Annotated in this window: 54 protein-coding genes, 2 tRNA genes, 1 other RNA gene and 2 pseudogenes (1 of these 59 only partly in view); 29 read left to right on the plus strand and 30 right to left on the minus strand. The window is 57.4% G+C overall.

The genetic code is table 11. The annotated features are described in order from the left end of the window. Positions 1–81: 81 nt before the first annotated feature. From B2J69_RS07760 to B2J69_RS07780, 5 genes are all read right to left on the minus strand, one after another. Positions 82–210: non-coding RNA, RtT sRNA (locus B2J69_RS07760), on the minus strand. A 42-nt stretch (positions 211–252) separates the two neighbouring features. After that, a tRNA-Tyr gene (locus B2J69_RS07765) sits at positions 253–337 on the minus strand. Positions 338–382: 45 nt separating this feature from the next. Beyond that, positions 383–467: transfer RNA gene (locus B2J69_RS07770), tRNA-Tyr, on the minus strand. A gap of 145 nt (positions 468–612) precedes the next feature. Further along, positions 613–1461: a formyltetrahydrofolate deformylase gene (gene purU / locus B2J69_RS07775; protein WP_081138008.1), complete on the minus strand. Its 849-nt coding sequence runs from the start codon at positions 1459–1461 to the stop codon at positions 613–615. 54 nt (positions 1462–1515) lie between these two features. Next, positions 1516–1971: a YchJ family protein gene (locus tag B2J69_RS07780; RefSeq protein WP_081138010.1), complete on the minus strand. Its 456-nt coding sequence runs from the start codon at positions 1969–1971 to the stop codon at positions 1516–1518. A gap of 94 nt (positions 1972–2065) precedes the next feature. Here B2J69_RS07780 and rssA point away from each other — a divergent pair, with 94 nt between their 5' ends. From rssA to B2J69_RS07805, 5 genes are all read left to right on the plus strand, one after another. Beyond that, complete coding sequence (gene rssA / locus B2J69_RS07785; RefSeq protein ID WP_081138012.1) at positions 2066–2971, plus strand: patatin-like phospholipase RssA; 906 nt, start codon at positions 2066–2068, stop codon at positions 2969–2971. Between the two features lie 99 nt (positions 2972–3070). Then, positions 3071–4087 carry a two-component system response regulator RssB gene (gene rssB, locus B2J69_RS07790; protein ID WP_081138014.1) on the plus strand — a complete coding sequence of 339 codons (1017 nt, stop codon included), beginning with the start codon at positions 3071–3073 and terminating at the stop codon, positions 4085–4087. 193 nt (positions 4088–4280) lie between these two features. Next, positions 4281–5189 carry a UTP--glucose-1-phosphate uridylyltransferase GalU gene (galU, locus tag B2J69_RS07795; RefSeq protein WP_033746712.1) on the plus strand — a complete coding sequence of 303 codons (909 nt, stop codon included), beginning with the start codon at positions 4281–4283 and terminating at the stop codon, positions 5187–5189. Positions 5190–5211: 22 nt separating this feature from the next. Further along, positions 5212–6552 (plus strand): UDP-glucose dehydrogenase family protein, encoded by a 1341-nt coding sequence (locus B2J69_RS07800; RefSeq protein WP_081138016.1) that lies wholly within the window; start codon positions 5212–5214, stop codon positions 6550–6552. A 14-nt stretch (positions 6553–6566) separates the two neighbouring features. Then, positions 6567–7574, plus strand: coding sequence for an NAD-dependent epimerase (locus B2J69_RS07805; protein WP_081138018.1), 1008 nt, complete (start codon positions 6567–6569; stop codon positions 7572–7574). A gap of 84 nt (positions 7575–7658) precedes the next feature. Here B2J69_RS07805 and hns read toward each other — a convergent pair whose 3' ends face one another. Continuing rightward, entirely contained in the window at positions 7659–8066 is a 408-nt protein-coding gene (gene hns / locus B2J69_RS07810; protein WP_081138020.1) for a histone-like nucleoid-structuring protein H-NS, read from the minus strand. Between the two features lie 435 nt (positions 8067–8501). On the opposite strand from hns, the gene tdk reads away from it, so the two are divergent. Further along, complete coding sequence (gene tdk / locus B2J69_RS07815; protein WP_081138022.1) at positions 8502–9119, plus strand: thymidine kinase; 618 nt, start codon at positions 8502–8504, stop codon at positions 9117–9119. 62 nt (positions 9120–9181) lie between these two features. Here the strand turns inward: tdk and adhE are convergent, their stop codons facing one another. Then, the gene (gene adhE / locus B2J69_RS07820) at positions 9182–11860 is read right to left on the minus strand and encodes a bifunctional acetaldehyde-CoA/alcohol dehydrogenase (RefSeq protein WP_081138024.1); all 2679 of its coding nucleotides are present in this window, start codon (positions 11858–11860) and stop codon (positions 9182–9184) included. Between the two features lie 50 nt (positions 11861–11910). Between adhE and B2J69_RS24040 the strand changes: the two genes are divergently transcribed. The 8 genes from B2J69_RS24040 to oppF all read left to right on the plus strand — a co-directional run bounded on the left by B2J69_RS24040 (position 11911) and on the right by oppF (position 20865). Continuing rightward, on the plus strand, positions 11911–12063 hold the full coding sequence (locus B2J69_RS24040; RefSeq protein ID WP_158083421.1) for a hypothetical protein: 153 nt from the start codon (positions 11911–11913) through the stop codon (positions 12061–12063). A 226-nt stretch (positions 12064–12289) separates the two neighbouring features. Continuing rightward, positions 12290–12937 (plus strand): YchE family NAAT transporter, encoded by a 648-nt coding sequence (locus B2J69_RS07825; RefSeq protein WP_081138227.1) that lies wholly within the window; start codon positions 12290–12292, stop codon positions 12935–12937. Positions 12938–13502: 565 nt separating this feature from the next. After that, positions 13503–15119, plus strand: a complete 1617-nt coding sequence (locus tag B2J69_RS07830; protein WP_081138027.1) for an ABC transporter substrate-binding protein — start codon at positions 13503–13505, stop codon at positions 15117–15119. A 148-nt stretch (positions 15120–15267) separates the two neighbouring features. Continuing rightward, positions 15268–16905 (plus strand): oligopeptide ABC transporter substrate-binding protein OppA, encoded by a 1638-nt coding sequence (gene oppA, locus B2J69_RS07835; RefSeq protein WP_081138030.1) that lies wholly within the window; start codon positions 15268–15270, stop codon positions 16903–16905. Positions 16906–16998: 93 nt separating this feature from the next. Further along, positions 16999–17919 carry an oligopeptide ABC transporter permease OppB gene (gene oppB / locus B2J69_RS07840; RefSeq protein ID WP_081138032.1) on the plus strand — a complete coding sequence of 307 codons (921 nt, stop codon included), beginning with the start codon at positions 16999–17001 and terminating at the stop codon, positions 17917–17919. Positions 17920–17933: 14 nt separating this feature from the next. Beyond that, a complete protein-coding gene (gene oppC / locus B2J69_RS07845) occupies positions 17934–18842 on the plus strand; it encodes an oligopeptide ABC transporter permease OppC (protein WP_081138035.1) in 909 nt (302 codons plus the stop codon). 11 nt (positions 18843–18853) lie between these two features. Next, a complete protein-coding gene (oppD, locus tag B2J69_RS07850) occupies positions 18854–19867 on the plus strand; it encodes an ABC transporter ATP-binding protein (RefSeq protein WP_081138040.1) in 1014 nt (337 codons plus the stop codon). After that, on the plus strand, positions 19864–20865 hold the full coding sequence (gene oppF / locus B2J69_RS07855) for a murein tripeptide/oligopeptide ABC transporter ATP binding protein OppF (protein ID WP_033746742.1): 1002 nt from the start codon (positions 19864–19866) through the stop codon (positions 20863–20865). The genes oppD and oppF overlap by 4 nt, the downstream gene beginning before the upstream one ends. Positions 20866–20911: 46 nt before the next feature. On the opposite strand, the gene B2J69_RS07860 is transcribed toward oppF, so the two are convergent. Both B2J69_RS07860 and cls read right to left on the minus strand, forming a co-directional pair. Next, positions 20912–21241 (minus strand): HI1450 family dsDNA-mimic protein, encoded by a 330-nt coding sequence (locus B2J69_RS07860; RefSeq protein ID WP_201789474.1) that lies wholly within the window; start codon positions 21239–21241, stop codon positions 20912–20914. A 39-nt stretch (positions 21242–21280) separates the two neighbouring features. Further along, positions 21281–22741: a cardiolipin synthase gene (gene cls / locus B2J69_RS07865; RefSeq protein ID WP_081138044.1), complete on the minus strand. Its 1461-nt coding sequence runs from the start codon at positions 22739–22741 to the stop codon at positions 21281–21283. A gap of 161 nt (positions 22742–22902) precedes the next feature. On the opposite strand from cls, the gene B2J69_RS23580 reads away from it, so the two are divergent. After that, positions 22903–23076: a YciY family protein gene (locus B2J69_RS23580; protein ID WP_094078491.1), complete on the plus strand. Its 174-nt coding sequence runs from the start codon at positions 22903–22905 to the stop codon at positions 23074–23076. Between the two features lie 27 nt (positions 23077–23103). Here B2J69_RS23580 and B2J69_RS24170 read toward each other — a convergent pair whose 3' ends face one another. Both B2J69_RS24170 and B2J69_RS07870 read right to left on the minus strand, forming a co-directional pair. After that, positions 23104–23274 (minus strand): hypothetical protein, encoded by a 171-nt coding sequence (locus B2J69_RS24170; protein ID WP_167376559.1) that lies wholly within the window; start codon positions 23272–23274, stop codon positions 23104–23106. Positions 23275–23353: 79 nt separating this feature from the next. Further along, positions 23354–23650 carry a YciI family protein gene (locus B2J69_RS07870; protein WP_033790364.1) on the minus strand — a complete coding sequence of 99 codons (297 nt, stop codon included), beginning with the start codon at positions 23648–23650 and terminating at the stop codon, positions 23354–23356. A 202-nt stretch (positions 23651–23852) separates the two neighbouring features. On the opposite strand from B2J69_RS07870, the gene tonB reads away from it, so the two are divergent. Further along, a complete protein-coding gene (gene tonB / locus B2J69_RS07875) occupies positions 23853–24596 on the plus strand; it encodes a TonB system transport protein TonB (RefSeq protein ID WP_081138047.1) in 744 nt (247 codons plus the stop codon). 29 nt (positions 24597–24625) lie between these two features. Here the strand turns inward: tonB and yciA are convergent, their stop codons facing one another. From yciA to B2J69_RS07910, 7 genes and pseudogenes are all read right to left on the minus strand, one after another. Further along, on the minus strand, positions 24626–25048 hold the full coding sequence (yciA, locus tag B2J69_RS07880; protein ID WP_081138049.1) for an acyl-CoA thioester hydrolase YciA: 423 nt from the start codon (positions 25046–25048) through the stop codon (positions 24626–24628). Positions 25049–25110: 62 nt separating this feature from the next. After that, a complete protein-coding gene (locus tag B2J69_RS07885; protein WP_081138052.1) occupies positions 25111–25650 on the minus strand; it encodes a septation protein A in 540 nt (179 codons plus the stop codon). Between the two features lie 51 nt (positions 25651–25701). Further along, the gene (locus tag B2J69_RS07890) at positions 25702–26436 is read right to left on the minus strand and encodes a YciC family protein (protein WP_081138055.1); all 735 of its coding nucleotides are present in this window, start codon (positions 26434–26436) and stop codon (positions 25702–25704) included. A 27-nt stretch (positions 26437–26463) separates the two neighbouring features. Continuing rightward, positions 26464–26553: pseudogene (locus B2J69_RS24295) on the minus strand (YkgJ family cysteine cluster protein); the annotation flags it as partial. Between the two features lie 156 nt (positions 26554–26709). Further along, positions 26710–27189 carry an Hcp family type VI secretion system effector gene (locus B2J69_RS07895; RefSeq protein ID WP_081138057.1) on the minus strand — a complete coding sequence of 160 codons (480 nt, stop codon included), beginning with the start codon at positions 27187–27189 and terminating at the stop codon, positions 26710–26712. A 221-nt stretch (positions 27190–27410) separates the two neighbouring features. After that, positions 27411–28103 (minus strand): hypothetical protein, encoded by a 693-nt coding sequence (locus B2J69_RS07905; protein ID WP_081138061.1) that lies wholly within the window; start codon positions 28101–28103, stop codon positions 27411–27413. A gap of 234 nt (positions 28104–28337) precedes the next feature. Beyond that, entirely contained in the window at positions 28338–28742 is a 405-nt protein-coding gene (locus B2J69_RS07910) for a YkgJ family cysteine cluster protein (RefSeq protein WP_081138063.1), read from the minus strand. Positions 28743–28995: 253 nt separating this feature from the next. Between B2J69_RS07910 and ompW the strand changes: the two genes are divergently transcribed. Next, complete coding sequence (gene ompW, locus B2J69_RS07915) at positions 28996–29628, plus strand: outer membrane protein OmpW (RefSeq protein ID WP_081138065.1); 633 nt, start codon at positions 28996–28998, stop codon at positions 29626–29628. Positions 29629–29672: 44 nt separating this feature from the next. On the opposite strand, the gene B2J69_RS07920 is transcribed toward ompW, so the two are convergent. The 6 genes and pseudogenes from B2J69_RS07920 to B2J69_RS07950 all read right to left on the minus strand — a co-directional run bounded on the left by B2J69_RS07920 (position 29673) and on the right by B2J69_RS07950 (position 36690). Beyond that, positions 29673–29987 carry a BON domain-containing protein gene (locus B2J69_RS07920; protein ID WP_081138067.1) on the minus strand — a complete coding sequence of 105 codons (315 nt, stop codon included), beginning with the start codon at positions 29985–29987 and terminating at the stop codon, positions 29673–29675. 143 nt (positions 29988–30130) lie between these two features. Beyond that, complete coding sequence (gene trpA / locus B2J69_RS07925; RefSeq protein ID WP_081138069.1) at positions 30131–30937, minus strand: tryptophan synthase subunit alpha; 807 nt, start codon at positions 30935–30937, stop codon at positions 30131–30133. Beyond that, positions 30937–32127, minus strand: coding sequence for a tryptophan synthase subunit beta (gene trpB, locus B2J69_RS07930; protein ID WP_081138072.1), 1191 nt, complete (start codon positions 32125–32127; stop codon positions 30937–30939). The genes trpA and trpB overlap by 1 nt, the downstream gene beginning before the upstream one ends. Positions 32128–32169: 42 nt before the next feature. Beyond that, positions 32170–33531 carry a bifunctional indole-3-glycerol-phosphate synthase TrpC/phosphoribosylanthranilate isomerase TrpF gene (gene trpCF / locus B2J69_RS07935; protein ID WP_081138075.1) on the minus strand — a complete coding sequence of 454 codons (1362 nt, stop codon included), beginning with the start codon at positions 33529–33531 and terminating at the stop codon, positions 32170–32172. A 2-nt stretch (positions 33532–33533) separates the two neighbouring features. Continuing rightward, positions 33534–35128: pseudogene (gene trpD / locus B2J69_RS24300) on the minus strand (bifunctional anthranilate synthase glutamate amidotransferase component TrpG/anthranilate phosphoribosyltransferase TrpD). After that, positions 35128–36690, minus strand: coding sequence for an anthranilate synthase component 1 (locus B2J69_RS07950; protein ID WP_081138081.1), 1563 nt, complete (start codon positions 36688–36690; stop codon positions 35128–35130). Before B2J69_RS07950 ends, trpD begins: the two are co-directional and overlap by 1 nt. A gap of 279 nt (positions 36691–36969) precedes the next feature. Here B2J69_RS07950 and rnm point away from each other — a divergent pair, with 279 nt between their 5' ends. Both rnm and B2J69_RS07960 read left to right on the plus strand, forming a co-directional pair. Next, positions 36970–37854 carry an RNase RNM gene (gene rnm / locus B2J69_RS07955; RefSeq protein ID WP_081138083.1) on the plus strand — a complete coding sequence of 295 codons (885 nt, stop codon included), beginning with the start codon at positions 36970–36972 and terminating at the stop codon, positions 37852–37854. A 13-nt stretch (positions 37855–37867) separates the two neighbouring features. Further along, positions 37868–38488: an L-threonylcarbamoyladenylate synthase gene (locus tag B2J69_RS07960; protein WP_081138085.1), complete on the plus strand. Its 621-nt coding sequence runs from the start codon at positions 37868–37870 to the stop codon at positions 38486–38488. Positions 38489–38496: 8 nt separating this feature from the next. Here the strand turns inward: B2J69_RS07960 and B2J69_RS07965 are convergent, their stop codons facing one another. Then, positions 38497–39135: a serine protease family protein gene (locus B2J69_RS07965; RefSeq protein WP_081138087.1), complete on the minus strand. Its 639-nt coding sequence runs from the start codon at positions 39133–39135 to the stop codon at positions 38497–38499. Positions 39136–39770: 635 nt separating this feature from the next. Beyond that, complete coding sequence (locus tag B2J69_RS07970; protein ID WP_081138089.1) at positions 39771–41117, minus strand: MFS transporter; 1347 nt, start codon at positions 41115–41117, stop codon at positions 39771–39773. Between the two features lie 284 nt (positions 41118–41401). Between B2J69_RS07970 and rluB the strand changes: the two genes are divergently transcribed. After that, positions 41402–42280 (plus strand): 23S rRNA pseudouridine(2605) synthase RluB, encoded by an 879-nt coding sequence (rluB, locus tag B2J69_RS07975; RefSeq protein WP_081138091.1) that lies wholly within the window; start codon positions 41402–41404, stop codon positions 42278–42280. Positions 42281–42599: 319 nt separating this feature from the next. On the opposite strand, the gene cobO is transcribed toward rluB, so the two are convergent. Beyond that, positions 42600–43190 (minus strand): cob(I)yrinic acid a,c-diamide adenosyltransferase, encoded by a 591-nt coding sequence (gene cobO, locus B2J69_RS07985; RefSeq protein WP_081138093.1) that lies wholly within the window; start codon positions 43188–43190, stop codon positions 42600–42602. Continuing rightward, a complete protein-coding gene (locus B2J69_RS07990) occupies positions 43190–43951 on the minus strand; it encodes a YciK family oxidoreductase (RefSeq protein WP_081138095.1) in 762 nt (253 codons plus the stop codon). Before B2J69_RS07990 ends, cobO begins: the two co-directional genes overlap by 1 nt. Positions 43952–44125: 174 nt before the next feature. Here B2J69_RS07990 and sohB point away from each other — a divergent pair, with 174 nt between their 5' ends. Continuing rightward, the gene (sohB, locus tag B2J69_RS07995) at positions 44126–45175 is read left to right on the plus strand and encodes a protease SohB (RefSeq protein WP_081138097.1); all 1050 of its coding nucleotides are present in this window, start codon (positions 44126–44128) and stop codon (positions 45173–45175) included. Between the two features lie 62 nt (positions 45176–45237). Here the strand turns inward: sohB and B2J69_RS08000 are convergent, their stop codons facing one another. Continuing rightward, on the minus strand, positions 45238–45486 hold the full coding sequence (locus B2J69_RS08000; protein ID WP_081138099.1) for a YciN family protein: 249 nt from the start codon (positions 45484–45486) through the stop codon (positions 45238–45240). Between the two features lie 371 nt (positions 45487–45857). Between B2J69_RS08000 and topA the strand changes: the two genes are divergently transcribed. The 5 genes from topA to acnA all read left to right on the plus strand — a co-directional run bounded on the left by topA (position 45858) and on the right by acnA (position 53595). After that, positions 45858–48455 carry a type I DNA topoisomerase gene (gene topA, locus B2J69_RS08005; protein ID WP_081138101.1) on the plus strand — a complete coding sequence of 866 codons (2598 nt, stop codon included), beginning with the start codon at positions 45858–45860 and terminating at the stop codon, positions 48453–48455. A 196-nt stretch (positions 48456–48651) separates the two neighbouring features. Further along, entirely contained in the window at positions 48652–49626 is a 975-nt protein-coding gene (gene cysB, locus B2J69_RS08010; RefSeq protein ID WP_081138103.1) for an HTH-type transcriptional regulator CysB, read from the plus strand. 495 nt (positions 49627–50121) lie between these two features. Further along, positions 50122–50280 carry a YmiA family putative membrane protein gene (locus B2J69_RS08015; RefSeq protein ID WP_081138105.1) on the plus strand — a complete coding sequence of 53 codons (159 nt, stop codon included), beginning with the start codon at positions 50122–50124 and terminating at the stop codon, positions 50278–50280. A 343-nt stretch (positions 50281–50623) separates the two neighbouring features. Continuing rightward, positions 50624–50725: a small membrane protein YmiC gene (locus tag B2J69_RS24510; RefSeq protein ID WP_371824363.1), complete on the plus strand. Its 102-nt coding sequence runs from the start codon at positions 50624–50626 to the stop codon at positions 50723–50725. Between the two features lie 188 nt (positions 50726–50913). Next, on the plus strand, positions 50914–53595 hold the full coding sequence (acnA, locus tag B2J69_RS08025; RefSeq protein WP_081138109.1) for an aconitate hydratase AcnA: 2682 nt from the start codon (positions 50914–50916) through the stop codon (positions 53593–53595). 102 nt (positions 53596–53697) lie between these two features. On the opposite strand, the gene ribA is transcribed toward acnA, so the two are convergent. Then, complete coding sequence (gene ribA / locus B2J69_RS08030; RefSeq protein WP_081138111.1) at positions 53698–54294, minus strand: GTP cyclohydrolase II; 597 nt, start codon at positions 54292–54294, stop codon at positions 53698–53700. A gap of 229 nt (positions 54295–54523) precedes the next feature. Here ribA and pgpB point away from each other — a divergent pair, with 229 nt between their 5' ends. From pgpB to lapB, 3 genes are all read left to right on the plus strand, one after another. Next, positions 54524–55288, plus strand: coding sequence for a phosphatidylglycerophosphatase B (pgpB, locus tag B2J69_RS08035; RefSeq protein WP_081138113.1), 765 nt, complete (start codon positions 54524–54526; stop codon positions 55286–55288). 128 nt (positions 55289–55416) lie between these two features. Next, complete coding sequence (locus tag B2J69_RS08040) at positions 55417–55725, plus strand: LapA family protein (protein ID WP_081138115.1); 309 nt, start codon at positions 55417–55419, stop codon at positions 55723–55725. Positions 55726–55731: 6 nt separating this feature from the next. Beyond that, positions 55732–56847, plus strand: the 5' portion of a protein-coding gene (lapB, locus tag B2J69_RS08045; protein WP_081138117.1) for a lipopolysaccharide assembly protein LapB. The gene runs 54 nt beyond the window's last position; the window shows 1116 of its 1170 coding nt (coding positions 1–1116); the start codon lies at positions 55732–55734; the stop codon falls past the right edge of the window.

Genomic DNA, 56847 nt, shown 5'->3' on the forward strand with positions numbered 1-56847 from the left:
TCGGTCGAAGCTTCTCATCCTTCTCCCCGAAGTTTTGGGTCATTCAGGAGAGGGTATTTAACAAAGGAGATTATACAAGGATGGTGGTGGGAGAAGGATTATTCGGCGCGTTGCGCCTCACCCTTCGGGACGCGCTTGCGCGCGTTGTCTCGCTGCGCTCGACCCGAACCTTCGGTCGAAGCTTCTCATCCTTCTCCCCGAAGTTTCGGGTCATTCAGGAGAGGGTATTTAACAAAGGAGATTATACAAGGATGGTGGTGGGAGAAGGATTCGAACCTTCGAAGTCTGTGACGGCAGATTTACAGTCTGCTCCCTTTGGCCGCTCGGGAATCCCACCTGGGAAATGCTGATAATGACCGGTAAGGCGAAGATACGATTCAGATGGTGGTGGGAGAAGGATTCGAACCTTCGAAGTCTGTGACGGCAGATTTACAGTCTGCTCCCTTTGGCCGCTCGGGAATCCCACCACTGGCCTGAATCATTGTGCCTTAAAGCGGGGCGCATCATACCAAATGCGTTCAGCGTGTAAAGCGCCCAACTGCAAAATGTGAACCGTTTGCCCACTTTTTGCCCGCGGCGCTGCATTCGCATGCAATTCAGCGCCGCCGCTGTTTAAAGAATAATCGTCCGGTTGCCGTAGACAAATACGCGCTGTCCCAGCACTTTATAGAGCGCGCGGCTGAGCACGTTTTTCTCGACGTCGCGTCCGGCGCGCATCATCTCTTCGGCGGTATAGCTGTGATCGACGTTGATCACATCCTGCATAATGATTGGACCTTCATCCAGATTATCGTTCACGTAGTGCGCCGTGGCGCCGATGATCTTCACGCCGCGCTCGTAAGCCTGGTGATAGGGGCGCGCGCCGATAAATGCCGGCAGGAAGGAGTGGTGAATATTGATGATCTGGTTCGGGTAGCGCTGTACGAACGCCGGGGTCAGCACGCGCATATATTTCGCCAGCACCACATAGTCCGGCTGATAGCGATCGATCTCGTCCGCCATGCGATTGTCGTGCTCTTCGCGCGACAGGCCTTCATGGCTCACCAGCACGAACGGAATATCGAAACGCTCTACCAGCGAACGCAGCGTGTCATGGTTGCCGATAACCGCGGCAATCTCCATATCCAGCCCGCCAAAGGCGCTTTTCATCAGCAGATCGCCCAGGCAATGGGCCTCTTTCGTCACCAGAATCACCACGCGGCGACGGCCGGCACTGTGCAGTTCGCGCGTGGAACCCACCGGCAGGGCGCTGTCTAAATCCGCCAGCAGCGTATTATCGTTGAAAATGCCTTCAAGTTCGGTGCGCATAAAAAAGCGCCCGGTGCGATGATCAACGAATTCATTGTTTTGCACGATATTCAGCTCGTGCTTGTAGCAAATATTGGTGATTTTAGCGATGAGACCTTTCGCGTCAGGGCAAATGGTACGTAAAACTTTTCGTTGCATAGGTTGCGCTTGCATCTCGATCAGAGTCCTGTCAAAGCGATGGGGTAAAACCGTTGGGCCGTATGCTGTTCAGCCGCAACATTTCTTGTATTTTTTATCGGCGCCACATGGACAGCGATCGTTGCGCCCCACCTGAGGCGCGATTCCGTCAACATAGTACCAGCGATGATCCTCGCGAAGAAAGCGAGAACGCTCATGAATAGCCCTTATCTGCGAATTTTCGCGGTAACGCGCAAAAAAAGTGACGAAAGCTTCATTCTCATGGCTTCCATGATTACAACAGGTTACATTCAGGCTCAGCCACTCGGTCGCGGCAAAACTTTCAGACAATCGCTGCGCCATCTCAGGAATACGCTGACTGGGATGCCAGCTGGCAATCAGCCACTCGACGTTTTGCCGGGCGTAAGCGGTATAGCGCGAGCGCATTAGCTGCTCCGCGGTTTCGGGTAACGCGTCGCCCGTCAGGTAGGGAGCGCAACATAGGCTATACTGCTTTCCGCTGCAGCAGGGACAGGTTTCGGTCACATTGACTCCTGTTGGCGATAAAAAAATAATGACGCCATATGGTAGCCGACCCGGCGCTGTGAATCTACGCGCAGAGGGCGGCGGCAGAGGGCAAATGAGACAGGTTAAAACGGGACTGGCGTTAGGCTCAGGCGCAGCCAAAGGATGGGCGCACATTGGCGTCATTAACGCGCTGACGAAAGCGGGCGTGCAAATCGACGTGGTGGCGGGGTGTTCCGTCGGCGCGCTGGTTGGCGCGGCCTGGGTGAACGACCGGCTGCCTCAGATGGAAAAGTGGGTCAGCGCGTTTCGCTACTGGGATGTGATCCGTCTGATGGATCTCTCCTGGCAGCGCGGCGGTTTGCTGCGCGGCGAGCGGGTATTTAACCATGTCCGTCAGCTGATCCCGCAGGATGCGCTGGAGCGCTGCGGCAAGCCTTTTGGCGTGGTGGCAACCAATTTAAGTACCGGCCGGGAGCTGTGGCTCACCGAGGGCGATCTGCATCAGGCTGTGCGCGCGTCCTGTAGTATGCCAGGCTTATTGCCGCCGGTCGGCTACAATGGTTACTGGCTGGTGGATGGGGCGGTAGTGAACCCCGTACCCGTTTCGCTTACGCGGGCGCTGGGGGCGGATATCGTGATCGCCGTCGATCTGCAGCATGATGCCCATCTGATGCAGCAGGATCTTCTGTCCGTCACGCCGCAAAACGGCGACGAGGCGGTGTCGGCCGCCACGTTAAGCTGGGCCACAAAAATACGACAGCGGCTGGTGGGATTGACCCACCGTCGCGCAACGCAAACGCCGGGTGCGATGGAGATTATGTCGACATCCATCCAGGTGCTGGAAAATCGCCTGAAGCGCAACCGTATGGCAGGCGATCCGCCCGATGTGCTGATCCAGCCGTTTTGTCCGCAGATTTCTACGCTGGACTTTCATCGCGCTGAAGAGGCTATCGAGGCAGGCAAGGCCGCCGTTGAGAAAAAAATGGATGAACTATTACCGCTGGTGCGTAACAGATAATCAGGTTGTTCATTCACAGGTGTTACTTCGGCTTATTCTGAAAGGCGCAACTGCGTTTTATGAACCACTATTGATTGATCTGGTACGCAGGGGGAAAGAATGGAGAAACCACTAATCGGCAAAAAGATACTCATTGTCGAAGATGAGGTCGTTTTCCGTTCTATGGTAAACAACTTCTTGCTGGCGCTCGGCGCCAGCACGTTTGAAGCCGGCGACGGCATTGATGGAATCGGTCAGCTGCAGCAGCAGGATGTCGATCTGGTGATCTGCGATCTGGAGATGCCGCGCATGAACGGCATCCAGTTTGTCGAGCATATTCGCACGCGCGGCAACAGCGTGCCGATTCTGATTATCTCAGCAACGGAAAATATGGCGGATATCGCGCATGTGCTGCGTCTCGGCGTGCAGGACGTGCTGCTTAAGCCTTTGAAAAATTTTGAACGTTTCCGCGAAGCGGTCTATGAATGCCTCTATCCCTCGATGTTCACCTCCAAGGTGGAAGAGGATGAGCAGCTCTTTCAGGACTGGGATGCGCTGGTGCGCGATCCCGCCGCCGCGGCAAAACTGCTGAAGCAGCTTCAGCCGCCGGTGCAGCAAACCGTGGCGAACTGTCGCATTAACTATCGCCAGCTCACCATGGCCGAACAGCCGGGGCTGGTGCTGGATATCGCGGCGCTCTCCGATAAAGATCTCGCCTTTTATTGCCTTGACGTCACGCGCGCCGGGGATAACGGCGTGCTGGCCGCGCTGTTGCTGCGCGCGCTGTTCAACGGTCTGTTGCAGGAGCAGCTTTCCGGGCAAAAACAGCGTCTGCCGGAACTCAACGGCCTGCTGCGCCAGGTGAATCTGCTGCTGCGTCAGGCCAATCTGAGCGGCCAGTTTCCGCTGCTGGTCGGCTATTACCATCGCACGCATCAAAACCTTATCCTGGTCTCTGCGGGGTTAAACGCCACGCTTCACGTTCACGCCCATCAAATTCAACTCAGTAATGGCGTTCCCCTTGGCACTATGGGAAGCACCCATCTTAACCAAATCAGCCAGCGCGCTGACAGCTGGCAGTGCCACGTCTGGGGCGCTGGCGGCAGGATCCGTCTGATGTTAGCGGCTGAAGAATAAGCGGAAAAATTTAATTTCTTCAGGCGCTGAAGACAGGTCCAGAGGTTAGCTTTACACTTGGGTAATAGTCTTAAATTCTGCGGATTGACTCCTTCCAGGATAAATCCGTTCGATGGTAACTGATATACTCATTTCCGAATTTCAACCGACATATCAAGTATTAACTTGAACGGCCTATAAGAGAGGTATCTTGATGTCTGCCTATAAGTCCAAAGTAAAAAAAGCGGTAATCCCAGTAGCAGGTTTGGGCACGCGTATGCTGCCCGCCACTAAAGCGATTCCGAAAGAGATGTTACCGCTGGTTGATAAGCCGTTAATTCAGTATGTCGTTAACGAGTGCATCGCAGCAGGAATTAACGAAATTGTGCTGGTTACGCACTCTTCTAAAAACTCCATTGAAAACCACTTCGATACCAGTTTCGAGCTGGAAGCGATGCTGGAAAAACGCGTGAAGCGTCAGCTGCTGGATGAAATCCAGTCTATCTGTCCGCCGCACGTCACCATCATGCAGGTGCGTCAGGGCATCGCGAAAGGTCTGGGCCATGCCGTTATGTGCGCGCATCCGCTGATTGGCGACGAGCCAGTTGCGGTGATCCTGCCGGACGTGATCATCGACGAATATGAATCTAACCCGACCAAAGACAACCTGGCGGAAATGCTGAGCCGTTTCGACGAGTCAGGCCGCAGCCAGATCATGGTTGAGCCGGTCGCGGACGTGACCGCCTACGGCGTGGTCGACTGCCAGGGCGCAGAGCTGCAGCCGGGCGACAGCGCGCCGATGGTGGGCGTGGTTGAGAAGCCGAAAGCCACTGAAGCGCCGTCCAACCTCGCGGTTGTGGGACGCTACGTGCTCTCTGCGGACATCTGGCCGCTGCTGGCAAAAACTCCTCCGGGCGCAGGCGGCGAAGTTCAGCTGACCGACTCAATCGCCATGCTGATGGAGAAAGAGACGGTAGAAGCTTACCACCTGAAAGGTGTAAGCCATGACTGCGGTAACAAACTCGGTTATATGCAGGCATTTGTTGAGTACGGTGTTCGCCATCCGGTGCTGGGCAAAGATTTTTCTCAGTGGCTCGATAGCGCAGTTGGCAATAAAAAGTAATTCATAAACACAGGATAACTCAATGAAAGTCACTGTATTTGGTATCGGCTATGTCGGTCTGGTTCAGGCTGCGGTGTTGGCCGAAGTCGGACATGACGTTCTCTGCATTGATGTCGACGCAAAAAAAGTCGAAAACCTGAAAAAAGGCATCATCCCCATTTTCGAACCCGGCCTGACGCCGCTGGTGATGTCGAACTATGAGGCGGGTCGTCTCAAGTTCAGCACCGATGCGGAAGAGGGCGTAAATCACGGCGTTATGCAGTTTATCGCCGTGGGTACGCCGCCGGATGAGGACGGTTCGGCTGACCTTAAATATGTGACCGCCGTTGCTCGTACCATTGCGCAGCACATGCAGGATCACAAGGTGGTGCTCGATAAATCCACGGTTCCGGTAGGAACGGCGGATAAAGTGCGTCGCGTGATGGAAGAGACCCTGCGCGATCGCGGCGTCGAGCTGACCTTTGACGTGGTATCCAACCCGGAATTCCTGAAGGAAGGCGCCGCCGTTAACGACTGCATGCGTCCTGAGCGCATCGTGGTGGGTACCGACAACGACGAAGTCGAAGAGCTGTTGCGTGAGCTGTATGAGCCATTCAACCGCAACCACGATCGTATGATCGTGATGGATATCCGCAGCGCGGAGCTGACCAAGTACGCGGCAAACTGCATGCTGGCGACCAAAATCAGCTTCATGAATGAGATTTCCAACCTCGCCGAGCGCCTGGGTGCGGACGTCGAGAAAGTGCGTCAGGGCATTGGCTCCGACTCACGTATCGGCTACCACTTTATCTATCCGGGCTGCGGCTACGGCGGCTCCTGCTTCCCGAAAGACGTGCAGGCGCTGATCCGTACCGCCGAGTCGATTGGCTATAAACCGCGCCTGCTGCAGGCGGTGGAAGACGTCAACGACAGCCAGAAAACCAAGCTGCCCGCCTTTATCAAGCGCCATTTCGGCGACGATCTGAGCGGGAAAACCTTCGCCCTGTGGGGCCTGTCGTTCAAGCCGAACACCGACGATATGCGTGAAGCCTCCAGCCGTGTCCTGATGGAAACGCTGTGGGAAGCAGGCGCAAGCGTTCAGGCGTTCGACCCGGAAGCGATGGACGAAGCGCAGCGCATCTATGGCCACCGCAGCGATCTGAAGCTGATGGGCACCAAAGAAGCGGCGCTGCAGGGCGCGGATGGCCTGGTGATCTGTACGGAGTGGCAAAACTTCCGTGCGCCGGACTTCGACGTGATTAAAAATTCCCTGAAACAACCCGTGATTTTTGATGGGCGCAACCTGTATGATCCAGAGCGTATCAGCAAGCGCGGTTTCGTTTATTATGCAATCGGCCGCGGAGCGTCTATTCAAATTGCGTAATTAACGAGGGAATTATGAACATTCTGGTAACCGGTGCCGCAGGCTTTATTGGATTTCACGTCACTCAACGCCTGTTGGCCGCCGGTCACCAGATTGTCGGCATCGATAATCTGAATGACTATTATGATGTCAGCCTGAAACAATCCCGTCTGGATTTAATCGCGCAGCACCCTGGCTTCACCTTTATTAAAATGGAGCTGGCGGATCGCGCCGCCATTGCTTCGCTTTTCGACAAATACGCTTTTCAACGCGTCATTCATCTGGGCGCGCAGGCTGGCGTACGCTATTCCATCGACAACCCGCACGCGTATGCAGACGCAAACCTTATCGGTCATTTAAATATTCTCGAAGGGTGTCGACACCATAAAATCGAACATCTGCTCTACGCTTCCTCCAGCTCAGTTTACGGCCTGAACCGCAAGATGCCGTTTTCTACCGACGACAGCGTTGATCATCCGGTATCGCTCTATGCGGCGACCAAAAAAGCCAATGAGCTGATGTCGCACACCTATTCTCATCTTTATCAGCTGCCGACCACCGGGCTGCGCTTTTTTACCGTTTACGGCCCCTGGGGACGTCCGGATATGGCGCTGTTTAAATTTACCCGTGCGATGATCGCCGGTGAAGCCATCGACGTCTATAACCGCGGCGAAATGAAGCGCGACTTTACCTATATTGATGATATCGCCGAGGCGATTGTTCGTTTGCAGGATGTTATTCCACAAAAAGATGAAAACTGGACGGTTGAAACCGGCTCGCCGGCTACCAGTTCTGCGCCTTATCGCGTATATAACATCGGCAACAGTCAGCCGCTGAGCCTGATAAAATATATCGAGGCCATTGAAAAAGCGCTCGGCGTCACCGCCCGCAAGAATTTGTTGCCGATGCAGCCTGGCGACGTGCTGGAAACCAGCGCGGATACCGCAGCGTTATATCAGGCGATTGGTTTTAAACCGCACACCAGCGTCGACGAGGGCGTGAAACGCTTCGTTGACTGGTATCGCGAGTTTTATAAGGTCTGATAAAAGAGAGCCTGGGCTCCCTTTCTTCGATGATATGCGGGCCACATAACGCATGTGGCCCAAATGAGAGAAGCCTACCCGTTATTACAGTAAAAAGTCGTCCAGCTGTTTGCCTTCTTCTTCCATTGCTTTTTTGATGACGGCTGGCGTACGGCCCTGACCGGTCCAGGTGCGGGTATCGCCATTCTCATCGACATACTGATATTTAGCTGGACGCGCTGCGCGTTTTGTTTTACCCGGTGCTTTGGTTTCAGTAATTGCGCTTAACAGCTCATTGGGATCGATTCCATCCGCCAGCAGCATTTCTCTGTATTGCTCAAGCTTACGCGTGCGTTCTTCGCTTTCTGCTTTAGCATGCGTCTCTTCTTCGCGGCGTTCATTAACCACGACCTCGAGCTTTTCCAGCATTTCTTCCAGCGTTTCCAGTGAACACTCTCGAGCCTGTGCGCGTAATGTACGGATATTATTAAGAATTTTTAGTGCTTCGCTCATTGTCCTGATCTCTGAATATATTAATGAAGAGGTGTTCTGCCAGCTAATAATAGTGGCGGCTAAAAATTACTGCAATAGTAAAATAAAGACAACGTGAAAGATTGATAATTAAACTTCGCGTCGTGCTTTAATCAAAACAAACGATAATGTGGTTGATATTCACGCCTCAGCACTTTATGAAGAATCCGAAACGTTAAAATCAGGTCAGCGAGCAATGCCAGCAGGCAGAAGGATGAGCCGTGTGCGGCGCTGAACATTTTTACAATACTTCCTGCCGCTAATGTTTAAACAGCGGCAAACAGACGAAGCGGTTTTTTTTATCCCTCGCTGGCGAAGTTGTAAACAGCCTGTAGACGATAAACGCCGCCATAATTTGGCTTTAACTGTGATAGAATTCCGCGCATTCGGTTTGCAATGCTTTGAGAAATCACGCTAATGGCTCAGCTCTATTTTTATTATTCCGCAATGAATGCAGGGAAATCCACCGCGTTATTACAGTCTTCTTACAATTATCAGGAACGCGGCATGAGAACCCTGGTCTACACTGCGGAGATCGACGATCGTTTCGGCGCGGGTAAGGTCAGCTCGCGCATTGGCCTCTCTTCGCCGGCGGCGCTGTTCAACGCGCAGACGCGACTGGATGAGGAGATCGCGAGCGAGCACGCCCGCGAGCCGGTTCACTGCGTGCTGGTCGACGAGTGTCAGTTTTTGACGCGCGACCAGGTCAAGGCGCTTTCTGACGTGGTGGATAATCTCGATATTCCCGTGCTCTGCTACGGACTGCGCACCGACTTTCGCGGCGAGCTGTTCGTCGGCAGCCAGTATCTGCTCGCCTGGGCCGACAAGCTGGTGGAGTTAAAAACCGTTTGTCACTGCGGGCGTAAAGCGGGCATGGTGCTGCGACTCGACGCACAGGGTCGCCCCTTCAGCGAAGGGGAACAGGTGGTGATTGGCGGCAATGAGCGCTACATTTCGGTGTGCCGCAAGCACTATAAGCAGGCGATCGAGCAGGGCTCGCTGGCGGCGATATACGGCCAGCAGCAACCCCTCTGACGCCGCCAGCCTAAGCGCATAAAAAAACCCGCCGTGGCGGGTTTTTTCTTAAGCGCGAGGTATCAGGCTTTTTTCGCTTTTTTCACCTCTTTTACCGGCTGCGCCGCAAGCGCCTGGGCGGTATCGGCGAAAGGTTCGGCATATTCGCGGCCGTAGAAGGTGTCGAGCATAATCTGTTTCAGCTCGGCGATCAGCGGGTAGCGCGGGTTGGCGCCGGTGCACTGGTCGTCGAAGGCATCCTCAGCCAGCTTATCGACTTTCGCCAGGAAGTCCGCTTCCTGCACCCCAGCCTCGCGGATGGAGGTGGGGATGCCCAGTTGCGTTTTCATCTCATCCAGCCACGCCAGCAGCTTCTCGATTTTCTGCGCGGTGCGGTCGCCAGGCGCCGACAGGCCCAGGTGATCTGCCACTTCCGCGTAGCGACGACGCGCCTGCGGGCGGTCATACTGGCTGAAGGCGGTCTGTTTGGTCGGGTTATCGTTGGCGTTGTAGCGGATAACGTTGCCAATCAGCAGGGCGTTCGCCAGACCGTGCGGGATATGGAACTCAGAGCCCAGCTTGTGCGCCATAGAGTGACACACCCCAAGGAAGGCGTTGGCGAAGGCGATACCGGCAATGGTCGCCGCATTGTGCACGCGTTCGCGCGCCACCGGATTTTTCGCGCCGTCGCGATAGCTGGCCGGCAGGTTCTCTTTCAGCAGCTTCAGCGCCTGCAGCGCCTGGCCGTCGGAATATTCATTAGCCAGCACAGAGACGTAGGCTTCCAGCGCGTGGGTCACTGCATCCAGACCGCCGAAGGCGCAAAGCGAACGCGGCATATCCATCACCAGGTTAGCGTCGACAATCGCCATATCCGGCGTCAGCGCGTAGTCAGCCAGCGGATATTTCTGTCCGGTGGCGTCGTCGGTCACCACCGCGAACGGCGTCACTTCTGAACCGGTGCCTGAGGTGGTAGTGATAGCAATCATGCGCGCCTTCACGCCCATTTTCGGGAATTTATAGATACGTTTGCGAATATCCATAAAGCGCAGCGCCAGCTCTTCAAAGTGGGTTTCCGGATGCTCATACATCACCCACATGATTTTCGCCGCATCCATCGGGGAACCGCCGCCGAGCGCGATGATGACGTCAGGTTTAAAGCTGTTCATCTGCTCAGCGCCTTTGCGCACAATGCTCAGGGTCGGATCCGCTTCAACCTCGAAGAAGACTTCTGTTTCGATGCCGTGGGATTTCAGCACGCGGGTGACCTGGTCGGCATAGCCGTTGTTGAACAGGAAGCGGTCGGTCACGATAAAGGCGCGTTTCGCGCCGTCGCTGGCGACTTCCTCCAGCGCAATCGGCAGCGAGCCGCGGCGGAAGTAGATAGATTTAGGAAGTTTATGCCACAACATGTTTTCTGCTCGCTTGGCCACGGTTTTCTTATTGATAAGGTGTTTGGGTCCCACGTTTTCAGAGATGGAGTTGCCGCCCCATGAACCGCAGCCCAGCGTCAGCGACGGTGCCAGTTTGAAGTTGTACAAATCACCGATACCGCCCTGCGAAGCGGGGGTGTTGATCAGAATACGCGCGGTTTTCATGCGGTCGCCGAAGTAGTTGACGCGTGCCTTCTGGTTATCCTGATCGGTATAGAGACAGGAGGTATGGCCGATACCGCCCATCGCCACCAGTTTCTCCGCTTTCGCCACGGCGTCTTCGAAATCTTTGGCGCGGTACATGGCCAGCGTCGGGGAGAGTTTTTCATGGGCGAAAGGCTCGGATTCATCCACCAGCTTCACTTCGCCAATCAGGATTTTGGTGCTGGGCGGTACGCTAATGCCTGCCATTTCGGCGATTTTGAACGCGGGCTGACCAACAATGGCAGCGTTAAGCGCGCCGTTTTTCAAAATCACGTTCTGCACTGCCTTCAGCTCATCGCCCTGCAGCAGATAGCCGCCGTGGCTGGCGAAGCGTTCGCGCACCGTGTCGTAGATAGAGTCGACCACGATAACAGACTGCTCCGAGGCGCAAATTACGCCATTGTCGAAGGTTTTGGACATCAGAATTGAGGCGACGGCGCGTTTGATATCCGCAGTCTCGTCGATCACCACCGGCGTGTTGCCTGCGCCGACGCCGATGGCCGGTTTACCTGAGCTGTAGGCGGCTTTCACCATGCCGGGTCCGCCGGTCGCGAGGATCAGGTTGATATCGGGGTGATGCATCAGCTGATTCGAGAGTTCAACAGACGGCGCGTCGATCCAGCCGATGATATCTTTTGGCGCGCCAGCGGCGATGGCGGCCTGCAGCACGATGTCCGCCGCTTTATTGGTCGCCTCTTTGGCGCGCGGATGCGGCGAGAAGATAATGCCGTTACGGGTTTTCAGGCTGATTAAGGCTTTGAAAATCGCGGTGGAGGTCGGGTTGGTGGTTGGGACAATACCGCAGATCAGGCCAATCGGCTCGGCGATAGTGATGGTGCCGAAGGTGTCGTCGGTTGCGAGCACGCCGCAGGTTTTTTCATCCTTATAGGCGTTGTAAATATATTCTGAGGCAAAGTGGTTTTTAATAACTTTATCTTCGACGATACCCATGCCGGATTCGGCGACCGCCATTTTGGCGAGAGGGATACGGGCATCGGCAGCGGCGAGGGCGGCAGCGCGGAAGATGGCGTCAACCTGTTCTTGAGTGAAGTTGGCGTATTCACGCTGTGCTTGTTTTACGCGTTCAACCAGTGCGTTAAGTTCAGCGACATTAGTTACGGCCATGGTGCTCTCCTGAAGGAAGTTAAACTCTGTTAGTAAACCTGCCTGGAGCCATGATTATAGTCACGCTGCGCTATTATGTTGGCTTAAGCCAAAAAGCCAGCATTTCTGTTGGTTTACTGAAAGAGTTTCCGCACGTGGGTGAAAACGTTGCCGATCGCTTTCGATGGGAAAAGATTACCTGGAATGAGGTAGGAGAATATTGATTCAGATCAATTTAACCCCAAGCTGACACCATTCAGCAGGGGTTTTTGTGCTGTTCCGCCCGCCAGAGGGGCCTGCCGTCTTTTCGCCTGCTCACGCCGGTCAGCCCGGCGTGGCAGACTCGCTTTAACCGCATAAAGCAGCAGAATTTTCTGTTGCGGCGACTGGTTAACCGACCGATTTTTGCGTAAATTAGGCGCGATTTCTTTTCCCTCATCGGAGCGAACCGTGAACCCTGCTTTGCTTGATCTGTCTGGCTATATCAAATTCTTTGTGGGCCTGTTCGCGCTGGTGAATCCAGTCGGCATCATCCCGGTTTTTATCAGCATGACCAGCTATCAGGCGGTGGCTGAACGCAATAAAACCAATATGACCGCTAACCTTGCGGTCGCCATTATTCTCTGGACCTCGCTGTTTCTCGGCGACGCCATTCTGCATATCTTCGGCATCTCCATTGACTCATTCCGTATTGCAGGCGGCATTCTGGTGGTGACTATCGCTATGTCGATGATTAGCGGCAAGCTGGGCGAGGATAAGCAGAACAAACAGGAGAAATCAGAAACCGCCATCCGGGAGAGTATCGGCGTGGTGCCCCTTGCGCTGCCGCTGATGGCCGGACCCGGCGCCATCAGTTCGACCATTGTCTGGAGCACCCGCTATCACAGCTGGCAAAACCTGCTGGGCTTCAGCGTGGCGATTGCGCTATTCGCCTTTTGCTGCTGGCTGTTGTTTCGCGCCGCGCCGCTGATGGTGCGCGTGCTGGGTCAGACCGGCATCAACGTGATCACCCGTATTATGGGCCTGCTGCTGATGGCGCTGGGCATCGAATTTGTTGTCACCGGCATTAAGGCGCTGTTTCCCGGCCTGGTTAACTAGCGCTTAATTTCCGCCGCAAATGCTCCTCTGCCTTTAAATGGTGCAATTAATCGTTTTATTGCACCTTTTTAAGGCAATTATTCTTAGGTCTTAACAGGCATCAAAAATTATTAAACAAATTACTGCGCTAAACCGCCCCTCGCGTGACCGCTTCCTCCGCTGTGATTATTCTCACATCATAAAATTTCAGCCCAGCGAAAAATATCGCCATAAACTGGCATGAAATCTGCAATTACCTGCTTTTTGTGTTCGCAAAGAAGAAAAAAGCAGAAGGGTTGCGCATAACGCCTGTCAAAAGCGAGATAAAGAGCCAGTTGTGACGGATAAAGCCGTAAAATCGAGCATAAACAGGGTGATAAGCGTTATTTTTGCGCAAAAATTAACGCTACCTTACTTTTAGCAGACGTGATAAAAGAGAATCAGGTAACATTTTTGTTATTTTTACTTTGTCGGCGGGTCAGTCGTTCTGCTAATTTTCGGCGCATTAGTTTTTCATTTGGTCTCAAAGTGAGAACGCTTCTTGCTTATGAGCTAAAGGGCTTATGAAGAAGGGTTAACTTTTTAGATGAAATGGAAGATGACGCCGCTGTCGCTCAGCGTAATGATCCTGACCGGCGCGGCGACCGCCGCGACCGTACCGCCTGGCACTGAACTCGCCGCTACGCAACATATCGTGATTAATAACGGCACCGAAGTCTCCTCCCTCGATCCGCAAAAGATTGAAGGGGTGCCGGAGTCGCGCATTATTTCTAACCTGCTGGAAGGGCTGGTTACCACTGACAACCACGGCGCGATCGTGCCGGGCGTGGCGCAGAGCTGGCAAAACGAGGGCGGCAAGGTCTGGACCTTCACTCTGCGCGACAACGCGAAATGGAGCGACGGCACGCCGGTCACCGCGCACGATTTTGTCTACAGCTGGCGACGTCTCGCCGATCCCAAAACCGCTTCGCCCTATGCCAGCTATCTTCAGGCGGCGCATCTCAGCAATGTGGATGCTATCCTGGCCGGCAAAGCCGCGCCTGACCGCCTCGGTATTCAGGCGCTTGACGATCGTCATCTGCAGGTGACGCTGAGCGAGCCGGTGCCATACTTTGTCTCGATGCTGGCCAACGCCGCGCTCTCGCCGGTCAAGGCGGCGACGGTAGAGAAGTGGGGTGACGGCTGGACGCGTCCCGAGCATTTTGTCGGCAACGGCGCCTATCTGCTCAGCGACTGGGTGATTAACGAGAAGATTGTGCTGAAGCGCAATCCCGTCTACTGGGACAACGCTCACACGGTGATTGAGCAGGGCACCTTTTTGCCGATCGAGTCGGACCATAACGACGTGAACCGCTACCGCAGCGGCAACACCGATATGACCAACAGCGTGGTGCCGCCCGAGCTGTTCCACAAGCTGCAGAGCGAACTGGGCGATGAGGTGAAAGTCAGCCCGCTGCTCTGTACTTTTTACTATGAAATCAACAATAAAAAGCCGCCGTTCAACGATGCACGCGTACGCACCGCCATCAAGCTGACGCTGGACCGCGACATTATCACGCAGAAAATTATGGGGCAGGGCCAAATCCCCGCCTACAGCCTGACGCCGCCTTCGACGGCGGGCATCTCACTGACGCCGCCGGCCTGGTTCCGCTGGAGCCAGACGGAGCGCAACGCGGCCGCAAAAAAATTGCTGGCCGAGGCGGGCTACGACGCGCAGCATCCGCTGCGTTTTACGCTGCTCTACAACACCTCAGATCAAAACAAGAAGCAGGCGATTGCCGCCGGCTCGATGTGGCAAAAGAATCTTGGCGCGCAGGTCAGCCTGCAAAATCAGGAGTGGAAAACCCTGCTGGAGACGCGGCATCAGGCGCAGTACGACGTGGTGCGTGCCACCTGGTGCGCTGACTACAACGAGCCGTCGACGTTCCTGAATATGCTGATCGGCAACGCCTCTATCAACACCGCGTTTTACCACAGCGACAACTACGACCGCCTGCTGGCGCAGACCCTGTCTGCCAGCAGCGAGGCGGCGCGCGCCGCACTCTATCAACAGGCTGAAGCACAGCTCGACAACGACTCGGCGATTGTGCCAGTTTATTACCGCGTCAGCGTGCGGCTGGTGAAACCCTGGACAGGCGGTTTTACCGGTAAAGACCCGCTCGATATGACCGATCTGAAGTATTACTTCATTAAAAAGCACTGACGCTGACCCGACAACATAAGTCAGGCAGCAGGCAGTGCTGACGCCTTTCGGGGCAGACAGCTATCCTCAGCCAAAATGAGGAACCCGCTAACGGGGGACGCCGGGACGGCTTGCCGTGTCGGTGAAGATAAAAAACTGGAGTGTAATAATGAACCACATCACGAAAAAAAGCCTGATTGCTGCAGGCGTTCTGGCAGCAATGGGCGCACTGGCAGGGAATGCGCTGGCGGCAACGGTTCCGGCAGGAGTTGAACTGGCGGCGAAACAGGAGCTGGTGCGCGGCAACGGCGATGAAGTCCAGTCGCTGGATCCGCATAAAATCGAGGGCGTGCCGGAAGATAACGTGACGCGCGATCTCTATGAAGGGCTGCTGGTCAGCGACAGCGACGGCCATCCGGTGGCAGGCGTGGCGGAGAAGTGGGAAAACAAAGACTTTAAAGTCTGGACCTTCCATCTGCGCAGCAACGCCAAATGGTCGAACGGCGAGCCGGTAACCGCGCAGGACTTCGTCTACAGCTGGCAGCGTCTGGCCGATCCGAAGACCGCCTCACCGTACGCCAGCTATCTGCAGTATGGCCATATTGAAAACGTCGACGACATTATCGCCGGCAAAAAACCGACCTCGGATCTGGGCGTCAAAGCGGTGGATGACCACACCCTGCAGGTGACCCTGAGCGAGCCGGTTCCCTATTTCTACAAGCTGCTGATCAACTCCGTGATGTCTCCGGTCTATAAGCCGGCGATTGAAAAATTCGGCGATCAGTGGACGCAGGCGCAGAACTGGGTCGGCAACGGCGCCTTTAAGCTGGAAGCGCACGTTATCAACGAACGTATTACCCTGGTGCGCAACCCGCAGTACTGGGACAACGAACACACCGTGCTGAACAAGGTGACCTTCCTGCCGATCAACTCCGAAGTGAGCGACGTTAACCGCTACTTCTCGGAAAACGGCAGCGACATGACCTACAACAACATGCCGATCGAGCTGTTCAAAAAGCTGCAGCGCGAAAATGGCAAAGAGCTGCATGTCGATCCCTACCTCTGCACCTACTACTACGAAATCAACAACCAGAAAGCGCCGTTTACCGATCCGCGCGTGCGCGCCGCGCTCAAGCTGGGCCTGGACCGCGACATCATCGTGAACAAAGTACTGGCGCAGGGCCAGCTGCCGGCCTACAGCTACACGCCGCCGGCCACCGACGGCATGGATATTCTGCCGCCGGACTGGTTCAAATGGTCGCAGGACAAACGTAACGAAGAGGCGAAGAAACTGCTGGCGGAAGCGGGCTACACCGCCGACAAGCCGCTGACCTTTAACCTGCTCTACAACACCTCCGATCTGCATAAAAAGCTGGCGATCGCCGCGTCCTCGATCTGGAAGAAAAATATCGGCGTCAACATCAAGCTGGAGAACCAGGAGTGGAAAACCTTCCTGGATACGCGTCATCAGGGCAACTTCGACGTGGCGCGCGCCGCCTGGTGCGCCGACTACAACGAGCCAACGTCGTTCCTGAACACCATGCTCTCCGACAGCAGCAACAACACGTCGCACTATAAGAGCGCCGAGTTCGACAAAGTGATCCACGATGCGATCAAGGCGGCAGACGACAAGGCGCGCGCGGCGGATTATGCCAAAGCAGAGCAGATTATGGATAAGGACAGCACCATCGTGCCGGTTTACTACTACGTGAACGCGCGCCTGGTGAAACCTTATGTCGGCGGCTACACCGGTAAAGATCCGCTGGATAAAACGCTCGATAAGAACTTCTATATTATCAAACACTAATAGCAAACAGGCTATCGGCAAAGGCGGCGCACGACGCGTCGCCTTTATGTACTTTGTACGCTTTGTGAAGCAATAAGCCTGGTAGGTACGGCAATGTTAAAATTTATCCTGCGTCGACTGCTCGAAGCGATCCCCACGCTCTTCGTGCTCATCACCATCTCCTTCTTTATGATGCGCCTCGCGCCCGGCAGCCCCTTTACCGGCGAACGCACGCTGGCGCCGGAAGTGATGGCGAACATTGAAGCGAAATACCATCTGAACGATCCCATCGGCAAGCAGTATCTGGATTACCTGATCCAGCTGGCGCACGGCGATTTCGGCCCCTCGTTTAAATATAAAGACTACACGGTGAACTACCTGGTCTCTCACGCCTTTCCAGTCTCCGCTAAACTGGGCCTCGCCGCCTTTGTGCTGGCGGTGATCCTCGGCGTCACGGCGGGCGTCATCGCGGCGCTGAAGCAGAACAGCCTGTGGGATTACGCGGTGATGGGGGTCGCCATGACCGGCGTGGTGATACCCAGCTTTGTGGTGGCGCCGCTGCTGGTGCTGCTGTTCGCCATCACCCTGAAATGGCTGCCCGGCGGCGGCTGGAACGGCGGCCAGCTGCGCTATATGGTGCTGCCGATGGTGGCGCTCTCGCTCGCCTATATCGCCAGCATCGCGCGTATTACCCGCGGCTCGATGATCGAGGTGATGCACTCCAACTTTATCCGCACCGCGCGCGCCAAAGGGCTGCCGCTGCGCCGCATCGTGCTGCGCCATGCGCTTAAGCCTGCGCTGCTGCCGGTGCTCTCTTACCTCGGTCCCGCCTTTGTCGGCATCATTACCGGATCGATGGTGATTGAGTCGATTTACGGCCTGCCGGGCATCGGCCAGCTGTTCGTCAACGGCGCGCTGAACCGCGACTATTCGCTGGTGATGAGCCTGACCATTCTGGTTGGGGTGCTGACCATTATTTTCAACGCGATCGTTGACGTGCTCTACGCCGTCATCGATCCGAAGATCCGTTACTAACGCTGGAGCTGGCGATGATGTTGAGTAAGAAAAACAGCGAAGCGCTTGACGCCTTCAGCGAAAAGCTGGAGGTAGAAGGACGCAGCCTGTGGCAGGATGCGCGACGCCGTTTTATCCATAACCGCGCCGCGTTGATCAGCCTGCTGGTGTTGGTGCTGATTACGCTATTTGTGATTTTTGCCCCGATGTTCGCGCAGTTTAGCTATGACGATACCGACTGGGGCATGATGTCCGCCGCGCCGGACACCACCTCAGGCCACTGGTTCGGCACCGACTCGTCGGGGCGCGATCTGCTGGTGCGCGTCGCCATCGGCGGGCGTATTTCCCTGATGGTCGGCATCGCCTCGGCGCTGATCGCGGTGCTGGTCGGCACGCTGTACGGCTCGCTCGCTGGTTATCTCGGCGGCAAAACCGACTCGGTGATGATGCGTATTCTGGAGATCCTGAACTCCTTCCCGTTTATGTTCTTCGTGATCCTGCTGGTGACCTTTTTCGGCCGTAATATTCTGCTGATCTTCGCCGCCATCGGCATGGTGTCATGGCTCGACATGGCGCGTATCGTGCGCGGCCAGACGCTGGGCCTGAAGCGCAAAGAGTTTATCGAAGCGGCGCACGTCGGCGGCGTCTCCACCGCCAGCATTGTGCTGCGCCATATCGTGCCGAACGTGCTGGGCGTGGTAGTGGTGTACGCCTCGCTGCTGGTGCCGAGCATGATCCTGTTCGAATCCTTTTTGAGCTTCCTCGGCCTCGGCACCCAGGAGCCGCTCAGCAGCTGGGGCGCGCTGCTGAGCGACGGCGCCAACTCGATGGAAGTGTCGCCGTGGCTGCTGCTGTTTCCGGCCGGTTTTCTGGTGGTGACGCTGTTCTGTTTCAACTTTATCGGCGATGGCCTGCGTGACGCCCTCGATCCGAAAGATCGCTAAGGAGTTTCCCGATGACTATTCATGAATTTCAGCCAGCAATGGCTGCCCGCGCGGGAAGCGACCTGTTACTGGAAGTAAAGGACCTGCGCGTCACCTTCCAGACCCATGACGGCGACGTCACGGCGGTCAATGACCTGAACTTTTCGCTGCGCGCCGGCGAAACCCTGGGCATCGTCGGCGAATCGGGTTCCGGCAAGTCGCAGACGGCGTTCGCCCTGATGGGCCTGCTGGCGAAAAACGGCCGCATCGGCGGCACGGCGCTGTTTAACGGCAAAGAGATCCTCAACCTGCCGGAAAAAGCGCTCAACAGGCTGCGCGCCGAGCAGATTGCGATGATCTTTCAGGATCCGATGACCTCGCTCAATCCCTATATGCGCGTCGGCGACCAGCTGATGGAAGTGCTGAAGCTGCACAAGGGGATGAGCGGCGCGCAGGCGTTCGAAGAGTCGGTGCGCATGCTCGACGCGGTAAAAATGCCGGAAGCGCGCAAGCGTATGAAAATGTTCCCGCACGAGTTTTCCGGCGGGATGCGTCAGCGCGTGATGATCGCCATGGCGCTGCTCTGCCGGCCGAAGCTGCTGATTGCCGATGAGCCGACCACGGCGCTCGACGTTACCGTGCAGGCGCAGATCATGACGCTACTCAACGAACTGAAGCGTGAGTTCAACACCGCGATTATTATGATCACCCACGATCTCGGCGTGGTGGCGGGCATCTGCGACAAGGTGCTGGTGATGTACGCCGGGCGCACCATGGAGTATGGCCGTGCGCGCGACGTCTTCTATCAGCCGGCGCACCCTTATTCCATCGGCCTGCTGAGCGCGGTGCCGCGCCTGGACGCCGAAGGAGAGAGCCTGACCACCATTCCCGGCAACCCGCCGAACCTGCTGCGCCTGCCGCAGGGCTGTCCGTTCCAGCCGCGCTGTCCGCACGCGATGGAGATCTGCACCCAGTCGCCGCCGCTGCTGCCGTTCGGCGAAGGGCGCCTGCGCGCCTGCTTCAAGCCGGTGGAGGAGTTAGTATGAGTACCGTCGCTGAGAAAAAAGTGCTGCTGGAAATCGCCGATCTCAAGGTGCATTTCGACATTAAAGATGGCCGTCAGTGGTTCTGGCAGCCGCCGAAATCGCTGAAAGCGGTGGATGGCGTCAGCCTGCGCCTCTACGAAGGCGAAACCTTAGGCGTGGTCGGCGAGTCCGGCTGCGGCAAATCGACGCTGGCGCGCGCTATCATCGGCCTGGTGAAAGCCACCGACGGCCGCGTCGCCTGGCTGGGCCGCGATCTGCTGGGCCAGAGCGAAGAGGAGTGGCGCAAGGCGCGCAGCGATATCCAGATGATCTTTCAGGATCCGCTGGCGTCGCTCAACCCGCGCATGACCATCGGCGATATCATCGCCGAGCCGCTGCGCACCTATCATCCGAAGATGCCGCGTCAGGAAGTGAAAGATCGCGTTAAAAATATGATGATGAAGGTCGGGCTGCTGCCGAACCTGATCAACCGCTATCCACACGAGTTCTCCGGCGGCCAGTGTCAACGTATCGGCATTGCGCGCGCGCTTATCCTCGAGCCGAAGCTGATTATCTGCGACGAGCCGGTTTCGGCGCTCGACGTCTCGATTCAGGCGCAGGTGGTGAATCTGCTGCAGCAGCTGCAGCGTGAGATGGGGCTGTCGCTGATTTTTATCGCCCACGATCTGGCGGTGGTGAAGCATATCTCCGACCGCGTGCTGGTGATGTACCTCGGCCATGCGGTGGAGCTGGGCACCTATGACGCGGTCTATAACAATCCACAGCACCCTTACACCCGCGCGCTGATGTCAGCGGTGCCGATCCCCGATCCCGATCTGGAGAAGAACAAGCAGATCCAGCTGCTGGAAGGGGAGCTACCGTCGCCGATCAATCCGCCGTCAGGCTGCGTGTTCCGCACCCGCTGTCCGATCGCCGGGCCGGAGTGCGCCAAAACCCGGCCGCTGCTGGAAGGGAGCTTCCGTCATGCGGTCTCCTGTTTGAAGGTGGATCCGCTGTAAATAAAAACGCCGGGCAGTTGCCCGGCGTTTCTTTTATGCGTATGGCTTACTCGCGCCAGAGAATATGGCACAGCTTGTGGTCTTTCTCACGGCACAGCAGCACGCGCGCGAAGACGTCGGTAATCGGTTCGCCGTCTGCCTCGCCCAGACCAATCACCACTTCAGAGAAGAAGTCGGGATTGAGATCGAAGTCGACATGCTCTTTCCAGTCTTCCGACGGATCGAACAGCTCGGCGCCGCCGCGCTCCTCAAACTGCAGGTTGAAAAGAATGATATCCGCCGGATCGAGGTTATCGCCTGCCAGCTCCAGAAAAATATCGTAAGCCTGCTCCAGCGTTTCATCTTCAGTAAGGCGATTATTTAAATCCATCATCAGTCCCGTCTGCCCTCAGGCGCGTTGCAATTTCCGCTCGTTTTACAGTAAAGGGCTAAAGAAGTAAAACAGTCGTTCAACGATGCGCTGCCACCAGGCACGTTTTGTCCAGCGTTTCGCGTCCAGCAAGCGCGAGCGCGCGATATAGTCATCCTGCACGCAGGCGAGGTCGCTGCCGAAGCCGGCGTCGTCCACCACCAGCGTGATCTCGAAATTGAGCCACAGGCTGCGCATATCGAGATTGACGGTGCCGACCAGGCTTAGCTGCCCGTCCACCAGCACGCTCTTGGTGTGCAGCAAACCATCCTCAAACTGGTAGATCCTGACGCCCGCCTCCAGCAGCTCGCTGAAAAAGGCGCGGCTCGCCCAGCCCACCAGCAGCGAATCGTTGTGACGCGGCACGATAATGCTCACCTCGACGCCGCGCAGCGCCGCCGTGCAGATGGCGTGCAGCAGATCGTCGCTCGGCACGAAGTAGGGCGTGGTCATGATTAGCTGCTCGCGCGCCGAATAGACAGCGGTCAGCAGCGCCTGATGGATCATATCTTCCGGAAAGCCGGGACCGGAGGCGATAACCTGCACCGTGTGGCCGCTTTCGCGTTCAAACGGCATGATATTGCCGTCGGGCGGCGGCGGCAGAATGCGCTTGCCGGTTTCGATCTCCCAGTCGCAGCTGTAGACGATGCCCATGGTGGTGGCGACGGGACCTTCCATACGCGCCATCAGATCGATCCACTGACCGACGCCCGCATCCTGTTTAAAGTAGCGCGGATCCACCAGGTTCATGCTGCCGGTGTAGGCGATATAGTTATCGATCAGCACCACTTTGCGGTGCTGACGCAGATCCATGCGGCGCAAAAACACGCGCAGCAGGCTCACCTGCAGCGCTTCGACCACGTCGATGCCGGCGTTGCGCATCATGCCGACCCAGGGACTGCGGAAAAAAGTGACGCTGCCGGCCGAGTCGAGCATCAGACGGCAGTGCACGCCGCGCCGCGACGCCGCCATTAGCGACTCGGCGACCTCGTCCGCCAGCCCGCCGGGATGCCAGATATAGAACACCATCTCAATATTGTGGCGCGCCAGCTGAATATCGCGGATCAGCGCCTGCATCACGTCGTCCGAACTGGTGAGCAGCTGCAGCTGGTTGCCTTTTACCCCGGCGATGCCCTGGCGGTTCTCACAGAGCTGAAACAGCGAGCGCGCCACGTCGCTGTGTTCGGTGGCGAAGATATGGCTGCGCTGTTTGAGATCGCTCAGCCACTTCGCCGTGGCGGGCCACATGGTGCGCGCGCGCTCCGCGCGGCGCTTGCCCAGATGCAGCTCACCAAAGGAGAGGTAGGCGATGATGCCCACCAGCGGAATGATATAGATGATCAGCAGCCAGGCCATCGCGGAGGTCACCGTGCGTCGCTTCATCAGAATACGCAGCGTGACGCCGGCAATCAGCAGCCAGTAGCCGAACAGCAGCAACCAGCTGATTAACGTATAAAAGGTGGTCATTAAGTGGACATCCCGTTCGCGCTTGGTCAGAGAAGTTTACGTGCTGACAGGCGACAGTGAAACCCCAAATCGCCGCCGGGGTTCGATAAGAAATCCGAGTTGGCATTGGCGTGAAGATGTTTATAATGCGGCCGCGTGATGTCGAAGCCGGAGAGAGAGTAATGAAAAAAAGCAGAAATGAAGTGGCTCGCTGGAGAATGTTGCGTCAGGCGCATCGCCGCCGCGCCCGCTGGCTGGAAGGGCAGTCGCGTCGCTACAGCCGCATCCACGCCATTCGCCATCAGCTGGCGCAGCAGCAGCGCCGTTCGATTCTCTTTATCACGCAGAATATTTGAGAAAAGCCGCCGCAGGGCGGCTTTTTGTTATCTTTTCAACACCAGCACCACATTCACTATCTGCGTCGCCGCCGCCAGTACAATCAGCATCACAATGATCTGCTTTTTGTTTCTCCAGCCGTGACGCCGCCAGATCAGCAGCGCGCTGGCAATCAGCCCTGTTACCAGCGCCAGCAGCACCATAATCAGCCATTGCATCGCTGTTACCCCGAGTGAGAAAAGAAAAATGGCTTCGGCGCGGACGCGGAAGCCATAGAGAATGTATCTGGACGAGGGGTCAGAAAACGCGCTTAAACGGTTTTACCGACACGTTCTTATAAACGCCCGCCGCGATATAGGGATCGGCTTCCGCCCAGGCCTGCGCGGCTTCCTGCGAGCTGAACTCCGCGATGATCGCTGAGCCGGTAAAACCTGCAACGCCAGGATCGTTGCTGTCGACGGCCGGCATTGGCCCGGCGACGATCAGACGGCCTTCATCCTGTAGCAGCTGCAGGCGCGCCAGATGGGCGGGGCGCACCGAGGTGCGTTTTTCCAGAGAATCAGCGTTATCTTCAGCGTAAATGATATACAGCACTTAGAAGCCCCCATTGGCTCATCATATTTCCGCAACACGGTAAGGGATCGTAAATGAGAGTGCAAACGAAAGATAGGGATGAACCCAATGGGCCGCAGGCGAGGTTAAAAAAGGCGGTCCTTGTCCTCATTTTTCAGCAGTTATTGAAACTGATTGCTATTTGCATTTAAAATCTCCCCTCTATTCTTTAACTGCGACTGCTATGACCACGTTGACAATGCCCATTCCAAAACGTACGCCCGTTTCCGTGCTGCTCTCTGTAGCGCTGCACGGGGCCGTTATCGCCGGCATTCTTTATGCCTCGTTTCATCAGGTTATCAACGTCCCGAAAGCTTCGCAGCCGATTAGCGTCAGTCTGGTGGCGCCGGAAGTGCAGCCCGCGCCCGCGCCGGTGGTCGAGCAGCCGCAGCCGGAACCCCAGCCCGAGCCAGAGCCGGTGCCGGAACCGCAGCCGGTGCCGGAGCCGCCTAAAGCTGAACCGGTGCCGATCCCGGTGCCGCAACCGAAGCCGAAGCCCAAACCGAAGCCTAAACCTAAAGTCGAGCACAAGCGCGAGGTCAAACCGCGTCAGGAGGCGAAGCCGCAGGAAAATCCCTTTAAGCAGGACGCGCCAGCCATCCAGACTAAACCCACCAGCGCGCCGAAATCGAGCCCGTCCCCAACTCAGTCGGTGTCGCAGGGGCCGAAGGCGTTAAGCGTGTCGAAGCCGGGCTACCCCACGCGCGCGCTGGCGTTGCGCATTGAGGGGCGCGTGCGGGTGCAGTTCGACGTAGGCGACGACGGCCGCGTGGAAAATGTCACTATTCTCTCCGCCCAGCCGCGCAACATGTTTGAGCGCGAGGTGAAGCAGGCGATGAAACAGTGGCGCTATCAGCCTGGCCGTCCGGGTAAAAATCTGACGATGAATATCGTCTTCAACATCAACGGCGGTTCCAGCATTGAATAAAAAAAAGCGGTCAGATGACCGCTTTTTTATTACTCATCCGGCGCGATATTGGCTCGTCCCGGCGGCAGCGGCCGCGACTTGCCTTGATTATCCACCGCGACATAGATAAACACCGCCTCGGTGGCGCAGTAGGTTTGTCCAATCGGTTCAGATGAGACTTTTTTGATCCACACTTCGACATTGATGGTCATCGAACTGGTCCCGGTGCGTATGCAGCGCGCGTGGCAGCTCACCACGTCGCCCACCGCTACCGGCTTGAGAAACGACATGCCGTCAACGCGCACCGTCACCACGCGACCTTCGGCAATCTCTTTCGCCAAAATTGCGCCGCCCATGTCCATCTGCGACATCAGCCAGCCGCCGAAAATATCGCCATTGGCGTTGGTGTCCGCCGGCATCGCCAGGGTACGCAACACCATTTCGCCTTGCGGCAACTTATGTTTTTCGTCCATCGCTCCACTTCTTTTGCAGGTGAAGGCGCGCTGCGCCAGCAATGCCCGGTGAGGGCGGAATATTATTTTTCTTCTTGTTGCGGCATCTGTCGCCAGATGTAGACGCCGCTAATCAGGGTAAACAGCAGGGTCAGGGCGGTCAGACCAAACACCTTAAAGTTAACCCAAAAGGCTTCAGGCAACCAAAACGCCACGTAAATATTCGCCAGGCCGCAGGCGAGGAAGAACAGCGCCCAGGCGACATTGAGGCGACGCCAGCTGGTTTCCGGCAGCTGAATCTCTTTGCCCAGCAGGCTCTTGATCAGCGGCTGTGCCATAAAGAACTGGCTGTAGAGCAGCGCCAGCGCGAACAGGCTGTAGATCACTGTGACCTTCCATTTGATAAATTCATCGTTATGGAAAACCAGCGTCAGGGTGCCGAACACCGCCACCAGCACGAAGGTGACGATGGTCATCTTCTCCAGCTTGCGATAGAGCACCCAGCTCGCCACCAGCGCCAGACCAGTGGCGACGATCAGCGCGCCGGAGGCGACGAAGATGTCGTAGAGCTTGTAAAAAATAAAGAAGACCACTAAAGGAAGGAAATCGAGTAACTGCTTCATAGGCATTCCAGTTCAGACAGGGTAAAAGCCGCGCCCGCAGGCGCGACGGGCTTAACGGGCCAGCATATAAAGCCGGAAAAGATAGATGATCAGCAGCGCGGAAATCAGGTTGCCGATGGCGGTCACGCCGATCGCCAGCGCATTGTCAGGCAGTGCGCTCAGCGACGAGGAGGCAAACAGTAGCGCCATCTTCGCCAGCAGCCAGAGCACGATTGCCGGCGCGATCAGCCGCAGGTTTTTCCATGCCAGACGGCAGCTGGCGCGCATCGCGGCAAAAATACCGCTTTTTTCGCTGGCGAGGATCACCGGCGAAAGCGACAGCAGGATCGCCAGCATCACGCCCGGTACCATCAGCACCATAAAGCCCAGCTGGACCACCAGGGTAATCAGGAAGGTCTGCAGCAGCAGCTTCGGCAGCAGCGGGGCGGAGGCGCCGATAGCGCGCAGCGCGCTGACGCGTTGTCCGTCAGAGACCATCGGGATCAGGCAGAGCATGCCGCCGAGCAGCAGCGTATTGCCGATCAGCGCGGAGAAGGTGCCAGCTGCCGAGGCGCGCAGCAGAATGCGCTGCTGCTCCGGCGACATGTTCTGCACCAGTTCAAACAGAGAAGTTGCGCTGGTGTCGCCCTGCTGGAGCTGGGCCAGCTGTTCGCCGCCAGGGGTAAACGCGTGCACCAGAATAACCGTGATAAACGCCGTCAGTAACGACATCAGCACAATGGTCAGCAACTGGTGGCGGAAGAAATTTCCTGTGTCACGGTATAACGAGCTTGCCGTGATAGACATGTACACTCCTTGGTGGAACCGGGTTAATTAACCCGGCGATTGTACATGGTCTGGCCCGGCGCTGGCACCCGCCGCGCGATAACTTTCTGTCATGGAAGGTAAAGAAGGGTGAAAAAGGGGGGCGGCAGGGCGCAGCGGACACGGGCACAGACTCCTTGCATTGTGAGCATTATACGCAGATTGTGCACAACGCTTCTGGCGCGGCTAATTTATTCGCTGGCAAGGCATCAATAAGAACCTCTTTGTCATTCATTATGCTGCTCTTAAACTTTACTATGCAGTGGCGCGGTCGTTCCACGTATCACGATAAATGATATTTCCTTCCACATATTTCCATGTAATCGCTTCATAGCGCAGTTCCAGGGTCTCTAAATGTGTGCTGCTGATGCCTGTTGGGGAGAGGTAGGGCGAAACCGTGGTCATTTTGACGTTGTCTAAAATGATATTGAAGTATTCCGCCTCAATGCCCGATTCCAGAATATGATACATCCTGATGGTGGCTTTTTTCAGAGTGCGGCCTTCACACACCGCCCGGTAAAGCAGTGGCGTGGTTTTATCGAACTCTTTAACGATGGTGACAGGGCGGTGAACGCGGGTGCCCGTCAGTTTTCCCCAGGAGGGATCAACCGGTATAGTCACGCCGTGCGAGAAAGATTTTAATTCGACAGATCCGATACGCAGCGGCATTAAACAACCGCCAACAATCGGTGAGCCGTTTTCATCTTCAAGCCATAAATGTGCTGGTGTTGACATAGAATTTCCTTATTGCAATTAAAAAATCTATCTGATTAAGCATTACCACTTTATAAAAACGATTGTACATAAGAGAAACAGCGGTATAAGCCATAGCGGGCTTTGAGGAAACAACCATGCCTGAGTTAGTGCGAACAGAACTGTTAACACGGATGGACCGTACAGAGATATTAGAGATTTAAAAACCCTTTTAAACACTCTCTTGATGAGATCGAACAGCATTATCCGACCATCCTGGCGATAATATCAGCCAGGGTTGCATCTGATACCATCTGTGCTTTCATCGCACCAGCGTTCTCAAGCACTGGCGCTATCAGGAAGTACATCATTTCAAGGTCTTGCTGGTATAGCGCAGTGTAATAAGCGGGATACATAAATTTAAGGCGGTTCGCATACTCTGCCGCTTTCTGGACAACGCCATAAATGCCCATCGCTCCAGTCAGATGACCAGCACGGCGGCCGATAAGCGAGCTTATTTCAAGGCTTACACTCAGACCTGCGGAAACAACTGAGGCTGTTGCTAAAGCGAAACCGGTATTTGTCAGCGAACTGGAGGCAATATGAATGTTGACTAAAAAAAGTGATTTTTTTATATATTCTAATTGCTTGTCTGTCTTATGTTTAAAAACTTCCTCAAAATATATTTTGAGCATCTCATAAGCAATATCGCCATGTTGTAGCAAACGGACAACGCTTAAAGAAAACCGGAAATCCTCATTTTTCTGATTTTTGCATACATCTTGATATTCATCCGTAAAACACGATGCGTAATAAAGTGCACGTTTTGCGCCTGCCCCAGTCATCGTAACCTGATTTGAAATAGCGTTAGCGACTCCAGTCACAGCATGATCAATTTTTAATGCCAGTATATTGTTAGCTTGCAAGTAATCAATAAGGCCATTTTTGTCATACATTACCTTGTCCTTTTGGCTGGATCCCTTTTGTAAAATTGACTGTCCGTCGAATATATTGCGAACGGCAGATCAGAAAGAGGCAGGCATTGAATTTTATCTAAGGTAAGGCGAACGGCTCGCTATGTAAACAGGCATGCCTCAGGTTAAGGCGGTTATATATCCTCAATTGAGAAACATTGTTATTTAAAGGCTCTGCTTTCATAAGCAGAGCCTTTACTGCTTCATGTAAAGCATTTAATTGTCGCTGATATAACCTGCACCTTCACTGGCCTGATGCGGTTTTTCTGCCATAAAGCCTGAAGAGTGATAAAGAGGCGGCAGGCCATACCGGGCGCGGGCACGATCGCAGGCTTCATTATAAACGCCATTTTCGCCCGACATGGCAAACTCGCGGCAGGGAGACGGGCGCTGCGCATAGATGCCGCAGGAGACGCAGCCGCCCGGCTCGCCCTGTAGCGCCACGCAGCGCGGTTCGCGCGCGTTGGTGCCACGCATCGCCCGCATCATCAGGTTTAACGGCTCGGTCAGGTCGGCCGGCACTACGCCGCCGGCGTCATCAGCTTCCGCCCAGTAAAAAGAGACGCGGAAGTGGGCGCAGCAGGCGCCGCAGGTCATGCATGGGTTGGAATTATCGCTCATTTGATCGCCCGCCACTCCTGAGGCATCGAACCAAAATCAACACGGGGAAAAATCAAAATAATCACGCTGATAAATTTCTTCAAGAGGAATTTCACCTCTGCCAGTCGCGTCTAAATTGATCTGAATCAATTCTTTGTTTTATAAGCCAATTATCGGGATTGATTTGGATGCATTTTTTGCCAAATCACGCTAGAACGTTGCCCATAACCAGCAAGCATATTTATTTCTATTTTTTTTGTGCAAAGGAGTGATCATGAAACTGACTAAATGCGCGTTTCTTCTGGCTATGGCTTTACCACAGATGGCGCTGGCGCACGAAGCGGGCGATTTCTTTATGCGTGCAGGCAGCGCGACGGTACGGCCGACCGAAGGCTCCGACAATGTGCTGGGCATGGGCGGCTTCGACGTCAGCAACAATACCCAGCTTGGCCTGACCCTGACCTGGATGGCGACCGATAATATTGGTGTCGAACTGCTGGCGGCGACGCCGTTCCGCCATAAAGTCGGGCTGGGGGCAACCGGCACGCTGGCGACGGTGCGTCAGCTGCCACCCACGCTGATGGCGCAGTATTACTTCTTCGACAGCCAGAGCAAGGTGCGTCCCTATGTGGGCGTCGGCATTAACTACACCACCTTTTATGACGCCGACTTCAATCAAACCGGGCGTGATGCCGGCCTGAGCGACCTCAGCGTGAAAGATTCCTGGGGCGTGGCGGGTCAGGTGGGGCTCGACTACCAGATTAACCGCGACTGGATGCTGAACGCCTCGCTCTGGTATATGGATATCGATACGGAAGTGAAATTTAAGGCGGGCGGAAAACAGCAGAATATCGATACGCGCATCGATCCCTTTGTCTTCTTTTTTGGCGCGGGCTACCGCTTCTGACAAAAAAAGGCCGCGAACTGAGCGCGGCCTTTTTTCTTTTAGCGTTACTTGATTTGCATATTATTCACAACAGACTTCACGCCCTTCACGGTACGCGTCACTTCTACTGCGCGATTAGCCATCTGCGGCGAGCTGACGAAGCCGCTTAGCTGCACCCGGCCCTTAAAGGTTTCGACGTTGATTTCACGCGATTTGAGTTCATCGTCATTCAGCAGCTGTGCTTTGACTTTGGTGGTGATCACCGTATCGTCGATATAACCCCCGGTGCCTTCCTGCTTCGCGGTAGGCGCACAGGCGCTCAGCGTCAGTGCGACCACAACGGCGGCCAGCGCGCCTGCAAGGACTTTAAACAGTTTCATTGCTTCTCTCCCTGTCTCAAACAAGATGCGCCGTTACCATAACGGCGCAAAATAAGTGTGGGCGGGAAAAGCGAAAGCGGCAACGTCGGGATGTAAAAAAGAGTGAGAAATCATGCCCTGGCGTGCGACAGGGCATGAAAAGCTTAGCGGGTGGCGGCTTTCAGACTGCTGACGAAGGCGGTGAGCTTCGCCAGCATCTCTTCCGGCTGCGCATGGTACTGCTCGATGATCTTCACGATCGCCGAGCCAGAGATCGCGCCCGCCGCGCCCGCGCCGAGTGCCTCTTTAACCTGCGCCGGTTCAGAGATGCCGAACCCCTGCAGCGGCTGCGCGGCGTTATACTCGCGCAGCTTGTTGATCAGATGCTGCAGCGGCAGGCTGCTGGCGCGATTTTCCGCACCGGTCACGCCAGCGCGCGAAAGAAGATAGGTGTAGCCGCGGCCGTGAGAGGCGATTTCGCGCAGCAGATCGTCGCTGGCGTTGGGCGGACAGATAAAAATAGGCGCAATGCCGTGGCGCAGCGCGGCCTGACGGAACGGCGCCGACTCCTCGACCGGCACGTCCGCCACCAGCACTGAGTCGACGCCCGCCTCGGCGCAGCGCGCATAGAAGGCGTCGATGCCGTTGCTAAACACCAGGTTGGCATACATCAGCAGGCCAATGGGCAGATCGGGATATTTTTGACGCACGCTGCTGAGCAGCTCGAAGCATTGCGCGGTGGTGGTGCCGGCGGCAAAAGCGCGCAGGGTGGCGTTCTGGATGGTCGGGCCGTCCGCCAATGGATCGGAGAAGGGAATGCCCAGCTCCAGCGCGTCGGCGCCGCCCGCGACCAGCGCGTCGATCACGTTTAACGACAGTTCCGGCGAGGGATCGCCCAGCGTAACGAAGGGCACGAAAGCGCCTTCTTTCTTCGCCTGTAAACGCGTGAACAGCTGTTGATAACGCTCCATCAGATTTCTCCCTGCGCAGTCAGAATATCGTGAACGGTGAAGATGTCTTTGTCGCCGCGGCCGGAGAGGTTGACCACCAGCAGCTGCTCTTTTTCAGGATTGTCGTGGATCATCTTCAGCGCGTGGGCCAGCGCGTGCGACGACTCCAGCGCCGGAATGATGCCTTCCGCCCGACAGAGCGTTTTAAACGCCGCCAGCGCTTCGTTGTCGGTAATCGACACGTACTCGGCGCGGCCGATGCTGTTGAGATGCGCGTGTTGCGGACCCACGGACGGGAAGTCGAGACCCGCTGAAATAGAGTAAGACTCTTCGATCTGTCCCTCTTCCGTCTGCATCATCGGCGCCTTCATGCCGAAGTAGATGCCGACGCGACCATGCTTGAGCGGCGCGCCGTGCTCGCCGGTTTCAATACCGTGACCCGCCGGTTCGACGCCGATCAAACCGACCTTTTCATCATTGATAAAGTCGGCAAACATGCCGATAGCGTTCGAGCCGCCGCCGACACAGGCGATAACCGCATCCGGCAGGCGTCCTTCTCTTTCCAGAATCTGCGCTTTGGTCTCTTCGCCGATCATGCGCTGAAACTCGCGCACGATAGTCGGGAAAGGGTGCGGGCCGGCCGCGGTGCCGAGCATATAGTGTGCGGTCTCATAGCTGCCCGACCAGTCGCGCAATGCCTCGTTACAGGCGTCTTTCAGCGTGGCGGAGCCGCTGTGCACCGGGATCACCTCGGCGCCCATCAGCCGCATACGGAAGACGTTGGGCGACTGGCGCTCGACATCTTTCGCGCCCATATAGATGCGGCACTTCATGCCGAGCAGCGCGCACGCCAGCGCTGAGGCGACGCCGTGCTGGCCGGCACCGGTTTCGGCGATGATTTCGTTTTTGCCCATGCGCTTCGCCAGCAGCGCCTGGCCGAGCACCTGGTTGGTTTTATGCGCGCCGCCGTGCAGCAGATCTTCACGCTTCAGGTAGAGGCGTGTTTTGGTGCCTTTTGTCAGGTTGCTGCACAGCGTCAGCGCCGTCGGGCGTCCCGCATAGTTTTTCAGCAGGTCGGTAAATTCCGCCTGAAACGCCGGATCTTTCTGCGCGTCGACAAACGCGGCTTCCAGCTGGCGCAGCGCCGGCATCAGGATCTGCGGCACGTACATACCGCCAAAGTCGCCAAAGTAGGGATTCAGTAGTGTCATGGTTTCATTTCCTTTTGGGCCCGCCACAGCGGACCTGACAAATCAGTAGGCGCGCAGCGTGCGGAACACCGCCGCGATTTTGCTGGCATCTTTGATGCCGGGCGCGCTTTCTACGCCGGAGTTGAAGTCGAGGCCCGCGCAGCCAAGGCGCGCGGCTTCTACGCAGTTATCCGCGCCCAGGCCGCCGGCCAGCAGCACGTCGCTTAAATCCTGATCCTGCAGCAGCGACCAGTCGAAGCGTTGGCCGCTGCCGCCGTTGCCGTTGTCAAACACGTAGCGGTCAACGTGCGGCCAGTCGCGCGTCGGCAGTGCGCTTTTAATGCTCAGCGCTTTCCAGATGGCAACCTCGGCCGGCAGCGCGGCGCGCAGCTCGGCCACAAAGGCGCGATCTTCGTCGCCGTGCAGCTGGATGGCGTGCAGCTTCAGCGCGCTCGCTTGCGTGACAATGTCACTTATTGCGGCGTTGCGGAACACCCCGACGTAGCGCAGCGGCGCGCCTGCCATCACCTGCTGTGCCTGAACGCTGTCGATGCGGCGCGGCGAACCCTCGGCGAAAATCAGGCCGCCGTAGAGCGCACCCGCTTCATAGGCCGCGCGGGCATCATCGGCGCGTGTCAGGCCGCACACTTTATTGTCGCCCAGCAGCACGCGGCGCACCGCGCCCGCCAGATCCGGCTCTTCCATCAGCGCCGAACCAATCAGAAAGCCGTTGGCGAAGTGGCTCAGCTCGCGCACCTGCGCATAGTTATGAATGCCCGATTCGCTGATCACCGTCACGCCGTGCGACAGACGCGGCGCCAGCTGGCGCGTGCGGTCGAGATCGATCGACATATCGCGCAGATCGCGGTTGTTGATGCCGACTACTTTCGCCTCCAGCGCAATGGCGCGCTCCAGCTCCGCTTCGTTGCTCACCTCGGTCAGCACGCCCATCTTCAGGCTGTGCGCCACGGCGGCGAGCTGACGATACTCTTCATCGTTCAGCACCGACAGCATCAGCAGAATGGCATCTGCCTGATAGTGGCGCGCCAGATAAATTTGATACGGGTCGATAATAAAGTCTTTGCACAGCACCGGCTGGGTGAGCGCCGCGCTGACGATCGGCAGAAAATCGAAGCTGCCCTGGAAATATTTTTCATCGGTCAGCACCGACACGGCAGAGGCGTAGTGGCGATAGATGCTGGCGATGGTCGCCGGATCGAAATCGTCGCGGATCAGCCCTTTTGAGGGCGACGCCTTTTTGCACTCAAGGATAAACACGGTGCGCGCGCCCTGCAGCGCATGATAGAAGCTGCGGCCGGCGGGCTGCAGCGCATCCTGAAAGGTGGCGAGCGGCTGCTGCGCTTTGCGCGCCTCAACCCATTGCGCTTTGTCCTGAACAATTTTTTCTAGAATCGTGCCTTGCATGGTTACCCTCTTGCTGCCAGAGCGACAACGCGCTCATAGGCTTGTCCGCTGCGGATGGCCTGGAGCGCACGCTGCGCGTTTTCACGCAAATCTTCATGACCGAATACTTTCAACAACATCGCCACGTTGACGGCGACCGCTTCCTCATGGGCCTGCTGGCCATTACCCTGAAGTAAACGTGTCAGAATGTCACGGTTTTCTTCCGGCGTGCCGCCCGCCAGCGCCTCCTTGGGATGGAAGCCGAAGCCGAAGTCCTCCGGCGTGAGCTGATAGCGGGTGATCTCCCCGTCGCGCAGCTCGGCGACATGGGTAGCGCTGTGCAGCGCCACCTCGTCCATGCCGCCGCCGTGCACCACCGCGGCGCGCTGGTAGCCCAGCACCTTCAGCGTCTGAGCAATGGGCAGCACCAGCTCCGGGCTGTAGACACCAATCACCGCCAGCGGCGGCCGCGCCGGGTTAATCAGCGGGCCAAGCACGTTGAACAGGGTGCGGGTTTTCAGCTGCTGACGCACCGGCATCGCATGGCGAAAACCGGTGTGGTACTGCGGCGCGAACAGGAAACAGACGTTAAGATCGTCCAGCGCCGCGCGCGCCTGGTCAGCGGGCATCGCGAGATCGATGCCGAACGCCGCCAGCAGATCGGACGAGCCGGACTTGCTGGAGACGCTGCGGTTGCCGTGCTTCGCCACTTTCAGCCCGCAGGTGGCAGCGACGAAGGCGCTGGCGGTCGAGATATTAATGCTGTTGCTGCCGTCGCCGCCGGTGCCGACGATATCGGCAAAGGCGTAGTGGGGACGCGGAAAGGGTTTGGCATCCTCCAGCAGCGCGCAGGCGGCGCCTGCAATCTCCTGCGGGGACTCGCCGCGCACCTTCATAGCAATCAGCGCGGCGGCGAGCTGGGTCGGCTCCAGCTGGCCGGTAATGATGGCGCTGAATAGCTGGTGGCTCTCGCCCTGCGTCAGCGTCTGCGCCTGATAGAGTTTTTCCAGAATGGCATGCATGATCATTCTCCCTGTGATGGCGCCAGCGCCCAGGCCAGCGTCTGTTCCAGCAGACGAGCGCCCTGAGTGGTCAGGATGGATTCAGGATGGAACTGGAAGCCGCAGACGCGATCGGCGTCGTGGCGCACCGCCATCACCATGCCGTTGAAGCTGGCGTTAACGGTCAGCTCCGCCGGCGTGTTGCTGCCCACCAGCGAGTGGTAGCGCGCCACCGGCAGCGGATTGCTCAGCCCGGCAAACATCGCTTCGCCGTCGTGATCCACGGCCGAGGCTTTGCCGTGCAGGATCTCGCCCGCCTGGCCGACATGGCCGCCATAGGCCTCGACGATCGCCTGATGGCCGAGACAGATGCCGATAATCGGCAGCCGTCCGCGCAGGGTTTGCAACAGCTCCGGCATACAGCCAGCCTCGCTCGGCGCGCCAGGGCCCGGCGAAAGCATCAGCACCGGGTTTTCCATGCGCTGTAAACGCTCTACCAGCAGCGCGGCCGGCACGTTGTTGCGATAGATCACCACGTTGTGGCCGAACGCGCGCAGCTGATCAACGAGGTTATAGGTAAAGGAGTCGATGTTATCGAGCAGCAGGATATCGGCCATCAGAAAATCTCCTTGCAGTGATGGGCGGTGGCGATGGCGCGCAGCACGGCGCGCGCTTTGTTGCGGCTTTCGTCCGCTTCGGCCTGCGGGCTGGAGTCAAGCACCACGCCCGCGCCCGCCTGAACCGTGGCGACGCCGTCCTCTACCCAGGCGGAGCGGATCACGATGCAGGTGTCGAGATCGCCATGCGCGGTAAAGTAGCCAACCGCGCCGCCGTAGCTGCCGCGCCGCGTGCCTTCCGCCGCAGCGATCAGCTGCATGGCGCGCACTTTCGGCGCGCCGCTCAGGGTGCCCATATTCATGCAGGCGCGGTAGGCGTGCAGCACGTCGAGATCTTCGCGCAGCGTGCCGACCACGCGTGACACCAGATGCATCACAAAGGAGTAGCGGTCGACTTTGGTCAGGTCGGCGACGTAGCGGCTGCCCGGCACGCAGATGCGCGCCAGATCGTTGCGCGCCAAATCCACCAGCATCAGGTGTTCGGCCAGCTCTTTATGGTCGGTGCGCATCTCCAGCTCGATGCGGCTGTCGAGGTCGCGGTCCAGCGAGCCGTCGGCGTGGCGGCCGCGCGGGCGCGTGCCGGCAATCGGGTAGATCTCAATCTGACGCGAGGTGGCGTCATATTTCAGCGAGCTTTCCGGCGAGGCGCCGAACAGCGCGAAATCCTGATCCTGCATAAAGAACATATAGGGGCTGGGGTTGCTGTTCTTCAGCGTCTCATAGGCGGCCAGCGGCGACGGGCAGGGCAGCGAGAAGCGGCGCGACGGCACCACCTGGAAGATCTCGCCAATGCGGATCGCCTCCTGCATCTGGCGCACGGTGGCGCAATAGTCTTCATCGCTCTGGCTGACGCTCAGCGCCATCTGCTCGACCTTCTGCACCGGCAGCGCCGGCGCGGGCTGCAGCATCTGGCCGTGCAGCTGTTCGATACGGCTTTGCAGGCGCTGGAATTCGCTGGTGGAGGGGCAGAACAGGCTCGCCTGTAATTTCGCGCTGCGCGTCTGGTGGTCGAGCACCAGCAGCGTCTCCGCCAGATAGAAGCAGTAGTCGGGGCAGCGCTGCTGATTCTCCAGCGTCGGCAGATCCTCAAAACCCGCCACCAGGTCATAGGCAAACAGGCCACCCAGCAGCACGGCTTCGCGTTCGTCGGCCGGCGCGTTGACCAGCTGTGGGATCAGACGCAGCGCGTCGAACACCGACAGCGCCTGCAGGCGGGAGTCTTCATCCTGCACCGCGTCAGCGCCGGGAAAAGTCAGCTCGCGACCGTCAGGACGCGCCGCGATGGTGACGCTGGCGGGCAGCGCCGCGTCGAGCAGCGGCAGCAGCGCGCGGCCATTCTCTGACAGCGCCTGCACCGTAACGCTGGCACCCATGGCGCTGACGCGCAGCGCGCTGTCGACGATCAGCAGGCTTTTCAGATTACGTTTGCTGTCGATATCCGCCGACTCGAGCAGCAGGGTAGCCGGACGTGCGCCGCATAACTGATGAAACACTGCGGCCGGATCTTCGCGGTAGGGCGCGGTGCCGGTAATCAACTTCACTGTAGGTTTCGCATTTGGCATGGTGGTCTCTCTGAAATTCGCCTAAAAAAAAGCCCGCTTTAAGCGGGCTCGGGTCTCTGCACAGCGTTACGCATGAGGTGCTCGACGTCGCCCGTCAGGGGAAACATCGCGCCACCAGCCTGCAGAAAGCATCAAAATCGTCGCCATGATAGAGGACCCGTTTAGTTGTGAACTTGTGTACTAGTTAACGGGTTCAACGCGGAAAAGTCAATACGCTTTTTCAGCCGCGCCGAAAATCGTTATCATGCTGGCCGCGCCAACATGCTACAGAGGTATTTTTTGAACGAGATAGCCCGTTTTCCGCTTTACGATCTACACAGCCACACGCGCGCCTCCGACGGGCTGCTGACGCCGGAGGCGCTGGTGCAACGCGCCGTCGCCATGCGCGTCGGCGTGCTGGCGATCACCGATCACGACAGCGTGGCGGGCGTCGCGGCGGCGCAGCGCGCCGTGGAGGAGCAGGCCTTGCCGCTGAAGGTGCTGGCGGGCGTAGAGGCGTCGACGCTGTGGGAGAATCATGAAATTCATATCGTCGGGCTGAATATCGATATTCACCATCCGGCCATCATCGCCTTTCTGGCAGAGCAGGCGCGCTGTCGTCAGGCGCGCGCAGAGCTGATCGCCGAGCGGCTGGAAAAGGCGCGCATTCCTGGCGCGCTAGAAGGCGCCGCCCGGCTGGCAGATGGCGGCGTGATCACGCGTGGTCATTTTGCCCGCTTTCTTATCGAGCAGGGCAAGGCGGATACGGTGGCGCAGGTGTTTAAAAGCTATCTGGCGCGCGGCAAAACCGGCTATGTGCCGCCGCAATGGTGTACAATTAAACAAGCCATTGATGCCATTCACCATTCTGGCGGCTGCGCGGTGCTGGCGCACCCGGGCCGCTACGGTTTGTCGGCGAAATGGCTGAAGCGCCTGGTGGCGCATTTTCGCGACGCGGGCGGCGACGCGATGGAGGTGGCGCAGTGTCAGCAGGCGCCGAACGAGCGCACGCAGCTGGCGCAGTACGCCCGCGATGCCAGCCTGGCCGCATCGCAAGGTTCCGATTTTCATCAACCCTGTCCGTGGATTGAGCTGGGCCGCAAACTCTGGCTGCCCGCCGGCGTTGAGCCAGTGTGGGAACGTTTCCCGGCGCTGGCGCCCGCAGGCTCAGACACCGACAGGTGATACGAGGTTTTTTATGAGTCAACTGTTTCACATTCACCCGGACAATCCGCAGCCGCGCCTGGTCTCTCAGGCCGTCGACTACCTCAATAAGGGCGGCGTGATCGTCTATCCCACCGACTCCGGCTATGCGCTGGGCTGTCGGCTGGAAGAGAAAAACGCGCTGGAGCGCATCTGCCGTATTCGTCAGCTGGACGGTAACCATAACTTCACGCTGATGTGCCGCGATCTGTCGGAAATCTCCAACTACTCGCAGGTGGACAACAGCGCGTTTCGCCTGCTGAAAAACAACACGCCGGGCAGCTACACCTTTATTCTGAAAGCGACCAAAGTGGTGCCGCGCCGCCTGATGAACGACAAGCGCAAAACCATTGGCCTGCGCGTGCCGTCGAACCCTATCGCGCTGGCGCTGCTGGAGGCGCTCAACGAGCCGATGATGTCGACCTCGTTGATCCTGCCAGGCAACGACTTTACCGAGTCGGATCCGGAAGAGATCCAGCACAGCATCGGCAAGCTGGTCGATTTAATCATTGACGGCGGCACGCTGGGCCAGCAGCCGACCACGGTGGTCGATCTCACCAGCGACGCGCCGACCATCGTGCGCGAAGGGTCAGGCGATACCCGACCTTTCCTGTAACTCTCGTGTCAGGCGCCGCGCTGGCCGATATTCTGTTTTAGCCAGTTTTGAAAATCGGAATAAGGGATATAGAGCGACACATCCTTTAATACGGTTTTGCCACTGCGGTTGCTTTTTATCTGGTCGCTGAAGCCGACAATAACGCCGCCAAGCGTATTGTCGGCGTTATAGACCGCGCCGCCCGACATGCCTTTGACAACGCCCGCATTAGACGCCATCGCCATACAGGGTTTTTTATTCCAGCTGTTACGAATAGCGGTGCGCGCTAAATTGGTGCCCGACGACTCCACCGGCATAGCGGATATAAAACTGTAGCCGTACATTTTTACCGTGTCGCCCACGTTGCCGCTGCGGAATTTAGCCAGCGTCGCTGCGTCGTTTTTGTGATAAATAATCGCCAGGTCGCAATAGGGGTGATACGCCTTAACGCGCTGCACGGCAAATTTTGCTACGTGCGCCGCAGTCAGACTGTATTCGGGCGTGATAGGGATGCTGCTGCCTAGCGTGCCGAGACCGAGAATCGTTGGAATGCCCGTGAAGCTCATGTCCACGTGCTGCATTGCCGAACGGCTGTATTCGGTATGGCCCACAGAGCAACCGCTTAGCGCCAGCGCAGCAAACGCCGGCCACAAGAACAGTTTTCTCATGGTGAGTATCTTTTTGGCTGGCATGTCGGAAAATCCCTGGTGAAGACTTTTGACATGCAATTTCAGGCTCATCACTAAGCCGTATTAACGCTGCAGTTCCGGTAGCGCCGGTTTATATTTTAAAGAAACTGCAAAAATTGAGTTAAGGTCTTGTTAATAACTTTCGCGCCAGTCTCTAATTAAGATTAATAATACGAAAGTTATATTTTGCGTTTCTGGCTCTGATTCTACCCATAATTCATCTGGCGACAATCGATTAAGATTAATCTTAAAAGGAAAGGCGGATAAATAGGGTGGTAATGCAATCTGCGATTAAAAAAAGAGGCGGCTGGCGTATTTGCGCGATAAATGGCTTACTTAAAGGCAAACTACCAGCATTTAATGCTGTAGGATTCTGCCGGGGCAGGTGAAAAAACAGCGAAAAAATCGCGAATAAGCTTAACCTTCTTTAAACTGTCGCATTTGCCTTATGAATCACGGGCGGTCGCAATATATTAGCGGCAGGCACCTGAGGCGGGCTGAAAAAAGCATTTTAGCTTCAACAGGTTGGCGATAAATCAGGCGATATGGCGGGCGGGAAGGGGGCGCAGGTTGCCGCCCGGGCGGACGGCAACAAGTTCTAAGGAATGAGAAACTTAGCGGCGTTGCCAGCTTTGATACTCTCCGCGGCGTTTTGCCGGCGCCGTTTCCGGCAGGCGTGCCAGCCCGACCAGCGAAATCACGCCCAGCACGCCGACATAGATCGCCAGCCCATACCAGTGGCCCTCCGTCAGCTGCAAAATCTTCACGGCGGCCAGGCCGAGAATGCCGCTGCCAATCAGCGAGCCGGTCTGCCAGATAACGGCGATGCCGCTACAGCGGATATGGGTAGGAAACAGCTCCGGGAACCACGAGGCCTGCGGCGCGTAACACATGCTGTGGCCCAGCGTCAGCGCCACGATCATGGCGATCTGCGTCAGCCAGTAGCTGTTCTGCTGCAGCGCAAGGAAAAAAGGCACGATCGACAGCACAATCAGCAGCGCCCCCATCAGATAGACCGGCTTGCGGCCGATGCGGTCGGAGAGCGCGCCCATCAGCGGAATAGCGAAAATTTCCAGTATCACCGCGACAATCATGCTCTCCATTAGCAGGCTGCTGTCGAGTTGGTTCGCCTTGCCCCAGGCCAGAATAATCACCGTCAACAGCGCAAAGGCGCAGGCTTCAATCAGCTTTGCCGCCACGCCGTTGATCACCAGGCCGGGATGCGCCTGGATAACCTCTTTTAACGGCCGCGATTCCTCCGCTTTGGTGGCGCGGATCTCGGCGAAAACCGGCGACTCGTCAATGCGCAGACGGATAAACAGGCCGACGATCACCAGCAGCGCGCTCAGCAGGAAAGGCACGCGCCAGCCCCAGCTCATCATCTGATCGGCGCTCAACAGGGCGTTGAGGATCGCGAACAGCGCCAGCGGCAGCAAAAAGCCGGCCGGTGCGCCCACCTGCACCCAGCTGGCGTAGAACCCCCGCCGCGCCGGCTGCGCATATTCTGCCGTCATCAGCACCGCGCCCGCCTGCTCGCCGCCAACGCCGAATCCCTGCAGCAGGCGGATGGCGATCAGCGAGACCGGCGCCCAGATGCCGATGGTCGCGTAGGTAGGCAGTAAGCCGATGCAAAAGGTGCCAAGGCCGACAATCAGAATGGTGGCGACCAGCGCCTTTTTGCGTCCTACCTTATCGCCGATATGGCCGAAAATAATGCCGCCGATCGGCCGCGCCAGAAAGCCGACGGCGTAGGTGGCGAAGGCGGCCAGCGTGCTGACCAGCGGATTATCGCTGGGAAAAAAGAGGTGGCCGAAAAACAGCACCGCGGCGGTGCCATAGGCGAAGAAGTCGTAATATTCCGCCGCGGTGCCGATAGCGGAGGCGCTGGCGACCCGGCGGATGACCTGTTTACTGTCTGCGTCGGCGGTGGCCTGCGCGGAGGAGTGGGTGAAGGCAGTCATAAGCTATCCGTATTGTCAGAGGATGCGCTACCATACAAGTCTGCACGTGAAGTTGTTGCGAAGATGATCACAGTTGTTAATAAAGCGACCCCAGGTGTAAACAGGTAACAGAACTGCTATCCTCGCCTGTTGTTCCGCTGAGCCAGCCAGCCGCCGAGGCGCTGATAAAGCAGGTTACAAATCAGTAAATTAAAGGTATAATGAGCGGAACATCATAACTTAAGTTATTGATTTTAAAGAATTTTAACCCAAATGACGCCTGGGAAGGCGACAGTGAGGCCGCTATGAGCGAAAAGTTACAGAAAGTCCTGGCACGTGCAGGCCACGGTTCCCGTCGTGAAATCGAAGCAAAAATCGCCGCCGGCCGCGTCAGCGTCGACGGCAAACTCGCCACGCTGGGCGACCGCGTTGAAAATGACAAATCCCTGAAGATCCGTATCGACGGCCATCTGGTTTCTATCGCCGAGTCGGCGACGGAAGTGTGCCGCGTGCTGGCCTATTACAAACCCGAAGGCGAACTCTGCACCCGCAGCGATCCGGAAGGTCGCCCCACGGTGTTCGACCGTCTGCCGCGCCTGCGCGGCTCGCGCTGGATCGCGGTTGGGCGTCTCGACGTCAACACCTGCGGCCTGCTGCTGTTCACCACCGACGGCGAACTGGCGAACCGCCTGATGCACCCGAGCCGCGAAGTTGAGCGCGAATATGCGGTACGCGTATTTGGTCAGGTGGATGACGATAAAATTCGCCAGCTGAGCAAAGGCGTGCAGCTGGAAGATGGCCCGGCAGCCTTTAAAACCCTGCGCTTCGCCGGCGGTGAAGGGGTCAACCAGTGGTACAACGTCACCCTGACCGAAGGGCGCAACCGCGAAGTGCGTCGCCTGTGGGAAGCGGTCGGTGTGCAGGTCAGCCGTCTGATGCGCGTGCGCTATGGCGACATCAATCTGCCGAAAGGCCTGCCGCGCGGCGGCTGGATGGAGATGGATCTGGCAGCCGTTAACTACCTGCGCTCGCTGGTAGGCATGGATGACGAAACGGTCACCAAGCTGGCGGTAGAGAAAGATCGTCGCCGCACCAAGGCGAATCAGATCCGTCGCGCCGTGAAGCGCCACACGCAGGTGAGCGGCAATGGCCGACGCAGCAGCGGTGGCGGCAAGCGCGGTTAACAAAAAAGCGCAGCCAGCGAGCTTAATACTTGTCAGTTAAGCACGGGATGATAACGCAGTCTGGAGTCGCTCAGGGGCGGGCGGTCCTCGCGCCGCTGACGCGGTTCCTTCACGCCATTCGTCTGCCTGACGGACCGGTGGGGATGGAACATCCCTGTTCCAGCCCCACCTTTCGCCCGCATCCCTGCGGGCTCTCCTGGCATACTCATTTTGTTCAGCGCTGCGAAATGCCCGCCCCTGAGTGGCTCCAGCCTGCTGGCCAGCTTCCGTGTGCGCGGCTGGAAAGGGCATAAGAGGGCGGACAGCAGCGTTTTTTTGCCTACCAGTCGATGCCCTGCTGCGCCTGAATGCCTGCGTCAAAGGCGTGCTTCACCGGGCGCATCTCGGTCACCGTATCCGCCTTCTCCAGCAGCGCGCGATGGCAGCCGCGTCCGGTGAGGATCACGCTCTGATGCGCCGGACGCGCGGCCAGCGCGCGCTCCACCTCCGCCAGCGGCAGATAATCCATGCTCACCATATAGGTGATCTCATCCAGCAGCACCAGATCGAGCATCTCGTCCGCCAGCATGCGTCTGGCGTGCTGCCACACCGCGAGGCAGGCGGCGCTGTCAGTGGCGCGGTTTTGCGTCTCCCAGGTGAAGCCGGTGGCCATCACCTGAAACTCCACGCCGTGCTGCGCCAGCAGGTTGCGCTCGCCGTTGGGCCACTCGCCCTTGATAAACTGGATCACGCCCACCTTTTTGCCGTGCCCCACGGCGCGCAGCGCGGTGCCGAAGGCGGCGGTGGTTTTCCCTTTGCCGTTGCCGGTAAATACCATCAGGATGCCGCGCGTTTCGGTTGCGGCGGCGATGCGCGCGTCAACCTGCTCTTTCAGCCGCTGCTGACGCTGCTGGTGGCGATCCTCGGCCATTATTCTGCCGCTCCCGGCTTGCGGCCAGGCTGTGCGTCAAAGCTGATGCCGGTTTTGCGGCGGCTGTCGTCGCCCATCACATAAAGGTAGAGCGGCATCAGATCGGCAGGGGTTTTAAGCTTGTTGGCATCTTCCTGCGGGAAGGCCGAGGCGCGCATTTTGGTGCGCGTGCCGCCTGGGTTGATGCAGTTAACCCGCAGCGCCTGGTTTTTATACTCATCCGCCAGCACCTGCATCATGCCTTCAGTGGCGAACTTGGAGACCGCATAGGCGCCCCAGCCGGCGCGGCCAGTGCGGCCAACGCTGGAGGTGGTGAAGACCAGCGAGCCGGCGTGCGATTTCAGCAGCAGCGGCAGCAGCGCCTGCGTCAGGAAAAAGGTGGCGTCGAGGTTAATTTTCATCACCTCCTGCCAGATCTGCGGATCCAGCTCGGCCAGCGGCGCGATTTCGCCGAGGATGCCGGCGTTGTGCAGTACGCCGTCGAGACGCGGAAACTGCTGCGCCAGCTGCTCCGCCAGCTGCTGACAGGCAGCGGGCGTCGCCTGCGCCAGGTCGAACACCAGGCAATGCGCCGGACGCAGGCCCAGCTGGCCGATCGCCTGCTGCGTCTGCTCCAGCCGCGCCAGATTGCGGCCCAGCAGGATCACCTCCGCGCCGTAGCGCGCATAGGTAACGGCGGCTTCGCGACCGATGCCGTCTGAGGCGCCGGTGACGAGAATAATGCGGTTTTGCAGCAGATCGCTTTTCGGTTGATAGTGCACGACGATATCCTTGAGCGCGTAAACGGGTTTTTGGCTTTATGCCTCAATTTGCCGGAGGGTGCAATCATCCACAGGCGCTTTCTGTGCCGGCCGCTGGCATTTCAGGCGACGCGCGGGCCTAAACCCGGTAAACTCTCTGATTAGTGCTAATTCTCTGTTTAATAAGGCGGCAGAATGGATTTACTCTCCAGTTATGGATTATTTCTGGCCAAAGCGGTCACGGTAGTGCTCGCCGTTGCCGCGGTAGTGGCGATTATCGTCAACGCGGCGCTGCGCAAGCGCGGTCAGGCGGCGGGGCAGCTGCGTCTGACGCATCTTGGCGACGACTATCAGCAGATGAAAGAGGATCTGCAGCTGGCAAAAATGAAGCCGCAGGTGCAGAAGGTGTGGCTGAAACAGCATAAAAAAGCGGAAAAGAGCAAGGCGAAGGCGGAGAAGCGCGCCGCGAAGCAGGGCGTGCTGGAGAGCCAGAAGCCGACGCTCTACGTGATCGACTTTAAAGGCAGCATGGACGCCGGCGAAGTCACGGCGCTGCGTGAAGAGGTTTCTGCGGTGCTGGCGGTCGCGGAAAAAGGCGATGAAGTGCTGCTGCGGCTGGAAAGCCCTGGCGGCGTGGTGCACGGCTATGGTCTGGCGGCGTCGCAGCTACAGCGCCTGCGCGATCGCGGCCTGCGCCTGACGGCGGCGGTGGACAAAGTGGCCGCCAGCGGCGGCTATATGATGGCCTGCGTGGCGGATCGCATTGTGGCCGCGCCGTTCGCCATTCTTGGCTCAATCGGCGTGGTGGCGCAGATCCCTAACTTCAACCGCCTGCTGAAGCGCAACGATATCGACGTCGAGCTGCACACCGCCGGCCAGTATAAACGCACCCTGACGCTGTTCGGCGAAAACACCGACGAAGGGCGCGAGAAGTTTCAGGAAGATCTCAACGAAACCCATCTGCTGTTTAAAGATTTCGTCCATCAGATGCGCCCGACGCTGGATATCGACAAGGTGGCGACGGGCGAGCACTGGTATGGCCGCCAGGCGCTGGATCTGAAGCTGATTGACGATATCAGCACCAGCGACGAGCTGATCATCAGCCAGATGGATCTCTTCAACGTGCTGGGCGTGCACTATGCGCGTCGGCGCAAGATGATCGACCGCGTGACCCATAGCGCCGGCTCGGTGGCAGAACGTCTGCTGATGAAATGGTGGCAGCGCGGCGAGAAGCCGCTGCTTTAAGCAATGGCGGGCCTGCACCTCGCGCCCGCAGCGCTAAACTGACCCGGCTGACGCCGGGTTTTTTATGCCAGGTGATAGCGCGACGAGAGCGTCAGCGCCAGATGCTTAAACACGTTAAACACCGCCGTGGTCTTCGCCGTCGGCAGCCCCTCGTCATCGAGAAAATAGGGGCCGCGAAACACCAGCACCTCGCCCTGCTGGATCACGTCGTCCGCTTCCAGTCCGGCAAAATAATCATCGTGCTCGCGAATAAGCGCATTGGCTTTTTCCAGTAGCGCCTGGCGTGAAATGGCCTCAGTATTCTTCTGCATTGAATATCCCTTTTTTGACATGCAACGAATCCTTTCTATATTACTTGCCAAAACCGCTGCGCGGCAAATCAGCAAAATGCGGCGAAAGCTGGCGGAAAATTAAACAGAGTGCTAATTAAGTTGCGTAACGAATTTTATCAGGTAGAGTGTGGGCGATTCAGATTTCAGGGAGATCACACCGGGAAGTGTGATGGCTTCAGATGAAAAAGTCGCTCTTATTCATACCCTTGCATAAGCATATGCAAGCTGGCCTGAGATTGACCCCGCAGCCTTGAAAAGCAGAAAAGGCGCAGCAATATTGAACCCATTGGGTTTCTGGGCATCAAATCCTCTCCCGTTTATCAGGACGTTTTCATTAGGTAAAGGTACATATGGGTAAAGCACTCGTCATCGTTGAGTCCCCGGCAAAGGCCAAAACAATCAATAAATACCTCGGTAGTGACTACGTGGTGAAATCCAGCGTCGGTCATATCCGTGATTTGCCGACCAGTGGTTCAACCGCGAAAAAGAGTGCTGACGGGGCCGGCGATAAAAAAGCCAAAAAGGTTAAAAAAGATGAAAAGGCCGCGCTGGTCAGCCGTATGGGTGTCGATCCCTACCACGGCTGGGAAGCGGACTACCAGATCCTGCCCGGAAAAGAGAAAGTCGTTTCCGAGCTGAAAGCGCTGGCGGCGAATGCCGACCACGTTTACCTCGCAACCGACCTTGACCGCGAAGGGGAAGCCATCGCCTGGCACCTGCGGGAAGTGATCGGCGGCGACGAGAAGCGCTTTAGCCGCGTGGTGTTCAACGAGATCACCAAAAATGCGATTCGTCAGGCGTTTGAAACGCCAGGCGAGCTGAATATCGACCGCGTCAACGCGCAGCAGGCGCGTCGCTTTATGGACCGCGTCGTCGGCTATATGGTGTCGCCGCTGCTGTGGAAGAAAATCGCGCGCGGTCTCTCTGCCGGCCGCGTGCAGTCCGTCGCGGTGCGCCTGGTGGTGGAGCGCGAGCGGGAGATTAAAGCGTTCGTGCCGGAAGAGTACTGGGAGCTGAACGCCGATCTGCACACGGCGAAAGGCGATCTGCTGGCGATGGCCGTCACCCACCAGAACGACACGCCGTTCCGTCCGGTCAACGGCGAACAGACGCAGGCCGCCGTTGCGCTGCTGGAAAACGCACGCTACGAAGTGGTGGATCGCGAAGACAAACCGACCAGCAGCAAGCCTGGCGCGCCGTTCATTACTTCCACGCTGCAGCAGGCGGCGAGCACGCGCCTCGGCTTCGGCGTGAAGAAAACCATGATGATGGCGCAGCGCCTCTATGAAGCGGGCCACATCACCTATATGCGTACCGATTCAACTAACCTGAGTCAGGACGCGCTGGCGATGGCGCGCGGTTACATCGACAAAAACTTCGGCAAAAAATATCTGCCTGAGAACGCCAACACCTACGCCAGCAAAGAGAATTCGCAGGAAGCGCACGAAGCGATTCGTCCATCCGACGTCAACGTGGTGGCGGAAAAGCTGAAAGATATGGAAACGGACGCGCAGAAGCTCTATCAGCTGATCTGGCGCCAGTTCGTTGCCTGTCAGATGGTGCCGGCGCAGTATGACTCCACCACGCTCACCGTTGCCGCGGCGGGCTTCAAGCTGAAGGCCAAAGGGCGCACGCTGCGCTTCGACGGCTGGACGCGCGTAATGCCTGCGCTGCGTAAAAATGACGAAGATCGCACGCTGCCGCCGGTCGACACCGGCGAGACGCTGGATCTGCAGCAGCTGACGCCCAGCCAGCACTTCACCAAGCCGCCGGCGCGCTTTAGCGAAGCCTCGCTGGTGCGCGAGCTGGAGAAACGCGGCATCGGCCGTCCGTCCACCTACGCCGCGATTATCTCGACTATTCAGGATCGCGGCTACGTACGGGTGGAAAACCGTCGCTTCTACGCCGAGAAGATGGGTGAAATCGTCACCGATCGTCTGGAAGAGAACTTCCGCGATCTGATGAACTACGACTTTACCGCCACCATGGAAGACAGCCTCGACCAGGTCGCCAACAATCAGGCGGAGTGGAAAGGCGTGCTGGATAACTTCTTCAGCGACTTTACCCAGCAGTTGGAGAAAGCAGAGAAAGATCCAGAAGAGGGTGGCATGCAGCCGAACCCGATGGTGCTGACCTCTATCGACTGTCCGACCTGCGGACGCAAGATGGGGATCCGCACCGCCAGCACCGGCGTCTTCCTCGGCTGTTCTGGCTATGCGCTGCCGCCGAAAGAGCGCTGCAAGCAGACCATCAACCTGATCCCGGAAAACGAAGTGCTGAACGTGCTGGAAGGCGACGATGCCGAAACCAACGCGTTGCGCGCCCGTCGCCGCTGCCAGAAGTGCGGCACGGCGATGGACAGCTACCTGATCGATCCGCAGCGTAAGCTGCACGTCTGCGGCAACAACCCAGAGTGCGACGGCTATGAAATCGAGCAGGGTGAGTTCCGTATCAAGGGCTACGACGGCCCGGTAGTGGAGTGCGAAAAGTGCGGCTCTGAAATGCACCTGAAAATGGGGCGTTTCGGCAAGTACATGGCCTGCACCAACGACGACTGTAAAAACACACGCAAAATCCTGCGTAACGGCGAAGTGGCGCCGCCGAAAGAAGATCCGGTGCCGCTGCCTGAGCTGCCGTGCGAAAAGTCAGACGCTTACTTCGTGCTGCGCGACGGCGCGGCGGGCGTCTTCCTCGCGGCCAACACCTTCCCGAAATCACGTGAAACGCGCGCGCCGTTAGTGGAAGAGCTGCAGCGCTTTAAAGATCGTCTGCCGGAAAAACTGCGCTACCTGGCGGAAGCCCCAGCGACCGATGCAGACGGCAACAAGACGATGGTGCGCTTTAGCCGTAAAACCAAACAGCAGTATGTCGCCTCGGAAAAAGAGGGTAAAGCGACGGGCTGGTCGGCGTTTTATATCGACGGCAAGTGGCAGGAAGCGAAAAAGTAAGTTCCCCACCTCCTTAAAGGCCAGCGCTGCTGGCCTTTTTCTTAGCCTTATATCAAAACGTTCTACATTCCTCCTTACGATGATATAGTGGTTATAGCATTTCCGACTTATTCCGATGCTTTGCCCTCTTTTCACCGATCTGGCGAACAACCCGCAATCGGGGATGCGCTCTGTAGCTTACTGGGATGGAACAGATATGAAATTGCAGCAGTTGCGCTATATCGTCGAAGTGGTTAATCACAACCTCAATGTCTCTTCAACCGCGGAAGGGCTTTATACCTCTCAGCCTGGCATCAGCAAACAGGTGCGCATGCTGGAAGATGAACTGGGCGTACAAATCTTTGCGCGCAGTGGCAAGCATTTAACCCAGGTGACGCCAGCGGGCGAGGAGATCATTCGCATCGCCCGCGAAGTGTTGTCGAAAGTCGATGCGATTAAATCGGTGGCGGGCGAACATACCTGGCCGGATAAAGGCTCGCTCTATGTGGCGACCACCCACACCCAGGCACGCTACGCGCTGCCGGGCGTCATCAAGGGCTTTATCGAGCGCTATCCGCGCGTCTCGCTGCATATGCATCAGGGCTCGCCAACGCAAATCGCCGAAGCGGTTTCCAAAGGCAACGCCGACTTCGCTATCGCCACCGAAGCGCTGCACCTCTATGACGACCTGATTATGCTGCCGTGCTACCACTGGAATCGGGCTATCGTTGTCACGCCCGATCATCCGCTGGCGGGCAAGGGGCAGGTGTCGATTGAGGAGCTGGCGGAATACCCGCTGGTCACCTACACCTTTGGCTTTACCGGACGTTCGGAGCTGGATACCGCGTTTAACCGCGCAGGGCTGACGCCGCGCATCGTCTTTACTGCGACCGATGCAGACGTAATCAAAACTTATGTTCGCCTGGGGCTAGGCGTCGGCGTTATCGCCAGTATGGCGGTCGATCCGCAGGCCGATCCCGACCTGGTGCGCATCGAAGCGGCAGAGATCTTCACCAACAGCACCACGAAAATCGGCTTCAGGCGCAGCACCTTCCTGCGCAGCTATATGTATGATTTTATTCAGCGCTTCGCGCCGCATCTTACCCGCGACGTGGTAGACGCCGCGGTCGCGCTGCGCTCAAACGATGATATCGAAGCGATGTTTAAGGATATCAAGCTGCCGTTTAAGTAAGTCGACGCATCGTTTAGCGTTATTTAAGGCTGCCCTGGGCAGCCTTTTTTGTCGCTAGCGGTTAGCGCCAGCTTAATGTCGATAAAGGCGATTATTTTTTTGTAAATGAAACATCGATCACATGTTTTTCTGTTTAGGTTACTTAAATGAGAAACAGTACACAAAATTTACCTTGCCGCTTTGCGTGCTGCCAGGATTATTCCCATACTCCAGTTAAGACCTGATGTAGAAGGCCTTTTTATCAGGTCTCTTTAAGTTAACTCAAATTAAAGGTGGTACTAATCGCAATTTAAGCCAAATCTGCAATGTAATAATTCAATTAAGGAAATGTATCGTGGTTCATTATTCCTTAAGTTATTTGGCGGTTTTGATAAATAGCGTTAATCGTTGTGCTCAATAAAAATAACTGGATTTTCGGCCTTAATGCGTTTAGGATTCGTCCTAAATCTTAATCGGTGTTATCAATCGTTTTATTGAGAGTGATTATCAGAAACTATGGCTACGAGACTGACTGTACAACCCGATTTTCGGGCAAAAAGCACCAAGGTTGAGCGCTCTGGTAATATCCGTCGCAAAGCCTGGTTAACCGTAATAGCTGCTTCTGCGCTGTTCTGGGTAGTAGTAGCCTTGATGATCTGGCGTATGTGGGGCTAAACCATGTGGGCAAACACACTCAGCCGTAAACAATTGTTATCCGCGCCGCAGCTCCAGGCGCCAGCCTGTAAAGGTAAAGAGAGCGTCGTGACGGAACACAAAGTGACAATCCCGGATAGCTGGGAGTTGAGTGAAAATCAGCGTCACTTCATCGAGTCTTTCATGGACACGAAAGCTAAATAAGCGGTCAGCGTTAACTGGCGATGCCAGTGCAATTCTTCTTTCCGGTTATCCGGCGGGCAAGTTAAAAGCCCACTCTTCACACTCAGCATATAAAAAGGGTGTCATCGCAACGCGATTGACAGCAGGACTTTTTTACGCCCGTTTTCGGGAGGAGTGACGTATGAATATGATGATGAACATGAACATGATTAAGATGTCCTGGCTGAGCGCCTATGCTTTCTCGCTGGCATTCTGGGCGGCCGCCGTCTGGATTGCGCTATAAGCAAAACCGATAATCCTCTCATTCCTGATGAAAACGCCCCGCATTGCCTGCGGGGCGTTTTTGTTTCTCTCGCCGGCCGGTGTAGCGATTCGTGTTGTAATCAAAACGTTAAAGAAAATGTAGTCTATCTTTAACATAAACCTTGTTCTCTCTGAGGTTACCGCGATCACGAAAAAAAAGGAGGAGCTATGTCGGACACCCTACGCGAGCTGAGTCAGGACAGGCTGCAGGTCGACGAGCAGCAGTACCATATTTTCAGTCTTCCCCGCGCCGCCCAACGCCTCGGCAACATCGATCGTCTTCCCAAATCGCTCAAAGTGCTGCTGGAGAATCTCCTGCGCTGGCAGGATGGCGACTCTGTCACGGAAGAGGACATCCAGGCGCTGGTGGGCTGGCAGCAGAACGCCCACGCCGACCGGGAGATCGCCTATCGGCCCGCGCGCGTGCTGATGCAGGATTTTACCGGCGTACCGGCGGTGGTCGATCTGGCGGCGATGCGCGAGGCGGTGAAGCGCCTGGGCGGCGACGTGGCGAAGGTCAATCCGCTGTCGCCGGTCGATCTGGTTATCGACCACTCGGTGACGGTGGATCGTTTTGGCGACGACAGCGCGTTCGAAGAGAACGTCGAGCTGGAGATGCAGCGCAACCATGAACGCTACGTCTTTTTGCGCTGGGGCCAGAAGGCGTTTAACAAATTCCGCGTAGTGCCGCCGGGCACCGGCATCTGTCACCAGGTTAACCTGGAATATCTGGGTAAATCGGTGTGGCATGAGCAGATTGACGGCAAGCAGTTTGCCTGGCCCGATACCCTGGTGGGCACCGATTCCCATACCACGATGATAAACGCCCTCGGCGTGCTCGGCTGGGGCGTCGGTGGCATCGAAGCTGAAGCGGCAATGCTGGGCCAGCCGGTTTCGATGCTGATCCCCGACGTGGTCGGCTTTAAGCTGACCGGCAAGCTGCGTCCAGGCATTACCGCCACCGATCTGGTACTTACCGTCACCCAGATGCTGCGCAGGCATGGCGTGGTAGGCAAGTTTGTCGAGTTTTACGGCGACGGGCTGGCCGATCTGCCGCTGGCGGACCGCGCCACTATCGCCAATATGGCGCCGGAATATGGCGCAACCTGCGGATTTTTCCCGGTTGACGACGTCACCCTCGGCTATCTGACGCTAACGGGCCGCGATGCCGAACAGGTGGCGCTGGTAGAAGCCTATGCGAAAACGCAGGGGCTGTGGCGCAATCCCGGCGACGAGCCGATCTTCACCAGCTCGCTGGCGCTCGATATGCAGAGCGTGGAATCGAGCATCGCCGGGCCAAAACGCCCGCAGGATCGCGTTTCCCTCGGTGATGTGCCCGCCGCGTTCAACGCCAGCAACGAGCTGGACGTCAACCATACGCAGCAGGCGCATAAAACCGTGAGCTATACCGACAGCGCCACCGGCCTCAGCCATGAGCTGGAGGATGGCGCAGTGGTGATCAGCGCCATTACCTCCTGCACCAACACCTCTAACCCCAGCGTCCTGATGGCGGCGGGGCTGCTGGCGAAGAAAGCGGTCGAGCGCGGCCTGAAGCGCCAGCCGTGGGTCAAAGCGTCGCTGGCGCCGGGATCCAAAGTGGTCTCTGACTATCTGGCAGTGGCGCAGCTGACGCCTTATCTCGACAAGCTCGGCTTTAACCTTGTGGGCTATGGCTGCACCACCTGTATCGGCAACTCCGGGCCGCTGCCCGATGAGATTGAAAGTGCGATTAAAGCGGGCGATATCACGGTGGGGGCGGTGCTTTCCGGCAACCGTAACTTCGAAGGGCGTATTCACCCGCTGGTAAAAACCAACTGGCTGGCCTCGCCGCCGCTGGTGGTCGCCTACGCGCTGGCGGGCAATATGAAGGTCAATCTGCAGACCGAACCGCTGGGTAAAGATCGGCAGGGCAACGACGTCTTCCTGAAGGATATCTGGCCGTCGCCGGAAGAGATCGCCACCGCGGTGCAGCAGGTGACCAGCGACATGTTCCATAAAGAGTATGCCGAAGTCTTCTACGGCACCAAAGAGTGGCAGGCGATCAAAGTGAGTGAAGCGGCCACCTATGCGTGGGACGAGGGCTCGACCTACATTCGCCTCTCGCCGTTCTTCGACGATATGGAACGTGAGCCGAAAGCGGTGGAGGACATCAAAGGCGCGCGCGTGCTGGCGATGCTGGGCGATTCGGTGACCACCGACCATATTTCGCCGGCGGGCAGCATCAAGGCGGACAGTCCGGCAGGACGCTATCTGCAGTCGCACGGCGTCGATCGCGCCGACTTCAACTCCTACGGTTCACGCCGCGGCAACCATGAGGTGATGATGCGCGGCACCTTCGCCAATATCCGCATCCGCAACGAAATGGTGCCGGGCGTGGAAGGCGGCTACACCCGCCATATCCCGAGCGGCGAGCAGCTGGCGATCTACGACGCGGCGATGAAGTATCAGCAGGAGGGTACGCCGCTGGCGGTGATTGCCGGTAAAGAGTATGGCTCCGGCTCCAGCCGTGACTGGGCGGCGAAAGGGCCGCGCCTGCAGGGCGTGCGCGTGGTGATCGCCGAATCCTTCGAGCGTATCCACCGCTCTAACCTGATTGGCATGGGCATTCTGCCGCTGGAGTTTGCGCCGGGGGTGACGCGTAAAACCCTACAGCTTACCGGCGAAGAGCTGTTCGACATCGACAATCTGTCGCAGCTGCAGCCTGGCTGCACGGTGAAAGTGAGGATGACGCGCCCGAACGGCGTGGAAGAGACGCTGGAGACGCGCTGCCGTATCGATACCGGTAATGAGCTGACCTATTACCGCAACGACGGCATTCTGCACTACGTGATCCGCAATATGCTGAACTAAGCGCAACGCCGGGGAAACCCGGCGTTTTTTTTGACAGGACGCAGGACGCTTTACTCCTCGAACCCTGCCGCCCGCGTCTCAGCATTGAAGCTGACTGAGCGGTTATTCCGGTTTCGGCAGCAGATGCCCCATCTTTTCCGCTTTAGTATCCAGATAGTGCGCGTTCTTCGGGTTGCGCCCGACGATCAGCGGCACGCGCTCGACGATATTGATCCCCGCTTCGCTGAGGATCTCCACCTTACGCGGATTATTGGTCAGCAAACGCACCTCGTTTACTCCCAGCAGCTTGAACATATCGGCGCACAGCGTGAAGTCGCGCTCGTCCGCCGCAAAGCCGAGCTGATGGTTGGCTTCCACCGTGTCATAGCCTTTATCCTGCAGCGCATAGGCGCGGATCTTGTTCAGCAGGCCAATATTGCGGCCTTCCTGACGATGGTAAAGCAGCGCGCCGCGACCCTCTTCGGCAATGGCGTTGAGCGCCGCTTCCAGTTGAAACCCACAATCGCAGCGTAAACTGAACAGCGCGTCACCGGTTAAACATTCCGAATGAACGCGCGCCAGCACGGGCGTGTTATCGCTGATGTCGCCATAAACCAGCGCGACGTGATCGTGTCCGGTTGCCAGTTCTTCAAAACCGACCATGAGGAAATCGCCCCAGGGCGTGGGCAGTTTGGCTTCTGCCACCCGTTTAAGCTGCATGTGACTCTCCAGAACCTTCAGAGGATGCGCTATTCTAAAATAGCGCACAGGCCAGTATGGCCTGAAAAAATTGACAATATTGTGCCACAACGTGAAGTTGGGCTGGTAATTTGTCAGAGCGATTGTAGTGATAAAGCACAATTATCCAATGCGCAACAGGTTATGTTATTATTTTTTAAGCTAAAGTTTTCAGCCAGCGGCGAAAAGACGCCGGAAAGAGGAAGAAAGGATGCTGGATATTCTGCGTCGCACCACGGCAGGCATGCTGCTGCTGATGATCATTCCGGTCGCGGTCTGGTTGACCGGCTGGCACTGGCAGCCGGGGGAGAGCAATGCGCTGCTGCGCGTTCTGTTCTGGATGACGGAAACCGTGACGCGGCCGTGGGGCACCCTGACCAGCCTGCTGCTCAGCCTGTGGGTGCTATGGTGCCTGCGCTTTCGCCTGCGGCCCGCGCTGCTGCTGCTGCTGATCATGAACGCCACCATTCTGACCGGGCAGTACACCAAGTCTTACATTAAAGATCAGGTGCAGGAGCCGCGCCCCTATGTGGTCTGGCTGGAGCACAGCCACGGACTCGACGACCGCGAATTTTATAGCATGACGCGCAAAGCGCGCGGCGAGCGCGTCGACCAGCTGCTCGCCAGCGACCAGCAGCTGCCGGGCTGGCTGAAGCAACACTGGGCGTTCGAAACCGGCTTCGCTTTTCCCTCCGGCCATACGCTGTTTGCCGCCAGCTGGGCGCTGCTGGCGCTGAGCCTGCTCTGGCCGCGTCGCCGCTATGTCACTATTGCGCTGGTGGGCGCGTGGGCGGGCGCGGTGATGGCCAGCCGACTGCTGCTGGGCATGCACTGGCCGGGCGATCTGGCGGTGGCGGTGGCGCTCTCCTGGCTGCTGGTCTCGCTGGCGACGTGGCTGGCGCAGCGTTTTTGCGGCCCGTTGACCCTGCCGCCGGAAGAGCGAAAGGAAGTGGCGCAGAGGGAAAGCGGATTGTAATTCCGTGCTTTATCCCCATATTATTGATTGCGCTTGCGTAAAAGCCATTCGCCTGGCGCTGCAGGGAGCAGCATTGTTGCCGCTTTTTTGGCATACTTCTACCGGATAACCTCACAACAGGATGCACTGTGAAATATTTGCTGATTTTTTTAGTGGTATTGGTCATTTTTATTATTTCCGTCACCTTAGGCGCGCATAACGACCAGGTCATCACCTTCAACTATCTGCTGGCGCAGGGCGAATTCCGTATCTCTACGCTGCTGGGCGCGCTGTTCGGCGCAGGCTTTGTGCTGGGCTGGGCCATCTGCGGCCTCTTCTGGCTGCGCGTCCGCGTCTCGCTGGGCCATGCGCAGCGCAAGATCAAACGTATGCAGAGCCAGCTGGACAAAAGCAATCCGCCAGTGACCACCTCGACGACCGTCGCGGGTCGGGAATAATACTCCATGCTCGAATTGCTGTTTCTGTTATTGCCCGTCGCTGCGGCTTACGGCTGGTATATGGGGCGACGCAGCGCGCAACAGGACAAGCAACAGGAAGCGAGTCGCCTGTCGCGGGATTACGTTGCCGGCGTTAACTTTCTGCTCTCCAATCAGCAGGACAAAGCGGTCGACCTCTTTCTCGATATGCTGAAAGAGGACAGCGGCGCGGTCGAGGCGCACCTGACGCTGGGCAACCTGTTCCGCTCGCGCGGCGAAGTCGACCGCGCCATCCGCATCCACCAGTCGCTGATGGAGAGCGCCTCGCTAAACTACGATCAGCGTCTGCTGGCGATCCAGCAGCTGGGCCGCGACTATATGGCGGCGGGCTTTTACGATCGCGCCGAAGATATGTTCAAGCAGCTGACGGATGAAACCGATTTTCGCATCAGCGCGCTGCAGCAGCTGCTGCTGATCCATCAGGCGACCAGCGACTGGCAGCAGGCGATTGACGTGGCCGAACGACTGGTGAAGCTGGGCAAAGATAAGCAGAAGGGTGAAATCGCGCATTTTTACTGTGAGCTGGCGCTTCAGGCGATGAGCAGCGACGATCTCGATCGCGCCATGAGCCTGCTGAAAAAAGGCGAAGCCGCCGATCGTCAGAGCGCGCGCGTCTCGATCATGATGGGACGCATCCTGATTGAGAAGGGCGACTACAGCAAAGCGATCGATCGTCTGCAGCGCGTGCTGGATCAGGATAAAGAGCTGGTGAGCGAAACGCTGCCGATGCTGGAGACCTGCTACCAGCGCCTGAACCAGCCCGACGACTGGGCGGCGTTTCTTCAGCGCTGCGTGGAGGAGAATACCGGCGCGTCGGCGGAGCTCTACATGTCCGATATCCTCGAACGTCAGGAGGGGCCGGAAGCGGCGCAGCTCTATATCAACCGTCAGCTACAGCGTCATCCCACTATGCGCGTTTTCCATCGCCTGATGGATTTCCACCTGCACGAAGCGGAAGACGGGCGCGCCAAAGAGAGCCTGATGGTGCTGCGCGACATGGTCGGCGAGCAGATCCGCACCAAGCCGCGCTATCGCTGCCAGAAGTGCGGCTTTACCGCCCATGCGCTCTACTGGCACTGTCCA

Source organism: Pantoea latae (genome assembly GCF_002077695.1).
Taxonomy (GTDB): Bacteria; Pseudomonadota; Gammaproteobacteria; order Enterobacterales; family Enterobacteriaceae; genus Pantoea; species Pantoea latae.

Coding starts and splice junctions, on each gene's coding strand:
- tonB (WP_081138047.1), top strand. CDS start 23,853: ATGACCACGTTGACAATGCCCATTCCAAAACGTACGCCCGTTTCCGTG.
- B2J69_RS07910 (WP_081138063.1), bottom strand. CDS start 28,742: ATGAGCGATAATTCCAACCCATGCATGACCTGCGGCGCCTGCTGCGCC.
- B2J69_RS24040 (WP_158083421.1), top strand. CDS start 11,911: ATGATTATAGTCACGCTGCGCTATTATGTTGGCTTAAGCCAAAAAGCC.
- sohB (WP_081138097.1), top strand. CDS start 44,126: ATGGATTTACTCTCCAGTTATGGATTATTTCTGGCCAAAGCGGTCACG.
- ompW (WP_081138065.1), top strand. CDS start 28,996: ATGAAACTGACTAAATGCGCGTTTCTTCTGGCTATGGCTTTACCACAG.
- acnA (WP_081138109.1), top strand. CDS start 50,914: ATGTCGGACACCCTACGCGAGCTGAGTCAGGACAGGCTGCAGGTCGAC.
- B2J69_RS07970 (WP_081138089.1), bottom strand. CDS start 41,117: ATGACTGCCTTCACCCACTCCTCCGCGCAGGCCACCGCCGACGCAGAC.
- B2J69_RS07800 (WP_081138016.1), top strand. CDS start 5,212: ATGAAAGTCACTGTATTTGGTATCGGCTATGTCGGTCTGGTTCAGGCT.
- oppF (WP_033746742.1), top strand. CDS start 19,864: ATGAGTACCGTCGCTGAGAAAAAAGTGCTGCTGGAAATCGCCGATCTC.
- oppB (WP_081138032.1), top strand. CDS start 16,999: ATGTTAAAATTTATCCTGCGTCGACTGCTCGAAGCGATCCCCACGCTC.
- cysB (WP_081138103.1), top strand. CDS start 48,652: ATGAAATTGCAGCAGTTGCGCTATATCGTCGAAGTGGTTAATCACAAC.
- cobO (WP_081138093.1), bottom strand. CDS start 43,190: ATGGCCGAGGATCGCCACCAGCAGCGTCAGCAGCGGCTGAAAGAGCAG.
- B2J69_RS08015 (WP_081138105.1), top strand. CDS start 50,122: ATGGCTACGAGACTGACTGTACAACCCGATTTTCGGGCAAAAAGCACC.
- purU (WP_081138008.1), bottom strand. CDS start 1,461: ATGCAAGCGCAACCTATGCAACGAAAAGTTTTACGTACCATTTGCCCT.
- B2J69_RS07920 (WP_081138067.1), bottom strand. CDS start 29,987: ATGAAACTGTTTAAAGTCCTTGCAGGCGCGCTGGCCGCCGTTGTGGTC.
- rluB (WP_081138091.1), top strand. CDS start 41,402: ATGAGCGAAAAGTTACAGAAAGTCCTGGCACGTGCAGGCCACGGTTCC.
- B2J69_RS07905 (WP_081138061.1), bottom strand. CDS start 28,103: ATGTATGACAAAAATGGCCTTATTGATTACTTGCAAGCTAACAATATA.
- B2J69_RS07895 (WP_081138057.1), bottom strand. CDS start 27,189: ATGTCAACACCAGCACATTTATGGCTTGAAGATGAAAACGGCTCACCG.
- oppC (WP_081138035.1), top strand. CDS start 17,934: ATGATGTTGAGTAAGAAAAACAGCGAAGCGCTTGACGCCTTCAGCGAA.
- B2J69_RS07960 (WP_081138085.1), top strand. CDS start 37,868: ATGAGTCAACTGTTTCACATTCACCCGGACAATCCGCAGCCGCGCCTG.
- topA (WP_081138101.1), top strand. CDS start 45,858: ATGGGTAAAGCACTCGTCATCGTTGAGTCCCCGGCAAAGGCCAAAACA.
- B2J69_RS07965 (WP_081138087.1), bottom strand. CDS start 39,135: ATGAGAAAACTGTTCTTGTGGCCGGCGTTTGCTGCGCTGGCGCTAAGC.
- B2J69_RS07805 (WP_081138018.1), top strand. CDS start 6,567: ATGAACATTCTGGTAACCGGTGCCGCAGGCTTTATTGGATTTCACGTC.
- tdk (WP_081138022.1), top strand. CDS start 8,502: ATGGCTCAGCTCTATTTTTATTATTCCGCAATGAATGCAGGGAAATCC.
- trpB (WP_081138072.1), bottom strand. CDS start 32,127: ATGACACTACTGAATCCCTACTTTGGCGACTTTGGCGGTATGTACGTG.
- trpCF (WP_081138075.1), bottom strand. CDS start 33,531: ATGCAAGGCACGATTCTAGAAAAAATTGTTCAGGACAAAGCGCAATGG.
- rssA (WP_081138012.1), top strand. CDS start 2,066: ATGAGACAGGTTAAAACGGGACTGGCGTTAGGCTCAGGCGCAGCCAAA.
- cls (WP_081138044.1), bottom strand. CDS start 22,741: ATGACCACCTTTTATACGTTAATCAGCTGGTTGCTGCTGTTCGGCTAC.
- B2J69_RS24510 (WP_371824363.1), top strand. CDS start 50,624: ATGAATATGATGATGAACATGAACATGATTAAGATGTCCTGGCTGAGC.
- B2J69_RS24170 (WP_167376559.1), bottom strand. CDS start 23,274: ATGCAATGGCTGATTATGGTGCTGCTGGCGCTGGTAACAGGGCTGATT.
- B2J69_RS07890 (WP_081138055.1), bottom strand. CDS start 26,436: ATGTCTATCACGGCAAGCTCGTTATACCGTGACACAGGAAATTTCTTC.
- B2J69_RS07830 (WP_081138027.1), top strand. CDS start 13,503: ATGAAATGGAAGATGACGCCGCTGTCGCTCAGCGTAATGATCCTGACC.
- pgpB (WP_081138113.1), top strand. CDS start 54,524: ATGCTGGATATTCTGCGTCGCACCACGGCAGGCATGCTGCTGCTGATG.
- B2J69_RS07885 (WP_081138052.1), bottom strand. CDS start 25,650: ATGAAGCAGTTACTCGATTTCCTTCCTTTAGTGGTCTTCTTTATTTTT.
- trpA (WP_081138069.1), bottom strand. CDS start 30,937: ATGGAGCGTTATCAACAGCTGTTCACGCGTTTACAGGCGAAGAAAGAA.
- oppA (WP_081138030.1), top strand. CDS start 15,268: ATGAACCACATCACGAAAAAAAGCCTGATTGCTGCAGGCGTTCTGGCA.
- adhE (WP_081138024.1), bottom strand. CDS start 11,860: ATGGCCGTAACTAATGTCGCTGAACTTAACGCACTGGTTGAACGCGTA.
- oppD (WP_081138040.1), top strand. CDS start 18,854: ATGACTATTCATGAATTTCAGCCAGCAATGGCTGCCCGCGCGGGAAGC.
- B2J69_RS07950 (WP_081138081.1), bottom strand. CDS start 36,690: ATGCCAAATGCGAAACCTACAGTGAAGTTGATTACCGGCACCGCGCCC.
- rssB (WP_081138014.1), top strand. CDS start 3,071: ATGGAGAAACCACTAATCGGCAAAAAGATACTCATTGTCGAAGATGAG.
- B2J69_RS08000 (WP_081138099.1), bottom strand. CDS start 45,486: ATGCAGAAGAATACTGAGGCCATTTCACGCCAGGCGCTACTGGAAAAA.
- ribA (WP_081138111.1), bottom strand. CDS start 54,294: ATGCAGCTTAAACGGGTGGCAGAAGCCAAACTGCCCACGCCCTGGGGC.
- B2J69_RS23580 (WP_094078491.1), top strand. CDS start 22,903: ATGAAAAAAAGCAGAAATGAAGTGGCTCGCTGGAGAATGTTGCGTCAG.
- hns (WP_081138020.1), bottom strand. CDS start 8,066: ATGAGCGAAGCACTAAAAATTCTTAATAATATCCGTACATTACGCGCA.
- galU (WP_033746712.1), top strand. CDS start 4,281: ATGTCTGCCTATAAGTCCAAAGTAAAAAAAGCGGTAATCCCAGTAGCA.
- yciA (WP_081138049.1), bottom strand. CDS start 25,048: ATGGACGAAAAACATAAGTTGCCGCAAGGCGAAATGGTGTTGCGTACC.